This is a genomic window from Algibacter pectinivorans, from assembly GCF_900112595.1.
In the GTDB taxonomy this organism is placed as follows: domain Bacteria; phylum Bacteroidota; class Bacteroidia; order Flavobacteriales; family Flavobacteriaceae; genus Algibacter_B; species Algibacter_B pectinivorans.
Genome location: NZ_FOMI01000006.1, coordinates 47,010 through 104,208 on the forward strand (window position 1 = coordinate 47,010; position 57,199 = coordinate 104,208).

At 33.2% G+C, this 57,199-nt stretch carries 57 protein-coding genes and 1 pseudogene (1 of these 58 running past the window's edge); 29 read left to right on the forward strand and 29 right to left on the reverse strand.

Annotated elements, in window-relative coordinates; translation table 11 throughout:
- The 3 genes and pseudogenes from BMY96_RS16000 to BMY96_RS10045 all read right to left on the reverse strand — a co-directional run.
- Positions 1–785: pseudogene (locus BMY96_RS16000) on the reverse strand (hypothetical protein); the annotation flags it as partial.
- A gap of 101 nt (positions 786–886) precedes the next feature.
- Positions 887–1,039 (reverse strand): SsrA-binding protein, encoded by a 153-nt coding sequence (locus BMY96_RS10040; RefSeq protein WP_092851762.1) that lies wholly within the window; start codon positions 1,037–1,039, stop codon positions 887–889.
- A 504-nt stretch (positions 1,040–1,543) separates the two neighbouring features.
- Positions 1,544–2,233, reverse strand: coding sequence for a M56 family metallopeptidase (locus BMY96_RS10045; protein ID WP_092851763.1), 690 nt, complete (start codon positions 2,231–2,233; stop codon positions 1,544–1,546).
- A gap of 134 nt (positions 2,234–2,367) precedes the next feature.
- Here BMY96_RS10045 and BMY96_RS10050 point away from each other — a divergent pair, with 134 nt between their 5' ends.
- Positions 2,368–2,568 (forward strand): hypothetical protein, encoded by a 201-nt coding sequence (locus BMY96_RS10050; RefSeq protein WP_139205238.1) that lies wholly within the window; start codon positions 2,368–2,370, stop codon positions 2,566–2,568.
- A 65-nt stretch (positions 2,569–2,633) separates the two neighbouring features.
- Here the strand turns inward: BMY96_RS10050 and BMY96_RS10055 are convergent, their stop codons facing one another.
- Positions 2,634–2,993, reverse strand: a complete 360-nt coding sequence (locus BMY96_RS10055; RefSeq protein ID WP_092851766.1) for a BlaI/MecI/CopY family transcriptional regulator — start codon at positions 2,991–2,993, stop codon at positions 2,634–2,636.
- A 175-nt stretch (positions 2,994–3,168) separates the two neighbouring features.
- Here BMY96_RS10055 and BMY96_RS10060 point away from each other — a divergent pair, with 175 nt between their 5' ends.
- Positions 3,169–4,119 (forward strand): calcium/sodium antiporter, encoded by a 951-nt coding sequence (locus tag BMY96_RS10060; RefSeq protein ID WP_092851769.1) that lies wholly within the window; start codon positions 3,169–3,171, stop codon positions 4,117–4,119.
- 417 nt (positions 4,120–4,536) lie between these two features.
- Here the strand turns inward: BMY96_RS10060 and BMY96_RS10065 are convergent, their stop codons facing one another.
- Positions 4,537–5,559, reverse strand: a complete 1,023-nt coding sequence (locus BMY96_RS10065; protein WP_092851770.1) for a glutamine synthetase beta-grasp domain-containing protein — start codon at positions 5,557–5,559, stop codon at positions 4,537–4,539.
- A gap of 257 nt (positions 5,560–5,816) precedes the next feature.
- Between BMY96_RS10065 and BMY96_RS10070 the strand changes: the two genes are divergently transcribed.
- The 6 genes from BMY96_RS10070 to BMY96_RS10100 all read left to right on the forward strand — a co-directional run bounded on the left by BMY96_RS10070 (position 5,817) and on the right by BMY96_RS10100 (position 13,958).
- Positions 5,817–8,003, forward strand: a complete 2,187-nt coding sequence (locus tag BMY96_RS10070; RefSeq protein ID WP_092851772.1) for a glutamine synthetase III family protein — start codon at positions 5,817–5,819, stop codon at positions 8,001–8,003.
- A gap of 386 nt (positions 8,004–8,389) precedes the next feature.
- Positions 8,390–9,568: an AIR synthase related protein gene (locus tag BMY96_RS10075; RefSeq protein WP_092851773.1), complete on the forward strand. Its 1,179-nt coding sequence runs from the start codon at positions 8,390–8,392 to the stop codon at positions 9,566–9,568.
- Positions 9,569–9,639: 71 nt separating this feature from the next.
- Complete coding sequence (locus BMY96_RS10080) at positions 9,640–10,602, forward strand: DUF3078 domain-containing protein (RefSeq protein ID WP_092851775.1); 963 nt, start codon at positions 9,640–9,642, stop codon at positions 10,600–10,602.
- 457 nt (positions 10,603–11,059) lie between these two features.
- Entirely contained in the window at positions 11,060–12,136 is a 1,077-nt protein-coding gene (gene prfA, locus BMY96_RS10090) for a peptide chain release factor 1 (RefSeq protein ID WP_092851779.1), read from the forward strand.
- 94 nt (positions 12,137–12,230) lie between these two features.
- Positions 12,231–13,043 (forward strand): orotidine-5'-phosphate decarboxylase, encoded by an 813-nt coding sequence (gene pyrF / locus BMY96_RS10095; protein WP_092851780.1) that lies wholly within the window; start codon positions 12,231–12,233, stop codon positions 13,041–13,043.
- A gap of 108 nt (positions 13,044–13,151) precedes the next feature.
- Positions 13,152–13,958, forward strand: a complete 807-nt coding sequence (locus BMY96_RS10100) for a helical backbone metal receptor (RefSeq protein WP_092851782.1) — start codon at positions 13,152–13,154, stop codon at positions 13,956–13,958.
- Here BMY96_RS10100 and BMY96_RS16005 read toward each other — a convergent pair.
- Both BMY96_RS16005 and BMY96_RS10105 read right to left on the reverse strand, forming a co-directional pair.
- Positions 13,918–14,064 carry a hypothetical protein gene (locus BMY96_RS16005; protein ID WP_175473553.1) on the reverse strand — a complete coding sequence of 49 codons (147 nt, stop codon included), beginning with the start codon at positions 14,062–14,064 and terminating at the stop codon, positions 13,918–13,920. The genes BMY96_RS10100 and BMY96_RS16005 overlap by 41 nt on opposite strands.
- 135 nt (positions 14,065–14,199) lie before the next feature.
- The gene (locus BMY96_RS10105; protein ID WP_092851785.1) at positions 14,200–14,904 is read right to left on the reverse strand and encodes a DUF4197 domain-containing protein; all 705 of its coding nucleotides are present in this window, start codon (positions 14,902–14,904) and stop codon (positions 14,200–14,202) included.
- 121 nt (positions 14,905–15,025) lie between these two features.
- On the opposite strand from BMY96_RS10105, the gene BMY96_RS10110 reads away from it, so the two are divergent.
- The gene (locus tag BMY96_RS10110) at positions 15,026–16,159 is read left to right on the forward strand and encodes a TlpA family protein disulfide reductase (protein WP_092851786.1); all 1,134 of its coding nucleotides are present in this window, start codon (positions 15,026–15,028) and stop codon (positions 16,157–16,159) included.
- Positions 16,160–16,306: 147 nt separating this feature from the next.
- Here the strand turns inward: BMY96_RS10110 and BMY96_RS10115 are convergent, their stop codons facing one another.
- The 3 genes from BMY96_RS10115 to purU all read right to left on the reverse strand — a co-directional run bounded on the left by BMY96_RS10115 (position 16,307) and on the right by purU (position 20,091).
- Complete coding sequence (locus BMY96_RS10115) at positions 16,307–17,452, reverse strand: glycoside hydrolase family 26 protein (protein WP_092851787.1); 1,146 nt, start codon at positions 17,450–17,452, stop codon at positions 16,307–16,309.
- A 558-nt stretch (positions 17,453–18,010) separates the two neighbouring features.
- A complete protein-coding gene (locus BMY96_RS10120; RefSeq protein WP_092851789.1) occupies positions 18,011–19,108 on the reverse strand; it encodes an OmpA family protein in 1,098 nt (365 codons plus the stop codon).
- A gap of 128 nt (positions 19,109–19,236) precedes the next feature.
- Positions 19,237–20,091: a formyltetrahydrofolate deformylase gene (purU, locus tag BMY96_RS10125; protein WP_092851790.1), complete on the reverse strand. Its 855-nt coding sequence runs from the start codon at positions 20,089–20,091 to the stop codon at positions 19,237–19,239.
- A gap of 143 nt (positions 20,092–20,234) precedes the next feature.
- Here purU and BMY96_RS10130 point away from each other — a divergent pair, with 143 nt between their 5' ends.
- The 3 genes from BMY96_RS10130 (at position 20,235) to BMY96_RS10140 (ending at position 25,347) form a co-directional block, all read left to right on the forward strand.
- Positions 20,235–23,747 (forward strand): methylmalonyl-CoA mutase family protein, encoded by a 3,513-nt coding sequence (locus BMY96_RS10130; RefSeq protein ID WP_092851792.1) that lies wholly within the window; start codon positions 20,235–20,237, stop codon positions 23,745–23,747.
- Between the two features lie 314 nt (positions 23,748–24,061).
- Complete coding sequence (locus tag BMY96_RS10135; protein ID WP_092851794.1) at positions 24,062–24,484, forward strand: hypothetical protein; 423 nt, start codon at positions 24,062–24,064, stop codon at positions 24,482–24,484.
- 323 nt (positions 24,485–24,807) lie between these two features.
- A complete protein-coding gene (locus BMY96_RS10140) occupies positions 24,808–25,347 on the forward strand; it encodes a sigma-70 family RNA polymerase sigma factor (protein ID WP_092851795.1) in 540 nt (179 codons plus the stop codon).
- Between the two features lie 17 nt (positions 25,348–25,364).
- Here the strand turns inward: BMY96_RS10140 and BMY96_RS10145 are convergent, their stop codons facing one another.
- A complete protein-coding gene (locus BMY96_RS10145; RefSeq protein WP_092851796.1) occupies positions 25,365–25,760 on the reverse strand; it encodes a hypothetical protein in 396 nt (131 codons plus the stop codon).
- Positions 25,761–25,883: 123 nt separating this feature from the next.
- Here BMY96_RS10145 and BMY96_RS10150 point away from each other — a divergent pair, with 123 nt between their 5' ends.
- The gene (locus BMY96_RS10150) at positions 25,884–26,327 is read left to right on the forward strand and encodes an Lrp/AsnC family transcriptional regulator (protein WP_092851797.1); all 444 of its coding nucleotides are present in this window, start codon (positions 25,884–25,886) and stop codon (positions 26,325–26,327) included.
- A 159-nt stretch (positions 26,328–26,486) separates the two neighbouring features.
- On the opposite strand, the gene BMY96_RS10155 is transcribed toward BMY96_RS10150, so the two are convergent.
- Both BMY96_RS10155 and BMY96_RS10160 read right to left on the reverse strand, forming a co-directional pair.
- The gene (locus BMY96_RS10155; protein ID WP_092851799.1) at positions 26,487–27,452 is read right to left on the reverse strand and encodes a YpdA family putative bacillithiol disulfide reductase; all 966 of its coding nucleotides are present in this window, start codon (positions 27,450–27,452) and stop codon (positions 26,487–26,489) included.
- Positions 27,449–27,670 (reverse strand): hypothetical protein, encoded by a 222-nt coding sequence (locus BMY96_RS10160; protein WP_175473554.1) that lies wholly within the window; start codon positions 27,668–27,670, stop codon positions 27,449–27,451. The genes BMY96_RS10155 and BMY96_RS10160 overlap by 4 nt, the downstream gene beginning before the upstream one ends.
- 355 nt (positions 27,671–28,025) lie before the next feature.
- Between BMY96_RS10160 and BMY96_RS10165 the strand changes: the two genes are divergently transcribed.
- On the forward strand, positions 28,026–28,553 hold the full coding sequence (locus BMY96_RS10165; protein WP_092851800.1) for a DUF4252 domain-containing protein: 528 nt from the start codon (positions 28,026–28,028) through the stop codon (positions 28,551–28,553).
- 206 nt (positions 28,554–28,759) lie between these two features.
- A complete protein-coding gene (locus BMY96_RS10170) occupies positions 28,760–29,338 on the forward strand; it encodes a DUF1684 domain-containing protein (RefSeq protein ID WP_245750608.1) in 579 nt (192 codons plus the stop codon).
- Between the two features lie 164 nt (positions 29,339–29,502).
- Here BMY96_RS10170 and BMY96_RS10175 read toward each other — a convergent pair whose 3' ends face one another.
- The 6 genes from BMY96_RS10175 to BMY96_RS10200 form a co-directional block, all read right to left on the reverse strand.
- Positions 29,503–30,210 (reverse strand): class I SAM-dependent methyltransferase, encoded by a 708-nt coding sequence (locus BMY96_RS10175; RefSeq protein WP_092851802.1) that lies wholly within the window; start codon positions 30,208–30,210, stop codon positions 29,503–29,505.
- An 11-nt stretch (positions 30,211–30,221) separates the two neighbouring features.
- Positions 30,222–30,962, reverse strand: coding sequence for an SDR family NAD(P)-dependent oxidoreductase (locus BMY96_RS10180; protein WP_092851803.1), 741 nt, complete (start codon positions 30,960–30,962; stop codon positions 30,222–30,224).
- Between the two features lie 71 nt (positions 30,963–31,033).
- On the reverse strand, positions 31,034–31,600 hold the full coding sequence (locus BMY96_RS10185; RefSeq protein ID WP_092851805.1) for a Crp/Fnr family transcriptional regulator: 567 nt from the start codon (positions 31,598–31,600) through the stop codon (positions 31,034–31,036).
- Positions 31,601–31,721: 121 nt separating this feature from the next.
- Positions 31,722–32,087, reverse strand: a complete 366-nt coding sequence (gene crcB / locus BMY96_RS10190) for a fluoride efflux transporter CrcB (protein WP_092851807.1) — start codon at positions 32,085–32,087, stop codon at positions 31,722–31,724.
- A gap of 3 nt (positions 32,088–32,090) precedes the next feature.
- A complete protein-coding gene (locus tag BMY96_RS10195; RefSeq protein ID WP_245750596.1) occupies positions 32,091–33,140 on the reverse strand; it encodes an SRPBCC family protein in 1,050 nt (349 codons plus the stop codon).
- 580 nt (positions 33,141–33,720) lie between these two features.
- Positions 33,721–35,046: a DUF5723 family protein gene (locus BMY96_RS10200; RefSeq protein ID WP_092851809.1), complete on the reverse strand. Its 1,326-nt coding sequence runs from the start codon at positions 35,044–35,046 to the stop codon at positions 33,721–33,723.
- A gap of 695 nt (positions 35,047–35,741) precedes the next feature.
- On the opposite strand from BMY96_RS10200, the gene BMY96_RS10210 reads away from it, so the two are divergent.
- Both BMY96_RS10210 and BMY96_RS10215 read left to right on the forward strand, forming a co-directional pair.
- Entirely contained in the window at positions 35,742–36,128 is a 387-nt protein-coding gene (locus BMY96_RS10210; RefSeq protein WP_092852066.1) for a pyrophosphohydrolase domain-containing protein, read from the forward strand.
- A gap of 53 nt (positions 36,129–36,181) precedes the next feature.
- Positions 36,182–39,196 (forward strand): ThuA domain-containing protein, encoded by a 3,015-nt coding sequence (locus BMY96_RS10215; protein WP_092851812.1) that lies wholly within the window; start codon positions 36,182–36,184, stop codon positions 39,194–39,196.
- A gap of 85 nt (positions 39,197–39,281) precedes the next feature.
- Here BMY96_RS10215 and BMY96_RS10220 read toward each other — a convergent pair whose 3' ends face one another.
- Positions 39,282–40,346: a branched-chain amino acid aminotransferase gene (locus BMY96_RS10220; protein ID WP_175473555.1), complete on the reverse strand. Its 1,065-nt coding sequence runs from the start codon at positions 40,344–40,346 to the stop codon at positions 39,282–39,284.
- 130 nt (positions 40,347–40,476) lie between these two features.
- On the opposite strand from BMY96_RS10220, the gene BMY96_RS10225 reads away from it, so the two are divergent.
- The 7 genes from BMY96_RS10225 to BMY96_RS10255 all read left to right on the forward strand — a co-directional run bounded on the left by BMY96_RS10225 (position 40,477) and on the right by BMY96_RS10255 (position 45,589).
- On the forward strand, positions 40,477–40,944 hold the full coding sequence (locus BMY96_RS10225) for a DUF4920 domain-containing protein (RefSeq protein ID WP_245750598.1): 468 nt from the start codon (positions 40,477–40,479) through the stop codon (positions 40,942–40,944).
- A gap of 225 nt (positions 40,945–41,169) precedes the next feature.
- Entirely contained in the window at positions 41,170–41,862 is a 693-nt protein-coding gene (gene mnmC2 / locus BMY96_RS10230) for a tRNA (5-methylaminomethyl-2-thiouridine)(34)-methyltransferase MnmC2 (RefSeq protein ID WP_092851814.1), read from the forward strand.
- Between the two features lie 98 nt (positions 41,863–41,960).
- Entirely contained in the window at positions 41,961–42,863 is a 903-nt protein-coding gene (locus BMY96_RS10235) for a TIGR01777 family oxidoreductase (protein ID WP_092851815.1), read from the forward strand.
- Between the two features lie 184 nt (positions 42,864–43,047).
- Positions 43,048–43,980, forward strand: a complete 933-nt coding sequence (locus BMY96_RS10240; protein WP_092851817.1) for a peptidylprolyl isomerase — start codon at positions 43,048–43,050, stop codon at positions 43,978–43,980.
- A gap of 130 nt (positions 43,981–44,110) precedes the next feature.
- A complete protein-coding gene (locus BMY96_RS10245; RefSeq protein WP_139205239.1) occupies positions 44,111–44,536 on the forward strand; it encodes a hypothetical protein in 426 nt (141 codons plus the stop codon).
- A 21-nt stretch (positions 44,537–44,557) separates the two neighbouring features.
- Positions 44,558–45,103, forward strand: coding sequence for a YfiT family bacillithiol transferase (locus tag BMY96_RS10250; RefSeq protein ID WP_092851819.1), 546 nt, complete (start codon positions 44,558–44,560; stop codon positions 45,101–45,103).
- Positions 45,104–45,589, forward strand: coding sequence for a GNAT family N-acetyltransferase (locus BMY96_RS10255; RefSeq protein WP_092851821.1), 486 nt, complete (start codon positions 45,104–45,106; stop codon positions 45,587–45,589).
- Positions 45,590–45,630: 41 nt separating this feature from the next.
- On the opposite strand, the gene BMY96_RS10260 is transcribed toward BMY96_RS10255, so the two are convergent.
- Entirely contained in the window at positions 45,631–46,188 is a 558-nt protein-coding gene (locus BMY96_RS10260; protein ID WP_092851828.1) for a thioredoxin family protein, read from the reverse strand.
- Positions 46,189–46,233: 45 nt separating this feature from the next.
- Between BMY96_RS10260 and BMY96_RS10265 the strand changes: the two genes are divergently transcribed.
- A complete protein-coding gene (locus tag BMY96_RS10265; protein WP_092851829.1) occupies positions 46,234–46,569 on the forward strand; it encodes a tRNA-binding protein in 336 nt (111 codons plus the stop codon).
- Positions 46,570–47,013: 444 nt separating this feature from the next.
- On the opposite strand, the gene BMY96_RS10270 is transcribed toward BMY96_RS10265, so the two are convergent.
- Both BMY96_RS10270 and BMY96_RS10275 read right to left on the reverse strand, forming a co-directional pair.
- Positions 47,014–47,403: a PUR family DNA/RNA-binding protein gene (locus BMY96_RS10270; RefSeq protein WP_221279766.1), complete on the reverse strand. Its 390-nt coding sequence runs from the start codon at positions 47,401–47,403 to the stop codon at positions 47,014–47,016.
- 199 nt (positions 47,404–47,602) lie between these two features.
- Positions 47,603–49,366, reverse strand: coding sequence for an ABC transporter ATP-binding protein (locus tag BMY96_RS10275; RefSeq protein WP_092851832.1), 1,764 nt, complete (start codon positions 49,364–49,366; stop codon positions 47,603–47,605).
- Between the two features lie 491 nt (positions 49,367–49,857).
- Here BMY96_RS10275 and nusB point away from each other — a divergent pair, with 491 nt between their 5' ends.
- From nusB to BMY96_RS10295, 4 genes are all read left to right on the forward strand, one after another.
- A complete protein-coding gene (gene nusB, locus BMY96_RS10280; protein WP_092851834.1) occupies positions 49,858–50,805 on the forward strand; it encodes a transcription antitermination factor NusB in 948 nt (315 codons plus the stop codon).
- A gap of 104 nt (positions 50,806–50,909) precedes the next feature.
- Positions 50,910–51,380, forward strand: a complete 471-nt coding sequence (locus BMY96_RS10285) for a DUF1573 domain-containing protein (protein WP_092851836.1) — start codon at positions 50,910–50,912, stop codon at positions 51,378–51,380.
- An 8-nt stretch (positions 51,381–51,388) separates the two neighbouring features.
- Positions 51,389–51,682 carry a preprotein translocase subunit YajC gene (gene yajC, locus BMY96_RS10290; protein WP_092851838.1) on the forward strand — a complete coding sequence of 98 codons (294 nt, stop codon included), beginning with the start codon at positions 51,389–51,391 and terminating at the stop codon, positions 51,680–51,682.
- Between the two features lie 190 nt (positions 51,683–51,872).
- Positions 51,873–52,313 carry a hypothetical protein gene (locus BMY96_RS10295; protein WP_092851840.1) on the forward strand — a complete coding sequence of 147 codons (441 nt, stop codon included), beginning with the start codon at positions 51,873–51,875 and terminating at the stop codon, positions 52,311–52,313.
- A 29-nt stretch (positions 52,314–52,342) separates the two neighbouring features.
- Here the strand turns inward: BMY96_RS10295 and BMY96_RS10300 are convergent, their stop codons facing one another.
- The 6 genes from BMY96_RS10300 to BMY96_RS10325 form a co-directional block, all read right to left on the reverse strand.
- On the reverse strand, positions 52,343–52,945 hold the full coding sequence (locus BMY96_RS10300) for a YdeI/OmpD-associated family protein (protein WP_092851842.1): 603 nt from the start codon (positions 52,943–52,945) through the stop codon (positions 52,343–52,345).
- Positions 52,946–52,949: 4 nt separating this feature from the next.
- Complete coding sequence (locus BMY96_RS10305; protein WP_092851844.1) at positions 52,950–53,522, reverse strand: pentapeptide repeat-containing protein; 573 nt, start codon at positions 53,520–53,522, stop codon at positions 52,950–52,952.
- Positions 53,523–53,780: 258 nt separating this feature from the next.
- A complete protein-coding gene (locus BMY96_RS10310) occupies positions 53,781–54,926 on the reverse strand; it encodes a DUF3095 family protein (RefSeq protein ID WP_092851846.1) in 1,146 nt (381 codons plus the stop codon).
- A gap of 105 nt (positions 54,927–55,031) precedes the next feature.
- Complete coding sequence (locus BMY96_RS10315) at positions 55,032–56,336, reverse strand: cryptochrome/photolyase family protein (protein ID WP_092851848.1); 1,305 nt, start codon at positions 56,334–56,336, stop codon at positions 55,032–55,034.
- Positions 56,337–56,449: 113 nt separating this feature from the next.
- Complete coding sequence (locus BMY96_RS10320) at positions 56,450–56,911, reverse strand: SRPBCC family protein (protein WP_092851850.1); 462 nt, start codon at positions 56,909–56,911, stop codon at positions 56,450–56,452.
- A gap of 3 nt (positions 56,912–56,914) precedes the next feature.
- A protein-coding gene (locus BMY96_RS10325; protein ID WP_092851852.1) for a TspO/MBR family protein crosses the window boundary here: on the reverse strand, positions 56,915–57,199 show its 3' portion. It continues 177 nt past the right edge of the window; only the last 285 of its 462 coding nucleotides appear in the window; its start codon lies off the right edge, out of view — the gene reads right to left on this strand; it ends in the stop codon at positions 56,915–56,917.

Consider the following 57,199-nt stretch of genomic DNA (forward strand, 5'->3'; position numbering starts at 1 on the left):
GCTTTTTCTTCGGCTTCTTTTTGTTTTTGAAGTTCTAGTTTTCGTTTAGCTTCAAGTGCTGCTTTTTCTTCCGCTTCTTTTTGCTTTTGAAGTTCTAGTTGTCTTTTAGCTTCAAGTGCAGCTTTTTCTTCAGCTTCTTTTTGTTTTTGAAGTTCTAGTTGTCTTTTAGCTTCAAGTGCTTCTTTTGCAGCTACTTCTTTTTGTCTTTGAATTTCTAATAGTTGTCTCTTAGCTTCTTCGTCAGCTCTCGCCTTTGCTTCTTGTTGCTTTAAAAGCTCATGTTGCCTTTTTGCTTCTTGAGCTGCTTTAGCTATAGAGTCGTTTCGTTTATTTTCCTGGATTTTTCTTTGCTTAATTTCTTCAATTTTGGCAATGGAATCCAAACGTCTTTGTTCAATTTGTTCTAATTTCTCTTGAGCTTCTCTTATAAAAGCTTGCGATTTTTCTTGTCTCTGCTTTCGTTCCTGAATGGCTTTTTCACGTTGTTTTTCTTCATGATCAAAGTATAAATCCATCATTTGTTCGTTAACAAATAGGTATTGGTCTTTTACAAAACCAACAAAATCTTTATACTTTACTTTATAGGTAAAGTTGCCTAAAAAAGCAGTTACTGTACATTTTTGGTTTTCACTAAATTCGGCTATAATCTCAGAACCGTTAGTTTCTGACTGATAAAGTTTGCCATCTTGGGCGAATTTTGTTGAAATACTAGCTTCTTCTTGACCGAAAATCTGTATAGTGAAGCTAACAAATAGTAGTAGCGATAGGTATAAATACTTAACCATAGGGAGGGTTTAGATTTGTGGGATAATTATTAATTTGATGTAAAAGTACTGCATGATTTTAGAAAAAAGCAAAAATTAAGCCAAAATGCAGTTTTTAACTATTAACCTAATGCATTTTTGGTTATATAGGCTCTCCAGCCAATAATAGCTAGTTGGAATTTTGTTGCTTTTGTTATATCTAATTTATTTTTAGAATAGCTTGGTAGGATAATTTTATTAAGCTTGGCTAAAATTTGAAATACTTGCTTCTTCACTTTTTTATCATTTAAAATACAAAAATAGTAAAACTTATTCTAGACTAAGTTTTACGTTGTATTGGTTTAAATAATTGAAACAATATAGATAATTATATCAATTAATAGTTTGGCAAGTGTAATCATGTTTTAGCGTTTTAAAAGTTAGTAAATAGGGTTATTTATTTCAATGTTTTTTGAAGATATAGGTTTTGCCTTATGTTAACCAAAGCATTTTAGTAAAAACAATGAATTTAAATGCTAATTTGTAAGTTAAATGATGGTTTTGGTTTTAATATTTAAGTGACGCCCTTCATATTTGTTTTATAATGATATGTGTAACATGGTATATAGTTATAATTTGTAATAAATATACAAGGTTTTTGCGCTAAATTTTAAATATGTAGAGGCATTTGATTATAAATTTATGTAGTTTTTTGGTTTTCGTCTTTTTTCAACTTACATCACTAAAAAAAAGACACTCATTTTTGGGTGCCTTAAAGTTGTGTTTCAATTTGGTTTTATTTACTTCTTGGTCGTTATTTCTATAACGCCGTGTTTTCCTTTATCGCCGTACTTTTCAAAAGCTTTTTCATTTTTTAAAACATTTACCGCTTCAATAGTTTCCGGATTTATGGATTTTATGGTGTTATTAGGTACTTCTTTACCATCTAAATACACTAGGGGATCACTATTACTAGCAGTATCATTTGCATTACTAGCTGTTTTTCTAATACTTGTTTGATACTCCTGAGTTTCCGGTTTTGTGGCCTCTTTGGAGGAGCAAGCTATTAAAAATAGTGCTAATAAAGGAAGTACCAAGGTGTGCTTTAATAAATTGACTTTTTTTGATTTTGATTTGTGTAACATAACGATTCGTTTTTTAATTAATGAATTATAAAAATTATTGCTAAACTGCATTTGATGATGTGCAAGTGTTGTTTTAAGTAAGGTGCTTTGATAGCTTTTAGGATCAAATGTGTTTTGGGTTTTAAAATCGGCTATAAACTCTAAGTTTTGTTTGAGATCTTTATTGTAAAACCAAATTACGGGGTTAAACCAAAGCGCAATGCATGCTAGTTGCCCAATTAACACATCTAAGGTGTGTTTTTGATTGGCGTGGATTTTTTCATGCGTAATTATTTGTTGTAACTCCGTTTTATTAAAACTATTAGGATTTAAAACTATATAATTAAAAAAGGAGAATGGTGATATGTTATGAGTGGTTTCTACAAATGTGAAGGGGCCTGTTCTAGAACTTTTGTTTTTTAATAATTGAAAATAATGATGCTAATTGCATTAAAAACCTGCTAAAGAAAAAGAGGACAAAGAGGACACCAAAAAAATAGATGGGCATCACAATTGATGTCATGTTAAATGTATTTGATGCTATGGCTGTATTAATGGTTTGTTGGTTAATAAAATTAGGTAGGTGTATGGGGGTGTTTTCTGTAAAAACAGGAATAGCTAAAAGTGGAAGTATAAATGATGTAAGCAAACCAATTAGTAAAAACCATCTATTAGATTCAAAAAAAGGTATCGCGTTGTAAAAAGAGTTTGTAGCACAGATAAAAAATTAGGGAAATGGCGCTGGCTTTTATTAGATATTCCATGGCTAATTGTTTTTTTCAATGAGTTCAATAATTTCCTTAAGTTCGGCTACGCTTATTTTTTCTTCCTTGGCAAAAAACGAGACCATGTTTTTATAGGAGTTATTAAAATAATTGTTAATAGCAGTATTCATGAACTTTTTTCTGTATTCTTCTTTAGATACAATAGGGTAGTATTGGTGTGTTTTGCCATAGGCGAGATATGAAACATACCCTTTGTCTTCTAGATTTCTAATTATTGTAGACAGGGTATTATAATGTGGTTTGTCTTCCTTAATTTCAGCTAGCACGTCTTTAACAAAGGCCTTTTCGAGTCGCCATAAAATATGCATGATTTCCTCTTCTTTGTTTGTTAGTTTTTCCATGGTAGCAACGTGTTAATTATCAGTATGAGACAAATATATAACTATTTTTATAGTTGTAAAACTAAATTAATAGTTATTTAACTATAATTTAAGTTTTCATTGTTAACTTAAAAATCGCAATTCAAAAATCGAAAATCGTAATTTCTTATATTATCTTCGTAAAAAAATATTGTTTATGAGTATTCTTTGGGTTATCCTTGGTTTTGTTTTGTTAGTGGTAGGAGGCGAGTTTTTGGTAAGAGCTTCAGTGGCCTTATCATTTAAATTTAACATCTCGAAAATGGTAATTGGTATGACGGTGGTTTCGTTTGCCACTTCTGCTCCCGAATTATTAGTAAGCTTACAGGCAGCGCTTTCTGGATCGCCCGCTATTGCAATAAATAATGTTGTAGGGTCCAATATAGCTAACATTGGTTTAGTTTTAGGAATTACGGCTATGGTTGGAGCTATTGCAGTAGATAAGTCGTTTTACAAGCTTAATTGGCCTGTAATGATGGTGTTTTCAATACTGTTGTATTATTTTTTAAAGAACGATAATGTGTTATCTGCCATAGAAGGTGGTATTTTATTTGCAGGACTTATTGTCTTTTTGGTTTACCTTATTAAGAGTGCCAAAAAAGATGTGGTTGTAGAAGAAGTTGATGATGCTTTATCTACAGTTTCAAACTTTAAAATAGGTTTATGGCTATTAATAGGAGCATCAGCGCTTTATTTTGGCAGTGAATGGCTTGTATTTGGGGCAAAAGATATTGCTACGTCTGTTGGTGTTAGCGAAGCTGTAATAGGTGTGTCTTTAATAGCTATAGGTACAAGTGTGCCAGAGTTAGCGGCATCGGTTATTGCGGCGGCAAAGCAAGAGAAAGCTATTTCGTTGGGGAATTTAATTGGGTCTAATATATTTAATATTGCATCTGTACTTGGTTTAACGGCTATGGTAAAACCTATTCCGGTTACAGAACCACAAATATTATCGAGCGATATTTTTTGGATGCTTGGTTTTTCGGCAGTATTAATACCGCTTATATTTTTACCTAAACGTTTGCAGATAAGTAGACTAAAAGGATTCTTTTTAGTAATTTGTTATGGTGTATTTATGTTTTTGGTGTTTACACAAGGCAAGCTCTAGAATTAAAAAATCAATTTCAATTTACATCTTTTTAATCCGGTTGTGGTTGTTTACGATTTATCGTTGTAATTAATTATGTTGTTTTATATATAAGGTTTATAGAGCGTTGATATAATTTCAGATTTTAATGGCATTAAACTAGGCTCTTCCAAAATTACAAAACTTTTAATCCAGTACCCTCAAGTTATTAAACAAGGCCGCGTTAGGGATTGAATGGCATGTTTGAGCTCCCTGACTTTTTAGGAAGGAGCGAGTAGTAAAAGTCCGAACCTAGTGGTAATGTGCCTTCCGGCAGGCAGACGCCAAAATTTTAATATATTAGGTGTTACATTCGATATATTTTTAAATGAAAACAAAAAAAACGCCAACAAATAAATGTTGGCGTTTTTTGTATGAACAAAACTGAATCTAAAATAATTATATTTTAGCAGATTTAACAGTTTTAATAATTCTTCCTGCAATTTTGTAAGGATCTCCGTTAGATGCTGGTCTTCTATCTTCTAACCAACCTTTCCAACCTTTCTCAACTGTAATAATTGGAATACGAATTGAAGCACCTCTATCTGAAACTCCATAAGAGAAATCTGTAATAGCTGCAGTTTCGTGTAATCCTGTTAAACGTTGGTCGTTAAACTCACCGTAAACAGCAATATGTTCTTTTACTACAGGACGGAAAGCTTCACAAATAGCTTCGTAAGTTTCTTTAGAACCACAAGTTCTTAAAACTTCGTTTGAGAAGTTTGCGTGCATACCAGAACCATTCCAATCCATATCTTTACCTAATGGTTTTGGGTGGTACTCAATATAGTATCCGTATTTTTCAGTTAAACGATCTAGTAAATATCTAGCAATCCAAATTTCGTCTCCCGCTTTTTTAGCGCCTTTTGCAAATAATTGGAATTCCCATTGTCCAGAAGCAACCTCTTGGTTAATACCTTCAAAGTTTAAGCCAGCTTCGATACATAAATCTGCGTGCTCTTCAACCAAATCTCTTCCGTGTGTGTTTTTACCACCAACAGAACAGTAGTACATACCTTGTGGTGCAGGATATCCTCCAATTGGGAATCCTAAAGGTAATTGCGTTTTAGTATCCATGATAAAATACTCTTGCTCAAAACCAAACCAGAAATCATTATCATCATCATCAATAGTAGCTCTTCCATTAGAAACGTGAGGCGTACCATCTGCATTCATAACTTCAGTCATAACTAAGTAACCGTTGATTCTGTCTGGATCTGGGTAAATAGCTACAGGAACTAATAAACAATCAGAAGAACCTCCTTCAGCTTGTCTTGTTGACGAACCATCAAAAGACCAGTTTCCTATTTCTTCTAAAGTTCCTTGAAAGTTTTCATGCTCTTCAACCTTGGTTTTACTTCTTAAATTCTGTGTTGGGAAGTAACCATCCAACCAAAGATATTCTAATTTAATTTTTGCCATAATGAATATTTTATAATATGAGATATTGATATTAATATCACAAATATATATTTTTATATTTTTACTTCATATTTATAGGGGGTATTTTAATAAATTGATGACTTATTTTTATTTATACCCTATTAAATTCAGCTTTATTTTAAAAAAAGATAATTTTTTAATTAAAATACTGAAAAAAGCTTAAAAGTTATTTTTAGAGGTAAGGTTTTTACCCACAACCTGTTTATTTTTGTCTAACATTTTAAATTACTATACTAATGTCTACATTAAGATTTCATGCTATAAAAGAGTCGCTTAAAATTAAACCTGTTTTGGTTGAAGAAAAAGAGCGTCGATCGGATTTATTTGGGAAAAATGTGTTTAATGAAAACGCTATGCGCCATTATTTAACAAAGGACGCATTTAAAGGCGTTATGAATGCCATTAGGTATGGTAAAAAAATTGACAGAAATATTGCAGATCAAGTAGCCTCGTCCATGAAAGATTGGGCCTTAACAAAAGGTGTTACGCATTATACACACTGGTTTCAGCCCTTAACGGGAACAACGGCAGAAAAGCACGATGCCTTTTTTGAAACAATCGGCGATGGCATTGCGGTAGAGAAATTTGGAGGTTCGCAATTGGTGCAACAAGAACCAGATGCATCTAGTTTTCCTAATGGTGGTATTAGAAATACGTTCGAGGCTAGAGGTTATACGGCATGGGATCCAACCTCGCCAGCATTTATTTATGGTACAACACTTTGTATACCAACTATTTTTGTGGCTTATACTGGTGAAGCTTTGGATTATAAAACACCGTTGCTAAGGGCCTTAAATGCAGTTGACAATGCAGCTACTGCGGTTTGTAAATATTTTGATAAAAACGTTAAAAAAGTAAGCTCATCTTTAGGTTGGGAGCAGGAGTATTTTTTAATTGATAAATTAATGGCTGCCAGTAGACCAGATATAGCATTAACAGGTCGTACAATGCTCGGGCATTCGGCAGCAAAAGGGCAGCAGTTAGACGACCATTATTTTGGGTCCATACCTACACGCGCACTAAATTTTATGCGCGAGCTAGAAACCGAGTGTATGCTTTTAGGAATTCCTGTAAAAACGAGGCATAACGAGGTGGCACCAAATCAGTTTGAGTTGGCGCCTATTTATGAGGAAGCTAATTTGGCTGTCGATCATAATTCCTTGTTAATGGATATTATGGGGCGTATAGCCGCTCGCCATAATTTTAAAGTATTATTACACGAAAAACCTTTTGCAGGTGTAAATGGTTCAGGGAAACATAATAACTGGTCCTTATCTACCGATACCGGTGTAAATTTATTAGCACCAGGAAAGACCCCAATGAGTAACCTGCAATTTTTAGCCTTTTTTATTAACACTATAAAAGCGGTACATACACACGAGGCCTTGTTAAGAGCAGCCATAGCATCGGCTAGTAACGATCACAGACTTGGGGCAAACGAGGCGCCACCAGCTATTATTTCAGTTTTTATTGGCGAGCAGCTAACTAAGGTTTTAGAAGAGCTAGAAGGCGTTACCAAAGGAAAACTATCGCCTAAAGAGAAAACCGAACTTAAACTAAATGTAGTAGGTAAGATACCCGATGTTTTATTGGATAATACCGACAGAAATCGTACATCGCCTTTCGCATTTACGGGTAATAAATTCGAATTTAGAGCTGTAGGTTCGTTGGCTAATTGTGGTAATCCTATGACGGTTTTAAATACCATAGTAGCCAAACAGCTTAAAGATTTTAAGATAGAGGTAGATGCCCTTATCGATAAAAAAGATTTAAAAAAGGACGAAGCTGTGTTTAATGTATTAAGAGAATATATAAAATCGTGTCGCCCTATTTTGTTTGAAGGTAACGGTTATGGTGCCGAGTGGGAAAAGGAAGCTAAAAAACGCGGATTAAGTAATAACCGAAACACGCCAGAAGCCTTAAAAGCAAGAGTGTCCAAAGCATCCATTGCCTTATTTGAAGAAATGCAGGTAATGAGTAAAATAGAAACCGAAGCCCGCTACGAAATTGAGGTTGAGGCCTACATTATGCACATACAAATAGAAAGTCGCGTTTTGGGCGATATTGCACGAAACCACATTGTGCCAACAGCGGTAAAATATCAAAATATTCTAGTTGAAAACGTTCGTGGTTTAAAGGAGATTTTCGAAGAAAAATACAACAGTGTCTCTAAGGAGCAAATAAACCTTATAGAAGATATATCGAGCCATATAGAGGGGATAAATGTTAATGTAAATAAAATGATTGACGCCCGAAAAGCAGCCAATGCCTTAAAAGATATAGAAAAGAAAGCAGATGCGTATTGCCATAAAGTAAAGCCTTTGTTCGATGATATTCGTTACCATTGCGACAAACTAGAATTGTTAGTAGATGACGAGATTTGGCCACTAACCAAGTACCGCGAAATGCTTTTTACAAGGTAGTTTGTTGTTACTTGGAGATGTATCGAAAAGTTGGACGCCTGCCTGCCGGAAGGCAGGTTGCCCGAAAAGGGTCTGGCTTTTCACTATATCTTTTTTTAATGGTGTAGCCAGCACAAAGTACGTGCCTATCTTTTAAATTAAAGCCATAAATAAAGGCCATGTTTGTTAGTTTAAAAAAAGGATGCCGTTTCAATCACTAACGCGGGTATGTTTAGTAGTTTTTGTTAATTTTAATTCTATTCTCGGTCTTTTGTTCATGTTTTATTTCTTGTAAATAAAGTGTTTTCTTAATGGTTTAAAACCCGTTAATAAAACCTGTTTCATATTTCAATTAATGCCTGTTATTTTTAAAATATTACTTTACTTTTGCAACACAATACAACATTATGAGTCAAGAAGTTTCAAAACGATACGCACAACGTGGTGTTTCGGCATCAAAAGAAGATGTTCACAATGCTATTAAAAATATAGATAAAGGATTATTTCCTAAGGCATTCTGTAAAATAGTTCCAGATTATTTAACCAACGATGATGATTATTGCTTAATCATGCATGCCGATGGTGCTGGTACAAAATCGTCTTTAGCCTATATGTACTGGAAAGAAACTGGCGATGTGTCGGTTTGGAAAGGTATTGCTCAAGATGCATTAATTATGAATATTGACGATTTACTTTGTGTAGGCGCAACAGATAACATTATGCTATCGTCCACCATTGGAAGAAATAAAAATTTAATTCCTGGCGAAGTGCTTTCGGCTATTATAAATGGAACAGAAGAGCTGCTTGCCGATTTAAAATCCTTTGGTGTAACCATTCATTCTACAGGAGGCGAAACTGCCGATGTTGGCGATTTAGTGCGAACTATTATTGTAGATTCTACAGTAACTGCAAGAATGAAACGTACCGATGTTATTGATAATGCCAATATTAAAGCTGGCGATGTTATTGTTGGTTTAGAAAGTTTTGGTCAAGCCTCTTACGAAAAAGCATATAATGGTGGTATGGGAAGTAACGGATTAACTTCTGCCCGCCACGATGTGTTTAGTAAATATTTAGCCGAAAAATACCCGGAAAGTTTTGATGCTTCGGTGCCTGAAGATTTGGTGTATTCTGGAGGTGTTAAATTAACCGATACAGTTGAAAACGCACCTATTGATGCTGGTAAACTAGTATTATCGCCAACAAGAACCTATGCCCCAATTATAAAGAGAATATTATCAGAGTATAATAGCGATATCATACATGGTATGGTGCATTGCTCGGGAGGAGCGCAAACTAAAATTCTTCACTTTGTTGATGAGTTTCATATTGTAAAGGATAACATGTTTCCAATTCCGCCATTATTCAAATTAATACAAGAACAATCTAAAACCGATTGGAAAGAAATGTACCAGGTGTTTAATTGCGGACACCGTATGGAGTTATATGTTTCGCCAGAAGTAGCCAATAGTATTATCGAAATTTCAAAATCATTTAACGTAAATGCTCAAATAATTGGTAGGGTAGAAGCTTCAAAAAATAAACAGCTTACAATAAAATCGGAGTTTGGGGAGTTTAAGTATTAAAATTATTCGATTTTAGTCAATTACGGAATAGTTTTTGATGTTAAAATAAATTTAATGCTAACCCAACAACAATGAAGTATTTATTAGTTATTTTAATTACGCTCTGTTTTCAGTTTTCAAATGCACAACCAGATTCTCTTTTTATAAAAGAAAAAAAGGTTAAATATGTAGGCCCACAATGGAAACAAGAAAATAAAGGTACAGTGGATATTAATCAAGTCTCATTTACAAATTGGAATTCTGGTGGTAGTACATCCATTTCGGGATTGTTAGGTTTGATGTCGTCATTAAACTATTCAGATAAATTCTTCAACTGGAAAAATAACGTTAACATTCGTTACGGTATAAATAAGCAAGAGGCAAGAGAAACTAGAAAAACCGATGATTTATTTGAGGTGAATTCTAATTTAGGGTATAACCCTAACGATGGTATTTCAAACTGGTTTTACTCTGCACGTCTTAATTTTAGAACTCAGCTAACCAATGGTTTTAATTATCCTAACAAAAAAGATCCTATTTCTAGATTGCTAGCTCCAGGATATTTGTTTTTTGGTGGGGGCATGGAGTACGGTAAAAATATCGATAAATTATCGTTTTACTTTTCGCCAATTACTTTAAAAGCTACATTTGTTTTGGATGAAGATTTAGCAAACGCAGGGTCTTTTGGTGTTAAACCAGCAATTCTCGATGCCGAAGGTAATGTTATTGTTCCAGGAGATAAGGTTAGAAAAGAAGTTGGTGTTTTAGTTACCAATAGCTATGAGATGGAAATTATAGAAAATATTAATGTAAAAAACCAAGTAAGTTTATACTCTGATTATATTAATAATTTTGGAAACGTAGATTTAGACTGGCGAATAGATTTCGATTTTAAAGTAAATTCTTTTGTAAGAGCAACGTTAGGTTCGCATATTAGATATGATGACGATGTTAAAACTCAAGTACCAACAGAAATTGAAGGTGAGTTTGACGAGGCTGGTGCAAAAGTGCAATGGAAACAATTTTTAGGTGTTGGTTTTGCTGTAGATTTTTAGAGCCTTTATAGGTGTTTTAAGCTATAAATTAAGTCAATTTAATGGTTGTGTAAATTAAATATAGCATTTAATTACTAGTAAAAAACTACAGGTTAAAATACAGTCTATTAAATAAAGATGCATCACTAATTTTAAATTAGAAACACCAACCATTTTATAGAATCCTATTCTTTTTCGCATATTTATATCATTAATAATCCAGTAATAAATTAGCATTAAAAAGAGTTTAGTTAAAAGTGCAGGTATAATTTTAGGTATTACTGCGGTAAGGATTATAGTAGCCAAAAAAGACCATGTGGCCAACGCTTTGTAATATATTAATATGGCTTTAAATTGGTGTAGCATACCGCAAATAACGTTTGTGATACTAAATATATTTTTCAAAGTGGTAAAGAAATTTTTAATCATGATAAATTCATAAATTATCGTATTTTTGATATCCAATTAAAAAAGGCAGATGTTAGAGAAATTACAAATAGTAAAACAGCGTTTTGATGAGGTTAGCGATTTAATAATTCAACCCGATATTATTACCGACCAAAAACGTTATGTAGCGCTAAATAGAGAGTACAAAGACTTACGTATCCTAATGGATAAACGTGAAGAATATATAGAGCTTACCAATAATTTGGCCGAGGCCGAAGAAATTATTGCCGATGGTAGTGATGCAGAAATGGTGGATATGGCCAAAATGCAATATGAAGAAGCTAAAGCGGGTATTCCTGCTCTGGAAGAAGAAATAAAAGTACTTTTAATCCCTAAAGATCCAGAGGATTCTAAAAATGCGGTTGTAGAATTACGTGCAGGAACAGGTGGAGATGAAGCCAGTATTTTTGCAGGCGATTTGTTTAGAATGTATACCAAGTACTGCGAAGGTAGAGGTTGGCGTGTAGATACTGTCGATTTTAGTGAAGGTACAAATGGCGGATTTAAAGAAATTCAGTTTGAAGTTTCGGGCGAAGATGTTTATGGGACCTTAAAGTTTGAAGCTGGTGTGCACCGTGTACAACGTGTGCCTCAAACAGAAACTCAAGGTCGTGTGCATACTAGTGCCGCAACGGTAATGGTTTTCCCCGAAGCCGAAGAGTTTGATGTAGAAATAAACCCAAAAGATGTAAGAATCGATTTTTTCTGTTCTTCTGGTCCTGGTGGGCAATCTGTAAATACGACCTATTCGGCTGTGCGTTTAACACACGTACCAACGGGCTTAGTAGCGCAATGTCAAGATCAAAAATCGCAGCATAAAAATAAAGAAAAAGCCTTTAAAGTTTTACGCTCGCGTTTATACGATTTGGAGCTAGCCAAAAAAATGGAAGAAGATGCAGCCCTTCGTGGAACCATGGTTACAAGTGGCGATAGAAGTGCAAAAATTAGAACATACAATTACCCACAAGGTCGTGTTACAGATCATAGAATTGGTTTAACGCTTTACGATTTATCGAACATTGTTAATGGCGATATCCAAAAAATTATAGACGAATTACAATTAGCCGAAAATACCGAGAAGTTAAAAGCTAATACAGATGTGATATAGCTTGTGGTTCCTGCTTAAACGGGAATGCATTGCGGTATAAATCTTAATATATAAGAAGCCTGTTTACACACGGGGAAGCCAAATACTTTTTAAAGTGACAACAAACCAACTAGTCGAGCAAATAAAACAGAAGAAATCCTTTCTATGTATTGGGTTAGATGTAGATTTAAATAAAATACCGCAATATCTTTTAAAGGAAGCAGATCCTATTTTTGCTTTCAATAAAGCTATTATTGATGCAACACATCATTTGTGTGTAGCCTATAAACCTAATACCGCTTTTTACGAGGCTTATGGCATAAAAGGGTGGCAAGCTTTAGAGAAAACAATTAATTATATTAACGAAAAGTACCCAGAAATATTTACAATTGCTGATGCCAAACGAGGTGATATTGGCAATACAAGCACCATGTATGCTAAAGCTTTTTTTGAGGATTTAGCGTTCGATTCTGTTACAGTGGCACCGTATATGGGTAAAGATTCGGTAGAACCGTTTTTAGCTTTCAGCGATAAGCATACCATTATGTTGGCCTTAACATCCAATGCGGGTGCATTCGATTTTCAAACTAAAGAAATTGATGGTAAAGAGGTGTACAAACATGTTTTAGAAACCTCAAAATCATGGAAAAACGCACAGAATTTAATGTATGTAGTAGGCGCTACAAAGGCAGAATACTTAGCCGATATTAGAAATATTATTCCAGATAGTTTTCTTTTAGTTCCTGGTGTTGGCGCTCAAGGCGGAAATTTGCAAGACGTATGTAAATACGGAATGAATGATAACGTAGGCTTGCTAATTAACTCATCGAGAGGTATTATTTATGCTTCAAACCAAGATGATTTTGCTCAAATGGCAGCCCGTAAAGCTGAAGCACTGCAAAAAGAAATGGCTTTGATTTTAGGATAGTAAGCCTATTTCTATATTAATTCCAGTGGCTTTGCGATAAAAAAACCGAAATTATTTTAAGTAATTAATTTTAATCTTTATCATTCCTGAGTCCTCAGGACTCCATCTATGGAACTTGTAGATCAAATCAACAGAACTATTTATTTTAAAGACACGCCTAAGCGCATTATATCTTTAGTGCCAAGTCAAACAGAATTACTTTGCGATTTGGGTCTTGAACCCTATTTAGTGGGCGTTACAAAATTTTGTGTGCATCCGCATCATATTAAAACTAAAGTTGCTGTGGTTGGTGGCACTAAGCAAATTCAAATAGAAAAAATTAAGACACTTAAGCCAGATCTTATTCTTTGTAATAAAGAAGAAAATACTAAGGCTATTGTAGAAGCTTGCCAATTAATTTGTACCGTTCATGTATCCGATATTTTTAATGTTGAAGATAGCTTAGCACTCATTAAGCAGTACGGTGTCATATTTAATAAAATGCAAGAAGCACTTTCAATATCCAATAACATTGAAAGTGAAATGGAAAGTTTCAACGTATTTATGCAAAATAAACCCGTTTTAAAAGCGGTTTATTTTATTTGGAAAAAACCGTGGATGGTTGCAGCAAATAATACGTTTATAGATTATTTACTTAATCTTAATCATTTTGAAAATGTGTTCGCATCAAAAATGCGATACCCAGAAATTGATATTTTAGACCCTGCAACAAATGAAAACGTAGACCTTGTTTTACTTTCATCTGAACCTTTTCCGTTTAAAGAAACGCATAAAGAGGAGTTGCAAGAAAATTATCCTAACGCCAAAATTGTTTTAGTTGATGGCGAAATGTTTTCTTGGTATGGTTCTAGACTTACAAAAGCGTTTACTTATTTTAAATCGCTCCGTTTAAGTCTTCAGAATATTGCACTTTAGTAGTATCATCTACAAAATTTGCTATTCGTCTTTCTATGTCTTTTAAGTTTATTGCTTTACTTAAGTTTGGCTTTATTTTACCAACTCTACAAAATTGTGTGTTCATATCTAATGTTCTTTTATATAAAGTACGTGTAAATGAAGCTTTTAGATGTTATTGGTACGTTAAAAAAACTTTAAAATAAAACAAAAAAAACGAATACAATGTACTCGTTTTTTAATCAATTATTTTTTTTAAAATTTAGTCTTGTAAAGCAAATACGGTCTTCAATAAATCTGTAGTTCTAGACGATACTTTTGTTCTAATATCATTTTCTTCAACAGCAATCATAGTAAAAACACCTTTTAAAGCTTCTCCAGTTACATAATCCGTTAAATCTGGATTTACGTTGTTTGTAAATGGAATGCTATTGTATTTGTTAATTAAATTAGACCAAATCTTGTCGGCACCAACTTTGCTAAAAGAGTTTTTAATTACCGGGTTGAATTTAGTATAAAGCGCCTCTTGAGTTTTTGATGTTAAAAATTGCGTAGCGGCATCATTATCGCCTAATAAAATATTTTTTGCATCATCAAACGTTATGCTTTTTACAGCATCAACAAAGATTGGAGTCGATTCTTTTACGGCATCTTCAGCAGCTCTATTTAATACTTTTAAACCTTCATCGGCTAAATTACTTAGTCCTATATCACGTAATGCTTTATCTACTTTGGCTAATTCTTCTGGCAATAAAATTTTAACTAGGTCGTTTTTAAAGAAACCGTCTGTTTGTGTAAGTTTGGTAACTTGTTTATCTATACCTAAATCTAATGCTTGTCTTAAACCAGAGGCTATTTCGGTATTACCAATTGTTCCGCTTTGTGGTAATTGGTTAACAACTTGTTGTAATTCTGCACAAGCAGTGAAATTAAGTACTAAAATAACAGCTAAAATTTTACGTATCATGGTTTTGGGTTTTATATTTGGGCAAATATATATTTTAGTTTTTAAAATATATTTATAATATACTATTTTAGCATAATATTTGCAATGTTTATAGTACTATAGCATTAAGTCACCTCTAAAAATGAAATTTAATAAAATCGCGCTTAGTTTTTTATTTTTATTATGTACCACTCTTTGTTTTGGGCAAATAAATATTTCGGAACAAATACAGCCTTCTTCATTAGCTAAACAAGATGCTAATGCTTTATATTTTGTAGATTTTTGGGCTACATGGTGCGGACCATGTATTCATGTGTCTAAATATCTAGAATCCCTACAAGAGCAGTACCCAAATAATTTTTATGTGGTATCCTTAACTAAGGAAAGTCCAGATATTGTAGATCGTTTTATGAAAAAGCATAAAATGAATTTAGCAGTAGCTATAGATTATGAAGGTGAAACGTTTAAAAAAAATAATGTACGTAGTTTGCCTTATGGAATTCTTTATAATGCTTACGGCGACGAACTTTGGAAAGGGCATCCGGCCGATTTAAAAGGCTATCAAATTGGTGGTTTTTTAAATAAGAACAAAAAAACAATTCCGGTGTCCGAGATGATTAAGCTGCATGAGTATGAGAAATTTGTTGTTGTAGAAGAGGAAATTCAGGAAGACGAACTTATTATTACCAATTTAAATTTTGTTGAAGATAATAGTGAATTACGTACCAGTAAACATAAATCTTATTTAGAGCTTAAAGGGGACCTAAAAGGGATACTTGCTTATACTTTAAATAGCCATAGAAATCAAATTGAAATTCCAGACGAATTAAATAAATCTTACGAAATTCGATTTAAACTGGATTCTCGTGCTTATTTTGAGCAAACTAAAATGCTTTTAAAGAAATTGAAACTAAAGAAAACGGACGCCGAATTAGAAGGCGAGGTTATTGTGTTCGATATTAAAGACCCTCGTTTTTGGGGAGATAATGAAATTGATTGGGGACCAGATACTCCTAAGTTTTTAATTGGAGATTCCGAAATTAAGGCTGATGGTGTAAGTTTAGAAGAAGTAAAGTACAAACTTATTAATCTGTTAGATACGCCTATCGTTTTACAATACGAGAATATTGATGTAAAACTTGTGCATGATTGGGATATACACTACAAATATTTCGATTTAATGGTTTCCGGAATGTGGGATAGTTATGGTATTGATGTTGCTAAGAAAAACATTAAATATCCTAAGTATGTAATAGCTAAAAGAGGTTTCTTTTAATAGTTAAATTACTCATTTAATTTTAATAACAGCATGAGGAAGAAATTTTAAAATAAAACTTACTTTATTATAAAAAAACATGGCTCATTTTAACTAATCGTTGTTAAAGATCTTGCTTTATCATGTGTATTTATCTTAACTAGACTTTTATAAAATATCGTTACTTAATAATATTGTTTCGTTGTTTATAAATGTGTTAAAATTATCTTGAGACGGGTGTCCAATAAAAGGAACATGAAAAAACGTAGTCATATCATTTCTCCACACCATAGTATAGGTAATACTGCTACTACGTATAGCTTTGTATAAACTTTGTGTCCACCAATCATGCTCTACTACATTCCTTAAGCCTGTTTCTGTAAGGGCAAAAAGCATATTTTTGTCGGTAGCTATGTTCTCGACAATTTTTAAGTTTCTACGGATACTCGATAAAAAATTTCCGTTTCTAAAATCATAAACATCAATGCCTAGCATATCAACGTACTGATCACCTGGGTAATTTCTTAAGTACTCTGATGTACTAGTAACAATATTTGGAGCATAAACATAAAGTAGGTTATGTACATTAAAATCTTCAGATAGAATTTTAATAGTGTCTTTCCATAATTCTTTGTATTCTGCTGTTGTTCGAAAACCTTCTCCCCAAAAAAAGAAGTTACCATTCATTTCGTGCCAAGGTCTAAATAAAACAGGTATGGGGCTTCCATTAGAATCTACTAGACTATTTAACAGTCTAGAAACGCGTTCAAGACGGTCTATAAAAAGTTCTCTGTATTCTCCATTTTCTAACATTTTAGACACAACATTATTTAAATTACTAGTTCCATCAAAATTAAAATCATTTGGGTTTACAAAGTGCCAGCTTATGGTAATGATGCTTCCATTTTCATGAGCTTCAACTACTTTAGTAACAAATTGGTTAATAAAGTCGTCTAGTAAAGAAGGTCCGGAAAATCTGGTGTCTGGCTGTAAACTTATTAATTCTAGGTCGAAACCTGCAATAGCAGGATGATTACCTGCGACTTCAAAGAAATCTTCTTCCAATTTATTGGATACAGGGAAATTGTTTCCTGTACCAAAAGGTTGCTGTTGCCCAAACATAATTCCTCTTTGAGTTAGTACCAATAGTTTATTGTATAACTCTTTGGCTTCTTGATTTAAATTAGGGTCTGCAAAATTATTTGGAGTAATGAGTTTGGGAGGATTTCTTGTAGCATTTATATCTAATAGGTCATTTGGCCTACTACAGCCCGAAATAATGGAAATGGTAAATAATAAAAATAATTTCTTCATTAGGTTTTTGTCTTTCTTGTTATTGTTTACTTACAAGCCAATGAAATTTTAAAATTATAATTTTAGAGTTTATATAAATGGATTGGATAATTTGGAATATAAATGTTAAACAGGACAATTATTTCCTAGTTATAAATAGGTTAGTTTTATAAAAGGTAGCTAAAGTTTTTAATAACAATCTTTGTTTTTTTAATAATTCTCTTTTAGAAGTGTATTTACGGTAAATAAAAAGACCTAGATAGTTGAATTTATAACTAAAATAGTTTGCATCGAATTAAAATGGTAATAGTTTTTCTATAGAGTATTAAACTAATAAAATGAATTTTTATATCGCTATATTTTAACGTCTAGGTATTTTGTTTTCATTTTTTTAAGCAGTGAAATTATTGTTTTACTCCAAATAATGACCTGAGATTATAGGTATTTTTTAATTTACTTTGTTAAAATGCAATAGTATTCTATATAAGTATATTTATAAAGAAAAGCCTGTGAAATAATTTCACAGGCTTTATATATTTTAAAAATATCTTTATTGGATATCCTATAGAAAAACTTGAATTAGTTATTGATAACTCTAAATTCAGTTCTTCTGTTTCTTTGGTGTTGATCAGCAGAACAGTCAACTCCATTAGAACAACGGTTTACTAATCTAGTTTCACCAAATCCTCTTGCAGTTAAACGGCTTCTTGAGATACCTTTAGATACTAAGTAGTTTACAACAGAATTAGCACGTTGTTGTGATAAAGACATGTTGAAATCATCGTTACCTCTAGAATCTGTATGAGACATAATCTCAACATTTACTGGCTTGCTGTTTAATAAAGCTAATAAGTTATCGTCAATGATTTTTTGAGATGCTTGAGTAATACGAGCGCTTCCTGTTTCGTAAAAGATTGGTAAAGCGTTAGCTTCAAATAATCCACAATCAACTTCTTCCCAAGTAGTAATTCCACCTTTTTTAGCTAATACAGTTCTTGTTACAGTTTGAGTTTTAGCAGGAATAGTGTTAGATCTTGTAGTAGCAGAAGTTGCTAATACTTGACGCTTAATTGTAGCATATTGTGCTGGAATTTCAACTTCTTCCATACGAGCTGGAGTTTTAACAACTTGCTTAGTATAAGTACCAGGTACTTCACTTACTGGCGTGTTTGTTACTGTAGCATCTTTAGCTAAAGTAGTGAAAGATACATCTCTGTATTGAGCTGGGTAACCAACAAAACAAGCTACCATACAATCTTCTTTGTTTGGAGAATCACAAGCAGTTTCTTTGTACTCCCATCCTGAAGTTGCAGGGTAAGTTTCAAAAGTTCTTGAGTTAGTTCCAAAAGTAGCAGGAATGATGCTTAAATCACTTCTTCCTTCTTTTTTAGTGTAAGGAACTTCTACTGTTTCGTATACTGCAGGAACGTATACTAATTTTTTCGAAGCTTCTTTAATAAGAACACGATCTTCTACAGTTTTGTATGTAGCAGGTACAATTTCTAAAGTTGTGTAAGATGGGTAAACTTCAATAGTTTCTTGAACATCTTTGAATTCGTCCTTAGTAATACACTTTACATAACATTTTCCCGGTTCTGGGCTTGTTGGTAAGTTTTGAGCTTGAGCAATACCTAAGCCTAATAAAAAAGTTAGGCATAAAAATAAATTTGTTTTCATAAAAATTAAAATTTAGTTAATGGGTTAATTAATCCACATCTGTAAGACACATAATAAATTAATAAGTCACAAAATTAGTGAATAAATTTTTGGTTAACCAAAAAATACGAATTTTCTTTAACAAAATTTTAAGAAAAAATTACAGTCTTATTATTAAAAACCATGACTTTGCGGTCTGCATGTAGCTTTACAGCGTTTGCTAATACTATTTTTTCTAAATCGCGACCCTTAGAAATTAAATCGGAAATGGCATGAGCATGAGTTACTCGTGTTACATCTTGTTCTATAATAGGACCTGCATCCAATTCTTCTGTAACATAATGACTTGTAGCTCCAATAATTTTTACACCTCGCTTGTAGGCGGAATGGTAAGGCTTAGCCCCTACAAAGGCTGGTAAGAACGAATGATGAATATTAATAATTTTGTTTGGATACTTATTTATAAGTTTTCCTGAAACAATTTGCATGTATCTCGCTAATACAATAAAGTCAATATTATGAGCCTCTAAAAGTTCTAACTGTTGGTCTTCGGCTTCAGCTTTAGTAGCCTTAGTTACCGGAATATGGTAAAAAGGAATTTTAAAATTATCGGCAATTGGTTTTAAATCTAAATGATTACTTATTATAAAAGGGATCTCTAAATTAAGTTCTCCAGAATTATAACGCCCTAATAAATCATATAAACAATGATCGTATTTAGAAATAAACAAGGCCATTTTTGGTTTCTTTTCAGAAGAGTAAATTCTCCATTTCATTTCAAAAGTATCGGCTAACTCACTTTTAAAAACGCCTTTAAAATCATTAGTAGAAAAAGATTCAGAAGCAAACTCACTTTCCAAACGCATGAAAAATATATTTTGCTCTCTATCAACATGTTGATCTATATATACAATATTACCGCCTTCTTTAGCTATAAAATTGGTAACCGAAGCAATAATATTAGGTCTGTCCTTACAATGTATTAATATGGTAATCTTATTCATAAATAGTTTTTATTGGCAATAAATTTAGTTTAAAAAATATACAAGCTATAGCAGAGAATTAAAATTTATATTATTTATTGTAAACGATTGGATTTTTTGAATATTTCGTAAATTGCAAGACTATTATTCTATAATCTTTACGAATGAACCAACAAACTATATATAAGCCCAAACATAAAGTTAGAATTGTTACCGCCGCATCTCTTTTTGATGGTCATGATGCTTCAATAAACATTATGCGACGTATTATTCAGGCTACAGGAGTTGAGGTGATTCATTTAGGTCATGATAGAAGTGTTGAAGAGGTTGTAAATACCGCTATTCAAGAAGATGTAAATGCCATTTGCCTTACTTCCTATCAAGGTGGGCACAATGAGTACTTTAAATATATGTTCGATCTGCTAAAAGAAAAAGGAGCAGAGCATATTAAGATTTTTGGCGGCGGCGGTGGTGTTATTTTACCTTCGGAAATTAAAGCATTAATGGAATATGGTATTTCACGAATTTATTCGCCAGACGATGGTCGTGAAATGGGATTACAAGGCATGATTAACGATTTGGTAAAAGCCTCCCTCATTCCCACCAAAGGAGGAAAGCCAGTACCTGATGGAATTGTTTGTAACCAGGATGCCTCATGGTTGATGGATTTAGGTACTGAAAAGGTCTTTGAGAATTTAAGAAATAAGGACGTTAGAACGATTGCAAGGTTAATTTCTTTGGCCGAAAATAATAAAGAAGCATTTAAAGTGCTTTATACAAATAAGAGTGAGAATTCCTCCCTGAAGGGGAGGTTAGGAGGGGCTTCACCTGTATTAGGAATTACAGGAACAGGTGGTGCTGGTAAATCGAGTTTGGTAGATGAGTTGGTAAGACGTTTTTTAATAGATTTCCCTAATAAAACCGTGGGTATTATCTCGGTCGATCCTTCTAAAAGAAAAACAGGAGGTGCATTATTGGGCGATAGAATTAGAATGAACTCCATTAACAATAATAGAGTGTACATGCGAAGTTTGGCTACACGTCAATCTAATTTAGCACTATCTAAACATGTTAATGAAGCTGTTGAAGTTTTAAAAGCTGCCGGATATGATTTAATTATTCTTGAAACTTCTGGAATTGGACAGAGTGATACAGAAATTATTGAACACTCTGATGTGTCTTTATATGTAATGACACCAGAATTTGGTGCCGCTACACAATTAGAAAAAATTGACATGCTTGATTTTGCCGATTTGGTGGCCATAAATAAATTTGATAAAAGAGGCGCACTTGATGCCTTACGCGATGTTAAAAAACAATACATGCGCAACAATAATCTTTGGGATGTGCATCAAGATAATTTACCTGTTTTTGGAACCATAGCGTCTCAATTTAACGACCCAGGTATGAATACGCTTTACAAAGCGGTAATGGATAAGTTGGTTGAAAAAGCAGATGCCGATTTAAAATCCACATTTACCATTTCAAACGAAATGAGCGAAAAGATTTTTGTTATTCCACCATCACGAACGCGTTATTTATCTGAAATAGCCGAAAGTAATAGAGCTTACGATAAAAAGACAGATACGCAAGTAGCAGTGGCTCAAAAATTATACGGTATTTATAAAACCTTAGAATCTGTACTAAATATAAGTGTTACTGAGACAAAGCAAACGCTACTTGATAAACACGGTTTAAATAGTGAAGGTATTCAAAAGCTAATTAAAGAAGATAATAAGGTGTTTGTAAAACTCCTTATTGCTGAATTTGATAGAGTTAAGCTAGATTTAGATCCTTATAACTGGGAGGTTATAACGGGTTGGGACGAGAAAGTAAATAAATATAAAAATCCAATTTATACATTTAAGGTAAGAGATAAAGAAATAAAAATTGAAACACATACCGAATCCTTATCGCACACACAAATACCAAAAGTAGCGTTGCCTAAATACCAAGCTTGGGGCGATATTTTAAGATGGTGTTTACAAGAAAATGTTCCAGGAGAATTTCCTTACACCTCGGGGTTGTATCCCTTTAAAAGAACGGGCGAAGATCCTGCTAGAATGTTTGCTGGCGAAGGCGGTCCAGAGCGTACAAATAAGCGTTTTCATTATGTAAGTGCAGGTTTGCCAGCCAAACGACTATCTACTGCTTTTGATAGTGTTACCCTATACGGTAACGACCCCGATTACCGTCCAGATATTTATGGTAAAATAGGAAATGCCGGTGTATCAATTTGTTGTTTAGACGATGCTAAAAAGTTGTATTCTGGGTTCGATTTAGCCGATGTGATGACATCGGTAAGTATGACCATTAATGGGCCTGCGCCAATGTTGCTTGGCTTTTTTATGAATGCAGCCATAGATCAACAATGCGAAAAATATATTATTGAAAACGGCTTAGAGCAAGAAATTGAAGCTAAAATTGCTAAGATTTATAAAGGCAAAGAGCGACCTAAATACAATGGTAATTTACCAGAAGGGAATAATGGTTTAGGATTAATGCTTTTAGGGGTTACCGGAGACCAGGTATTGCCAGAAACTATTTATTCCGAAATAAAAAGGAACACCATTGCTCAAGTTAGAGGTACCGTGCAAGCCGATATTTTAAAGGAAGACCAAGCACAAAACACCTGTATTTTTTCAACAGAATTTGCGCTGCGTTTAATGGGCGATGTGCAAGAATATTTTATTGAAAATAATGTGCGTAATTTTTATAGCGTGTCTATTTCTGGGTATCACATAGCAGAAGCGGGAGCCAACCCAATTACTCAATTAGCATTAACGTTATCCAATGGTTTTACTTACGTAGAATATTATTTAAGCAGAGGCATGGATATTAATAAGTTTGGTCCTAATCTGTCCTTCTTTTTCTCAAATGGTATCGATCCAGAATATGCGGTTATTGGGCGTGTAGCAAGAAAAATTTGGGCAAAAGCCATGAAGCACAAATATGGGGCTAATGCTAGAGCGCAAATGCTTAAATATCACATTCAAACTTCAGGAAGAAGTTTACATGCTCAAGAAATTGATTTTAACGATATTCGTACCACACTTCAGGCGTTATATGCTATCTACGACAACTGTAATTCATTGCACACCAATGCCTACGATGAGGCAATAACTACGCCAACCGAAGAGTCTGTGCGTCGCGCTATGGCTATTCAGCTTATAATTAATAAAGAATTAGGCTTAGCCAAAAACGAAAATCCTATTCAGGGCTCGTTTATTATTGAAGAATTAACCGATTTAGTTGAAGAAGCTGTGTTGTTGGAGTTCGATAGAATTACCGAACGTGGTGGGGTTTTAGGGGCGATGGAAACCATGTATCAACGCTCAAAAATTCAAGAAGAAAGTTTGTATTATGAAACCTTAAAACATAATGGCAAGTTTCCAATTATAGGTGTAAATACCTTTTTAAGTAGTAAAGGGTCGCCAACGGTTTTACCTGCGGAAGTTATAAGAGCTACCGAAGAAGAGAAAGAGTTTCAAATACAAACCCTTAACAACCTTCATAAGGTAAATAATTCTGAAGATTTATTGAAAGATTTGCAACATAAAGCCATTAATAACGATAATATTTTTGAAGCCTTAATGGAAGTTTGTAAGATGTGTTCTTTAGGGCAAATTACATCAGCATTGTTTGAAGTAGGCGGGCAGTACCGCAGAAATATGTAAGCAGAGAACCACTTTTTGCCCTAGCAAAAAGTGTGTGAATCGCTTATCCCGAGCATAGTCTCGGGATCTTTAAATGAAATATAAGTTTTTTGGAACCACTTTTTGCCCTAGCAAAAAGTGTGTAAATCGCTTATCCCGAGCATAGTCTCGGGATCTTTAAATGAAATATAAGGTTTTTGAAACCACTTTTTGTCTTAGAAAAAAGTGTCTGAATCGCTTATCCCGAGTTTAGCACGTTATCTATTTAAATAAACAGTTTACGCAACCTTTTTGAAAAGTATTCATCTGTAAAGTAAAGGTTAAATTTAATTAGAATGAAAAAATATTTATGTATCGTTTTACTCGTTGTAATTTCTAGTTGCTCATCAGATGATAGTAAGTCAAAAGGTGAAGCTGGACTCGTTGGTAAATGGAAACTTATAGAACAATATGCAGATCCTGGAGATGGCAGTGGAGAATTTCAGCCTCTTTCAAGTAAGCGCGTCATCGAATTTCTTAGTGATGGTACAGTAACAATTAATGGTGTGTTATGTTACATGTCGAATGAAGTAGGCGATGAAGAAACCGGAACCTATAATCTTATTACAGATTCTGATGCACAAAATGATGGTGAAATAATTCCGAATACTTGTAATTCAAAATCAGCAAGAGTATATTTTGATTTGCCAACAAGTGGAAATTTAATTCTTTGGTATCTTTGTATAGAGGGTTGTGGGCAAAAATTCAGTAAAATTTAAAGCTTAATTATAAAGTCTGAATTCATCCATTTTAATGTCTAGCTATAAGCTCAATACTTCAGTTTTAAAAAAAAACTTCAATTATTTTGCATCTTTTTTAGAATGAACTCGTCTATTATATGAACCTATAAATTAGATATCATGAAAAATAAAGATTGTACTTGCAACTGCGAAGGCTGCTCTAAAGGACATTGTAAAAATTGTACCTGCCAGAATTGTACTTGTGCAAATTGCAACTGTTAAGTAAGACTTAAATCCAGTAATAACAACGCTAATTTTAGTAACTTGTAAACTACAATTAGCGTTGTTTTTAATAATTAGTTATGAATACTCAAGATATTTGGACCTTACATGCAAACGATATTAAGTACTTTATTTTAAGTAAAGTAAAGGATACTACTATTGCTGATGATTTGGTGCAGGAAACCTTTATAAAAGTACATACTAAGCTCAATACGTTAAAAGACGACAATAAAATGAAGTCTTGGTTATTTTCTATAGCCAGACATACGGTTTTAGATTATTTTAAAAGTAAAAAGTTGGTTTACGAAACCACCGATGAAGATTTTATTTTTGAAGAACAAAAACTAGAACACTCCGAGGCCGATTGCTTACGTGGTATTATTAAAAGTTTACCTAAAAAGTACAGAGATCCATTATTTTTAAGCGATGTAAAAGGACTTAAGCAACAGGAGGTTTCAGAGCAACTGCAATTGCCACTACCTACTGTAAAGTCTCAAATACAACGTGGCAGAAAACTAATAGCTCAAGGCTTTGTAGACTGCTGCGATTTTGTAATTAATGATGATGGCTTTTTAGTAGGCGAAATTAAAGACAAAGCAGATTGCAAAATGTGTCATTAATTAAGTCTAGAATATAATTACAAAGTGAGTATCCAATTACTTTGTAGCTTTTTAAATTTTTTCAATTCGCTTCTTAAAATTGGTAAAAAATCTTTACCGTTACTGTTAGAACGTTCTAATCTATAAGAGTTTTTGTATAGTTTATTAGTTAATCGTTTAAGAGCAGCAAGATGTCTATGCTTCCTATGCGAGTAACGCTCTCTTTCAGCATTCAAAATTTCAGGAACTAATGAAACGGACTGTTGCACAATATCTCCAGAAAAATAAATATCATTGTCTTCTGAACCATCTGATTTTAAATTAGATAGGTCGTTATTGAGGTACGTAGATATGTTTTGAGATAGTGCGAAAATCTCAAGTGCTTTTTGATAAACCGGTAAATCCGATAGATTTGATGGGGTATTATGTAACATAATCTTTTTCTAATAGCAATTGTATCAAAATTACTCACAAGAAATGACATTTAACTTTACAATTTAAAGTAAAAACGTATATTTGCTTTAGATTTTAATTTATTTGTGTTAATTTTCCTTTAAATGAAATTAGATTCGATTAACAGTAAGATTCTTAGTTGTTTACAGCTAAATGCGCGACTCTCGAACGCCGAAATTGGTAGGCAAGTTGGTATAAGTTCGCCTGCTGTTTCCGAACGCATAAAAAAAATGGAAGATCTTGGAATTATTGAAGATTATAAGGCTATAGTTTCGCCTTACGAAATGGGCTATCAATTTAAAGCCATTATAACATTACGTGCCTTTATGGGAAAATTAAAGCCTTTTTTAGAAAAGGTTAAAACCTACGATGAGGTTATAAATTGTTACCGTATTACTGGAGATGAAAACATTGTTATGGAAGTGGTTTTAAAAAATCAAAAGCATTTAGAATCTTTTATAGATCAACTTATTACTTACGGCGAATCGAAAACCCAAATTGTATTGTCTCGAGTGGTTAAGCAGAAAGGTGTCATTCCTGTAAAATAGTGGTTCGTTAAAACGCCTAGGCATATTTTTTCGATGCTTTATAGTTGCATTTAAATTTTCTATTTCAGCTAAAAAAATCTAAGCCCTAAAGCGTTATAGAATTCTACTGTTGTTTTTCTAAATCTAAAGTTAATATTATAATCTGTTTTAGTTTAAGTACTAAAGGCTTAATGTCTTTTCAATATGCGCTGCTATTTGTTTCGCGTGAATACGACTATTTTCAATAAACCATTTATGGGTTTCCATACCACCACAAATTACACCAGCTAAATAAACGCCCTTAATATTGCTTTCCATGGTTTCTGGATTGTATTCCGGTCGTTTTTTATTATCATCGCTAAGTGAAACTCCTAACTGATTTAAGAGTTCGAAATTTGGTTTGTAGCCCGTAAGCGCCACTACATAATCATTCGGAATTGTTTTTAGACCTTCCGGCGATTTAAAGGTTAATTCATGGGCTTTAATTTCTGTGATTTCAGAGTTAAAATACGCCTTTATACTGCCTTCTTCAATACGGTTTATAATATCTGGTCTCACCCAATATTTTACGCGTTGCCCAATAGCATCGCCACGAACTATCATGGTTACATAACCACCTTTTCTATAAATTTCTAATGCTGCATCTACCGATGAGTTACTGGCACCAACCACCACACTATGTTGCATAGCGTAAGGGTGCGCTTCTTTGTAATAGTGTGTTACTTTTGGTAAATCTTCACCCGGTACATTTAATAGGTTGGGTATATCGTAAAAGCCTGTAGCCAAAATAATTTGCTTTGTGGTGTAACTGGCTTTGTTGGTTAGTACTGTAAAATGTGTTTCTGTCTTTTTTAGGGTTTCAACGGTTTCAAACAAGTTAATATTTACGTGGTTAGAGGTCGCCACGCGCCTGTAATACTCCAAAGCTTCATCTCGGTTTGGCTTGGGGTTATTACTTATAAACGGAATATCGTCGATCTCCAATTTCTCAGAAGTCGAGAAAAACGTCATGTTTTTAGGATAATTAAAAAGTGAGTTGGTAAGTGCGCCTTTTTCAATAATAACATAATTCCAATTTCTTTTTTTACACTCTAAGGCACAAGCAATTCCAATTGGGCCACCACCTATAATTATAACATCTTTCATTTTAATAATTTTACTTTTAAATTTAAATGACTTTTTAAAATTAGCAATAATATAACACAAAAAGCACCAATGGTTGTTACCATGTACCACGTGTTATCAAATCCCCAATCGTTAACCATTTGCATACTAGCTTTATGGCCAAAAATATGCGCCATAGAAAACGCTATGGAATAAAAGGCCATATACTCGCCTTGGTTGCCTTTTTTAGCCCATTCCATAGCAAAGGCGGAAATCTCATTTCATGTATCATAATTTTTACTTTTAAAAGATATTGTTCTGTATTAAGATTAGTTCAATCTAAGACAATTTAAAGTTCAAATTTTTAAATTTATTAAATCACTAAAAATAAAAAGTCCGACTTCGCAGTCGGACTTTTTAATATTGTAATTTTTTATATAAACATCAGTACAATATATAAAGTACAATATATAACTAGCCCAATCACTTGCCTTTAAACAAGAGGTCCATTGCTTTGTATAAATAGTGACGTTATTACGCATTTTAATGTCTTTTATACTTCAAATCTAGGTAAAATAATTTTAACTTGCATTTTATAATCGTAAATTTTTAAAAATGAAACGAATACGTTTAGTTCTCTTATTAAGCATTCTGCTAGTATCTTGTGGAAGTAGTTTTCGAAGCTTTTATAATAATCATAAGGCCGATATGGGAGCAACATCCTTTCAAGTACCTAATTTTATGAAGGCTGTTTTAGGTAACATATCGCCCGAGGTAAAAAACGCCATTGGCAATATTTCAGATTTTAAATACATAAAGTTTCAAAACACAAACGCGCTAAAACGCAATACGTTAATCGATGAAATGAATGCCGTAACAAATAGCGGCTATATCGATATCTTTAGGCAAAACGAAGTCGATAATACCCGAATTATTTCTGTAGTAGAATTAGGCGCTGTAGTCACTCAAGCTATTATTTTTAATAGCACTCCAACCGAAACTACAGCCTATTATTTACAGGGCAATTTCGATCCCGAAAAAATTAAGTCATTTTCAGATCCCGAAACCTTTAATGCCTTTTCAACCGATTTATTACAATCCTATAACACCAATCTTAACCCATCATTTAACCCCATAAACTAATGCTTAAATCCAAAGGAAGTAACCCAACAGAAAGCTTAAAATTATTTGGGCGCCTGCCTGCTGGCAGGCAGGTTAGCCACAAGGGGCGGGCTTTACGCTACAAGTCCTTGTGCCTCCTACGTGGGGCTGTGGGTTTTCTGCTGCAATCCCTAACGCGGGTATTTCAGCCATTTATAAGTAAAGGTCAATGGTTGGCATTACTAGCTTTGTTTGTAGTTTTTACAAGTTGCGCTCAAGATAAACGCCCAATACAAGGCGAAACCGAATTTCAAAAAGAATTAAATGCAGAGTATAAAGATGCCAGTAAATCACCCTTAAAAGATAAGGATAGAAAAAACTTTAAAGGCTTAGATTTTTTTAAGGTCGATTCCTCCTATGTAGTAACAGCTACATTAACAAGAACGCCAGACAGTAAATGGTTTAACATGAAAACCACAACAAGTAGAGTATCTAAAGAGCGTGTTTATGGCATTTTAAGCTTTCAGTTAAAAGGAAAAGCATACCAACTAGAAATTTATCAGGGCAAAGATTTAATGGTAAAAGAAGGCTTCGAAGACTATTTGTTTTTACCTTTTTTAGATGAAACTAACGGGCTAGAAAGTTATGGCGGCGGCCGTTATTTAGATACTAGAATACCAGAAGGCAACACCATGCAAATCGATTTTAATAAAGCTTATAACCCTTACTGTGCTTATAACGATAAGTATTCTTGCCCTATAGTGCCAAGAAAAAATTATTTAAAAACTAGGGTAGAAGCAGGGGTTAAGGTGTTTAATAAGGATTAAATATACTGTGAATTTTGGATGGTTCGTTTAACGGTTACGTATAAGAATAGCTGGGGTTTTGTGTGCGAGGATTTTCCGCAGGAAAATCAGAAGTAACAAAATTGCAACTACCTTTGTTTTAGCAAAACACCAGCAATTTTTTATATACGTGTTGTGTGTTGGTTTTATTTGATTCCACCGAATGCTCCAAAGCACATATTCTTATGTAAAATCTCTGTTTTTTTAAAACCTATCTTTTTCATTAATTCTAACTGATAAGTCATTGACCTAGGTGAATCTTCTTTTTCTACATAATCTAGAACTTTATTTCTGTATTCCTTTCCGTCTATACTTTCTAGATAATCTCCATAGCGTTCCCAAGTATATTCAGTAACAGTATTAGTTTCTTGAGTTATTAAGTCTGAAATCATTAAACATCCCCCTGGTTTAAGTAAATTATATAGTTTATTAAAAGTAGTTTCCCAGTCGTTGTCATCTCGTAGATGGTGCAATACTGCTCCAGCTAATATAATGTCAAAACTTTTTTCTTTTAACTCTACTTCACGAATATCTCCTTGGATAGTTTCTACTTTGTTGTTTGTTTTGGCAGAGACTCTTTCCTTTGCTTTATCTAACATAGGTTTACTCAAATCAACCAAAGTACAATTTAAGTTAGCTATTTTAGTTAACATTTTTAAACTATAATTCCCTGCTCCACAACCTATATCTAATAAGTTTTTAGCATTAGGCATAATTCTTTTAGAAGTTTCGGTTAAAAGTTCAAGAGATATTTTTGCATCAATTGTAGCTACTTGACCAGTATCTAGATTTGAAAATCTTTCGACATCATTATCAAAACGTTCTTTTATTTCTTTTACTGTTGATTTTATCATTGTTTATTTTTTTATTCAAAACCTCCTGAAACACCTATTTTTTGCCCCGTAATCCAAGAAGAATCATTAGAAGCTAAAAAGATAGCTAATTCTGAGATGTCCTTAGGTTGTCCAATTCTCCCCAATGCTGTGTTTGCGACTACAAAATTTTCTATCTCTGTTCCGGCAATTTGATTTCCTTCTGTTTGAGTTGGACCAGGTAAAATTGAATTTACGCGAATGTTTTTTGCTCCTAATTCTTTTGATAGTGTTTGAGTAATAGAATCTACAGCACTTTTACTAGCAGAATAAACTACAGACATAGGTGTGGGTTTAACACTTGCAATAGAGCTAATATTTATAATGCTGGCACCATCTTTATTGAAAATTTTTAAAGCCTCTTGAATACAAATTATTGTACTTAAAACATTGTTGCTAAATTGATGGTAAAATTCTTTTTCGGTAACAACCTCTATGGGGGCAAAATTATATACCCCAGCATTATTTATTAGTATATCAAGATTTCCAAATGCTTTATTGGATTGCTCAAATAGATTTTTTACATCTTCCGATTTTGTGATGTTGGCTTTTATGGCTATTGCTGTACCTCCGTTTTTTGTAATTGTTTTTACAACAGGTTCTGCTCCGTTATGGTCTGAAAAATAATTAACGATAACTTTTGCCCCTTCTTTTGCTATCGCTTTTGCTATTTCAGCTCCAATACCTTTTGAAGCACCTGTAACTATTGCTGTTTTATCTTTTAATTTGTTCATTATCTAACTTTATTAATTTGGAATAAAACTAGAGTAATAAAAAAACAAAAAGTTTGCTCTATGACAAAAAATTACCTTTTTGCTCTTATTCTACTAAGCGTGTATTGAGTGATACCTAAAAAAGACGCAATTTGATTTTGAGGAATACGTTGAATAATTGATGGGTGTCGTTGTAATAACTTATTATATTTTGTTAGTGCGTCATCTACAAACATTTCACTTTTTAGGTTATATTTTTCAAGTAATGCTTGTTCTTTAATTAAACTTATTATTTTAGAAAAATTAACAATTTTATCTTCAAATAATTTAAATGAGTTGTCTGTTATTGTTAGTACAGAACACCTTGTTAAAGCCTTAATATATTCTTTTGATGGTGTTTTATTGGTAAAACTGTCTATATCTACAGCAAAATGTCCTTCTGTAGTAAAATATTGTATAAATTCATCGTCGTTAGAGTTTGTTCTTACAACTTTAAACACACCATCTAATACGAAACCCAATTTTCGGCAAATTTCACCTCGTTTAGAGTAAATTTCACCTTTATTAATAGTTTCTAAATTAATATTATTTTCAATTAAATTTTGTTCTTCTAATGAAATAGGTAAAACAGAGTTTAATTTTGTTATTAATTTATTCATTTTTGGTTTTTCAGTGTTTTTGAGCACTAATACACAACGTTTTTACGGATATGAAATCGTTTTAATGTCTTATTTCCGACGTTAAACGAAGTTAGTTGATATTTTTTACAAAGTCAAGTGCTTATTTAACCAAATACATCCCTGCAAATACCGCCAAAAAACCAATAACAAAACTGGCAATAGTGTATAAAGCAAAACTTGTAAAATCTCCAGATTTTAAAAACACATGGTTTTCGTAAGCAAAGGTAGAAAAGGTTGTAAAGCCACCGCAAAACCCTGTGGCTAGTAATAGCGTATGGCTTTGAGATAGGGTGTTGTTTTTTGCAGCTAAACCTAAAATAATGCCAATTAATAAGCTTCCTAAAATGTTGGCAGCAAAAGTACCATAAGGTATTCCCGTTTCGGGGTTGTTAAGGTATTTGCCAATAATATAACGTAAACTGCTACCAAAACCACCACCTAAAAAAACCAATAAAATGTTTTTCATATGCTATTTTATTGGGATATAAATTTCTGTAATCCAATCGGCCGGATTAGGAAAGTTACCAGGATCGTTGGTGTAAATTTCAAAAGGTTTTAAGTCTGACTGTTCAAGGTTTTTAGCAGCCAAATACTCCATTGTAGATGTCCAAGCTTCTGGTAAGTTGGTGTAGTTGCCTTTTAAGGTTGTTTTTAAAACCGTTGTTTTAGGTATGTAGCCACATAACACCTCGCTAGTGTCGTTTACAATAACACGGTCTCTTACAGGTATAGCGTTACTCATTATAACACTACCGTTTTCGGTATTCATTTCATTATAAATGGTAAACGGCATGCCATTGGCAACAATATGGTTTTGAGACATATACTTCATAATTTCGCCAAATTGTTTACCTATTACTCGACTTATGTTTGTTTTGGTAGCCGATGTGGTTTTATACAAGTAAAAGCCACCACCATACTCGGTTATATCATCAATATTAATGGTGTAAACCTTCATGCTTTCCTGGACAATGCTATCTAGTTTTTCTAAGCTACGCTCGTAATGCGGTGCAATTTGTTTTTCCATGCCACCCGTAAAAGTAGCAAAGGCTTTAAACCCAAATGGTAAATCTTTGCCAGATATAGTCCAAGTTACATCGGTAGATCCATTGTCATTCGATTTAAATAGCCACGAAATATCCGATGTAGGAAAATCTGCAAATTGCATTTCTTGTTTTATGGTATTATTTACAACAGTTTGTACTGTTTTTATGGTGCCCATACCATCTTTATCTTCCCATGAATATGAGCCATTAACCCCTTTAGTGGTTTCGGCAAGTGTAATGGTCATTTCTGGGTCGGCTTCTGCCCAAGATGACCAAACTTCCCAATTTTTAAAATCTACTACATTATTATAAATTACAGCTTTAGGTGCATTTATTGTTCTAGTTCTAGAAACCTCAAAGTTATTAGGTTGTACAGCAATATATATAGCTAAACCAATAATAGCAATTAGAAGTAAAAATAAAATGTATTTAGCAGCCTTCATATTAAATATTTGAGAGATTTTAAGACTCAAATATAATGATTTTTAGTGCTTAAAAGAATTTTATGAAAAATCACTTATTAAAGTGCTTAATAAGGTTGCAATTTCAAGGTGTTACTGGTTTTAATAATGGATTACTACTAGCCTAATATTAATTGCATGAACAATAGCTGGTTGGCTAATTTTATGGATGGTTTAGCCATTCTGGTAGCTCTAAAAATATAAGAAATACACCTTGAGAAAGTAAAGAAATAAGAGCTAAAAAGAAATGTTACGTTTAAGAATATATCTTTAAAATACATAGCAAAAACGTAAAGAAGGAGTCACAAAAAAACAAGTAATTAAGGTTCTGTTTTTTTATTTACACTAAAAACTAATAAGATGACGTTAAAAACAATTAGAGCACTAATAATTAATATAATATTCATTTTAGTATGGTTTTGTTTTAATTAGATGCATGAAAGTTTAAAAGGTTGCGTGTACAAAACACATTTTTTTTATTTAGTTGTAATTACTAGTATTTTAAAGGATTTAATTACCTCTAATTAGGTTAGTTTTATAAATAAAAAAATCCCCATAAAAGGGGATTTTAAATATTTACATGGTTTTAATTTTATTGGTAAATAGGAATTTTTAGACCAACATAAACATCTGTGGTTTTTGTAGTGTCCGAAAGTAGATTAGATAGTATAGAACCAGAACCAACCATAAGCGGGCCTACACGAAGACCACCACCCCAGGCAAAGTCACCATATTGCCTAAAGCTTACTGGAGAATAGATGCTAAACCACTTGGTTTCTAAACGAGGCGCTAGGGTTACAGAATTAATAATGTTGTTACTACCTGTTGTACTTTTCTTAACTAACGATAAATTGGTTTGTAAGCTTACATAAAGTTTGTTTTTAATGTTATAATCTGCTAAAAAGTGAAACGCCGTAGGTAGGTTTATTTTTTGAGCAATTGTTTCTTCGGTGCTTGTGTAATTATCATCTAAAAAATCTTCGGTATCCTCATCGTAATCAGATGCATTTACGGTTTTATTTAAATCATAAGTGGTTACAACACTTTCTTTGTAATTAATAGACCCTATATCGGTTATTGAAGCCCCAATTTTCAATTTATATTTATTGTGTTTTTTTGTTAAAGAATCTAAATCGGTTCTTGGTCTAAACTCATAAGTAAAACCTATATCGGCTCCAAAACCAGATGTTAAATTGCTAAATTCAATATCGTCGTTATCAAAGTCTTGACTTATACCATATTGTAAAGATCCTGTTGTATTAAGGGTTTCGTTAGTAGCGTCGTAATCACCTGTAAAACTAGGGCTGTTTATAAATACGCCTCCTGCACCTTGCAAGTATTTTAAAGTGACACCACCTTTAAGAAAGTTTTGTTCTTTATCTACAAGTACGCGGCCGTAAACTAAGCCTACTTCGGCCCAAGCATGTATGGTTCCGGTTAGGTTCTCGGAATTAAACATAAAATCTTCGTTGGTATCAAAATTATCGGCTAAGTTTTCATAAAGTTCGCCGCTAATATTATTAATATTAAAAAAGGCACGAACTCTGCTTACCATACCAATACTGCTTTTTGGAGTAAGGTTAAACATAAACGAAGGCCCTAATATATCGGCATTTAAAAAGAAATTGTTAGCGTTAGATGGAAACTTTTCAGCATCAGATTCAAAATCGAAACCGCCGTCCGATTTTATAACATCGCTAACGTTTATGCCAAAGTAATCACTTCCGCCAAAAACACTTGCCGAAAACAAGTTTACATCGGCTTTAACGCGAGAATCTACTACATTAGATGGATTAGAAATTAAACCGTGCACACCGGAATAATTGTCTACAGAATGCCCAACATAACTTTGGGCTTTTAAGAGGTTTGGAATTGTTAAAATTAATAATACTAAAAGATTTAAATTTAGTTTTTTCATTTTTAATTGGTTTGGTTAATAATAGCTTTCAAACATACAATAAATATTAAAATAGAAAATCGCTACATGAGGGATTTTGTTTAAGACTATTTTAATGTACTGAATAATAGTGTATTTGTGTTTTTTTTTTTGATAGAGCGTAGCAATAATAAAATCGTTTTATATTTTACTTTAATTATTTTGGTAAGCTTCAAGAATTTAAGGTAATTAGGGTGAATTTAATATTAAGTTTATGTTTCGAAAAAATTGAAAATGTTTGGAGAGAAAAAGTTGTTTCATAATCACGATTATTAAGTTTAGCATACACAAAAAATAGAGGTACGAAACCGCCTATGCTAAAAAATAATCTAAGGGAGATTTTTAATTTAGAACAAAATGTGTTTCAACCAATAAAATAATCGATGAATAGTATTTAAAACAGGGAGAAAAGTTCTATTTAAAGAAAAACTTAATAGCCGAAATCATTAAAATAAAACCAATAAAAGCAACTAAAATCCATATACTACCGCTATAAAAACGTTTGTGAAGTTTAAAGTCCTTTCGGTACGTGTAGCCAATAATAATAGCGAACGCTATGAAGAATATAATTCCGAAAATGATTTGACCTTTACTAAACATATAGTTACTTTTATGCAAATTTAATGAAAACAACACAAGATTTTCGACTTCACCGAAATGAAAAATTAAAATTATTTATGAAAAATAAAATTGAAGATGTAAAAGCATTTCATACCGCTTTTAAAATAGGGCATAGAGAAACTCCAAAGGCCGATTTAGGGATAGACAAAAACACCTTACGTTTTAACTTAATGAAAGAAGAAAACGAAGAGTATTTTGAAGCCGCTAATAATAATGATTTGGTTGAGGTGGCCGATGCTTTAGGCGATATGCTTTACATTTTATGTGGCACTATTATAGAACATGGTATGCAACATAAAATTGAAGAGGTTTTTGCAGAAATACAACGTAGTAACATGAGTAAACTTGGCGAAAATGGAGAACCTATATATCGAGAGGATGGTAAGGTTTTAAAAGGGCCAAATTATTTTAAGCCAAATATAAAGGCTATATTAGGAAAATAAACTTAAAGTCTATCTATTTATGTAAACAAGTGTTGAGATTTAATGTGTATTGAATGAAAAAAAAAGTAGTGATTTTAATATTTGTATTGGGACTTTGCTCTAGTAGTTGTTCTAGTATAAGGAATAATTTAGCAAAAGTATTAGTGTTCTCTAAAACTTCGGGTTACAAACACAAATCTCTACCAACAGGCATAGAAGCCATTAAAAAACTGGGTTTAGAAAATGGTTTTGAGGTAGATACCACAAAAAACGCCGATTTATTTACCGACAATAATCTAAAAAATTATAGTGCCATTATATTTTTAAGCACTACAGGAAATGTTTTAAATAACCAACAAGAGGCAGCTTTCGAGCGATACATTCAAGCGGGTGGCGGCTACGTAGGTATTCATGCCGCAACCGATACGGAATACGATTGGGGTTGGTATACAAAATTAGCAGGCGCTCAATTTTTAAGTCATCCACGAGGTACTCCAGAAGCCGATTTTATTGTAAAAGATAAAAATTTTATAGCGAACAAGCATTTAAAGGATACCATTTGGCATAGAACCGATGAATTGTATAACTACAAAAACTTGAACCCAGATGTTAATGTAATATTAACGCTCGATGAGTCGTCTTATAAAGGTGGTGAAAATGGCGATTATCATCCTATAGCTTGGTATCATGAGTATGATGGCGGACGTGCATTTTACACTGGAGGTGGTCATACAGCCGAAAGTTTTAAAGAGCCAGATTTTTTAAAACATATTTTAGGAGGTATACAATATGCAATCGGGAAAAATGAAAATCTAGATTATGGCAAAGCTACAACTCAAATTCCTCCAGATGCCGATCGTTTTTCGAAAGTAACATTAATAGAAGGTGATTTTTTTGAGCCTACAGAAATGACAGTACTGCCAAATAACGATGTGCTTGTTGCAGAACGCAGAGGAAAAATTAGATTATATAAAGCAGCCACTAAAGAATTAATGGATGTTGCTAATTTAGATGTGTACGATAGAACATTACACACCCCAAAAGTAAATGCCGAAGAAGGCGTTTTGGGGTTGCAGAAAGACCCTAATTACGCAACCAATAATTGGATTTACGTGTATTACAGTCCAACAGGTGATACTTGGGTAAACCGCTTATCTCGTTTTAAATTTAAGGATGATGTATTCGATATGGCATCAGAGCAAGTTATTCTAGACGTGAATTCAGATAGAGAAATTTGTTGCCATACAGGAGGTTCCATTGCATTTGATGCTAACGGGTTACTATACCTTTCAACAGGTGATAACACAACACCTTTTAACGAGAAAAATGTAGAATACGTAAGTAGTGGCTATGCACCATTAAACGATATACCAGGGCACGAGCAATATGATGCCAGACGTTCATCAGGAAATACAAACGATTTAAGAGGTAAGATTTTAAGAATTAAAGTGAATGAAGATGGTAGTTACAGCATTCCAGAAGGCAATTTGTTTGCTGTAGGCACAGAAAAAACAAGACCAGAAATTTATACCATGGGACATCGTAACCCATATCGTATTTCCATAGACCCTAAAAAAGGCTATTTATATTGGGGCGAAGTAGGACCAGATTCTAGAAAAGACGATTTAAAAAATCGCGGACCAAAAGGGTACGATGAGTTTGGGCAAGCTCAAAAAGCGGGTAATTTTGGTTGGCCTTTGTTTATAGCCGATAATATCCCGTATGTAGATTATGATTATGAAACCGGAGAAAGTGGTATTACCTTTAATCCTAGTAAACCCGTAAACGATTCAAGAAACAATACAGGACTTAAAATATTACCAGAAGCAATGCCTGCATTTGTGTATTATCCATATGCTAAGTCTGGCCATTTTCCGCAATTAGGTGCTGGAGGCCGAAATGCTATGGCGGGACCAACGTATTATTCAGATTTGTTTCCTAACGGCGGCGGATTACCAAAATATTACGATGGTAAAGTTATTGTATACGATTGGGTACGTGGCTGGATGATGGCTATAACCAATTTTGAAGATGGTACTTTTAATAAAATGGAACCTTTTGCTCCAAATGTAGAAATTAATTCTGCCATGGATATGGAGCTTGGTTTAGATGGAAGACTTTATATTTTAGAGTATGGTAGTGGATGGTACAGCCATAACTTAAACTCGTCTTTAGGCTATATTTCCTTTAATGCGGGCAACAGACCGCCAGTAATTGAAAACGTTACCTTTAATAAAAATTCTGGAACCGTACCCTTAACCATTACAGCTAAAGCCGAAGCTATAGATCGCGATGGCGATACCATATCTTATTTGTGGGATTTTGGTAATGGAGACACCAAAGAAACTACCGAGTCTGAAATAACTTATACTTATAACAATATTGGTGAGTATAACATTGCTTTAGATGTTAAGGACGATAAAGGCGGCATAACGCATACCAATTTATCATCTGTACTTGCAGGAAATTCAACACCAGTGGTTAAAATCGATTTGTTGGATGGAAACACATCAACCTTTACTTCGGGGAAACCTATAAAGTATAAAGTAACAGTAACCGATCCCGATGGCAATACAGATATTAATCCCGATAATATTTTTGTATCGGTTGATTATTTGGAGGGCTTGGACGAAGCTAATGTAGCACTTGGACATCAAGAAGTTTCTGCCGAAATTACAGGTAAAGCCTTAACTCAAGCCATGGATTGTAAAGCCTGCCACAAAGAAAAAGAGGCATCAATAGGGCCAAGTTACTTAGCCGTTGCTCAAAAATATAAACGCCAGAAAAAAATTATTCCGTATTTACAAAATAAAATTGTGAATGGTGGCGGTGGCGTTTGGGGCGAAGTTATGATGCCTATGCATCCAAGTATTTCTAGCGATGAAACAAGACAAATAGCAACGTATATTATGTCGTTGGTAAAAAATAGTGGCGATAAAAAATCATTACCTCAAGAAGGTAGTATAACACCAAGCACTTCAAAAGACGATAATGTATTGGTGCTTAAAGCAAGTTATACAGATAATGGTTTAAACGGAGTAAGACCATTAATAGGAGCGGCATCGGTTAGGCTTAACAGAGCGAAGTAATCGAGCTCTTAAAGTCTGTTATTTAGAAAAAAGAAAGCCTCTAAAATTATTTTTAGAGGCTTTTTCTTTAAGTTGTTATTTTAGATTAAACTTTATAACGCCATCCAAATATATCTTCGGCTTTATTAGTTTGTATATCTGTAATACGTTTTTTTAAGAAACTAGCGTAAGTTTCATCAAGCTTAGGTAATTCGTAATCTGCATCCTTATAACCAAATCCGGCTATTGGCGAAATTACAGCAGCAGTACCAGCTCCAAACATTTCTTTTAACGATCCGTTTTTGGCAGCTTCAACCACTTCGCTAACCGTTATTTTTCTAACTTCAACGTTTATACCTTCCTTTTTAGCAAGTTCAATAATACTTTTACGCGTAATACCATCAAGAATTCTATCGCTTGTAGGTCCTGTAATTAAAGTATCGTTAATACGAATAAAAATATTCATCGCACCAGCCTCTTCAATATACTCGTGTGTATTATCATCGGTCCAAATGACCTGTTGGTAACCTTTATCTATAGCCAATTGCGTTGGGTAAAACTGACCAGCATAGTTACCGCCAGCCTTAGCAAAACCAACACCACCATTTGCAGAGCGCGAGTATTTTTCTTCAATTAAAACACGAACTTCACCAGCAAAATAAGCCCCAGAAGGTGCCGTACAAATAATAAATTTATACTCATCGGCAGGCGATGCATGAAAACCATTACCAGAAGCAAATACAAATGGTCTTATGTATAGCGAGCTTCCATCTTTTTTAGGAATCCATTCTTGGTCTACCTCCAAAAGCGCCTTTAAACCATCCATAAAATAGTTTTCGGGTAATTCTGGGATTGCCAAACGTTTAGCCGAAATATTCAAACGCTTAAAATTATCTAACGGTCTAAATAACCAGACATTTTCATCTACATCTTTATAAGCCTTCATGCCTTCAAAAATAGACTGCCCATAATGAAAAATTTTAGCCGATGGATCCAACACAATAGGTTGGTAAGGCAGCACTTTTGGCGCTTGCCATTTTCCGTCTTTAAAATTGCATTCTAACATATGGTCAGAAAAAACACTTCCAAACTTTAAGTTGTCAAAATCTACCTCGTTAATTTTCGAGGTTTTCGTCTTTATAATCTCAATGTCGTTGATTATAGAATTCATATTCCAAGTTATTTGTTAATACAAATTTAAAGAAAAACGTTTTTAAAAAAGCGGTATATTTACACAAATCCAATAAAATCGAAATATTTGTGCTATGAGGTCAATTTCTTTAGTAATAATATGCGTTTTCATGTTAATTTCTTGCAATAATAAAACTAAGGAAGAGGTTAAAAACACTGCAAAACAAGAAAAAGTAGATTATGCATCATTCGGAGAAGCCATAATTCCTAACGATGCTATTGCGGCAACTTCTATGGCTGTACATTATAAAACCATGAAAAGTGGCGATAGTATTAACTCTAAAATTATAGCAACGGTTAACGATGTTTGTCAAGTCAAAGGTTGTTGGATGCGTTTAAATCTAGACGACCAAAACGAGGTTATGGTAAAATTTAAAGACTACGGTTTTTTTGTGCCTAAAGACATTAAGGGTAAGCAAGTTATAATAAACGGAAAGGCATTTGTAACCGAGGTGTCTGTAGATGAACAAAGGCATTACGCTGAAGACGCTGGAAAATCACCTCAAGACATTGCCGCAATAACCACTCCAAAACGCACATATTCCTTCGAGGCCGATGGCGTTTTAGTGGCGCAATAATCTAATAATACTTTGGGCGCGTGCCTGCCGGTTGGCAGGTTACCACACCCTTCGTTTATACTCAGGACAGGCGGTCGGGCTTTTCATTACAATCCCTAACGCAACCTTTTGCTAAAACCTATGCTCAACCTGTCAGTTCTATTTATTTGCTATCATTGGGTCATGCAAACATCAAAATAGAAGCGCGTATTAAAAAATATAATTATAATATCAATACATAACCCCATGAAACGCGAAATAATAATAACAGGCGATGGCTCGACCACCATACAAATTCCAGAATGGAACGAGCAATACCATTCTATACATGGCGCTATCCAAGAGGCTAATCATGTATTTATAAAACATGGGTTACAGCATTACAATACATTATATTGCAGTAAAGAAGCAGATTCAGAATCTAAAACTATAGGCATTCTAGAAATTGGCTTTGGTACTGGGCTTAATGCTTTTATTACCTTAATAGAAGCGCAAAAACTAGGCATACATATAAATTATACGGGCGTGGAAGCTTACCCAGTTTCTCCCCAGGAAATCGATGCGCTTAATTATACCAAAACCTTACAACCCGAAAATAGCGATATACCTTTTAAAAAGCTTCATAGCACCACTTGGGAAGAAGCTCATAAAATAAACGATGACTTGACCTTAACCAAGCGTCAGCAATTTTTTTCGGAAATAAAGGATGATGAGAAGTATAATATCATTTATTTCGATGCCTTTGGTGCTCGTGTTCAACCTGAGTTATGGACAGAAGCTATTTTCGAAATCATGTTTAAGGCCTTAAAGCCAAAGGGTGTTTTAGTAACGTATTCGGCAAAAGGTAGCGTTCGTAGAGCCATGCAAGCGGTAGGGTTTAAGGTAGAAAGACTTCCTGGACCTCCAGGAAAACGCGAAATGTTAAGAGCAAGCAAGTAGTCTCCGGTCTTCCGTCTTCCTCCCTTAAATGTGTTAAACCTTATATAAAACATTAGTACATTGATTATGCATTTTGTAACTTTAATAAAAAAAGAAAAATGCGTGTTTTAATAACAGGAGCTACAGGTTTGGTTGGTAGCGAAATAGTTAAACTTTGCCACGAAAAGGAGATAAAGGTCAACTATTTAACAACTAGCAAATCTAAAATTGTTCAAAAAGAAAATTATAAAGGGTTCTATTGGAATCCTAAAACAAAAGAGATCGACTCAAGTTGCTTTGATGGTGTCGATGCTATAATAAACTTAGCAGGAGCAACTATTTCTAAACGGTGGACGTCCAGCTACAAAAAGGTAATTCTTTCTAGTAGAACAGAGACTATAACTTTATTAATAAGTACCTTAAAATCCATAAAACATACTGTTAAACATGTGGTTTCGGCAAGTGCTATTGGTATTTATCCCGATTCGCTAACAAAGTATTACGATCAATCTTCGAGCGAAATTAGTACATCCTTTTTAGGGCAAGTCGTGTCGGTTTGGGAACAAGCTATCGATGGCTTTGAAGCGCTAAATATTCCCGTTTCTAAAATCCGAATAGGATTAGTACTTTCAAACAAAGGTGGTGCGCTTAAGGAAATGGTTAAACCTATAAAATTAGGCGTAGGTTCGGCATTTGGTTCGGGTAAGCAATGGCAGTCATGGATTCATATTCAAGATTTAGCAAACCTGTTTTTATATGTTTTAGAACATAAGTTATCTGGTGTTTATAATGGTGTTGCTCCAAACCCGGTTTCTAATACCGAGTTAACAAAAACGGCTGCCAATGTATTATCTAGACCTTTATTTATGCCTAACATTCCTAAAGGTATAATGAAGTTGGTTTTAGGAGAAATGCATATATTATTGTTTGAAAGTCAGCGGGTAAGTTCTAAAAGTATAGTGAATAAGGGCTTTACTTTTAAGTACAATTATTTAGAACCTGCTTTACAAGATTTACTTTAAGCTTCAATAGTAATTATTCATTTAATCCATTTTAAAAACATACAACGCAAGTGTAAAGAAGTTTGTTTTTGGTACGCTATGCTTTCCGCGAAAGCGATATGTTAAGCATTTTTAAAACTTATATTCCTTTGGTAAGAACTTTTAACTAACTTTCCTATCTTTGCACATCTTAAAATTTAGAACAATGCAAGACGGATTATACGCAAAATTTAATACTACAAAAGGAGAAATTCTTGTAAACTTAGAGTATACAAAAACACCAGGAACAGTTGGTCATTTTGTAGCTTTAGCAGAAGGAAACTTAGAAAACTCGGTTAAACCTCAAGGAACACCATATTATGATGGTTTAAAGTTTCATAGAGTTATTCCAGATTTTATGATTCAAGGTGGATGTCCACAAGGGTCTGGAGCAGGAAATCCAGGTTATAAATTTGACGATGAGTTTCATCCAGATTTAAAACACGACGGACCAGGAGTATTGTCTATGGCTAATGCAGGACCAGGTACTAACGGAAGTCAGTTTTTTATAACGCACGTTGAAACTGCTTGGTTGGATGGTAAGCACACAGTTTTTGGTAAAGTTGTTACCGGACAAGATGTTGTTGATGCTATTGCACAAGGCGATAAAATTGATAGTTTAGAAATTGTAAGAGTAGGAGCAGATGCCGAAGCTTTTAATCCTGTTGAAGCTTTTAGAACTTTTGAAGGCTCTAGAGAAAAAAGGGAAGCAGCCGTTAAAGCCGCTGCCGAAGCAGAATTAAACAAGTTAGCTGCTGGTTTTGATAAAACTGAAAGTGGTTTACGTTACCAAATTCTTCAAAAAGGAGATGGTGTAAAGGCAGAAAAAGGACAAACGGTTTCTGTGCATTATAAAGGTCAATTATCTGACGGAACTGTTTTTGATTCGTCTTACAAACGTAACTCCCCAATAGATTTTCCATTAGGAGTTGGTCAAGTAATTCCAGGATGGGATGAAGGTATTGGATTATTAAAAGTTGGTGATAAAGCGCGTTTGGTAATTCCTAGCCATTTAGCTTATGGAAGTGCAGGAGCTGGGGGCGTTATTCCACCAGATGCTACTTTAATTTTTGATGTTGAGTTAATGGGCGTAAGCTAAAAGTTTAACAACGAAATAATACATTTAATCGAAAAAGCGCCTTTTATCAAGGCGCTTTTTCTTTATTTAAGCCATTAATTTTTATTGTTGTCAAAAAAATAACTTAAATTAATGCTAAATTATAATTAACATGATGGTTAGTATAAAGGAAACCGAATTTTATTCTGAAGTGCTTAGAGAGTTTAATTATTCTTTTGCAGATGTCTTTATATTTAAAGATTGTGTGGTTTCGGAGGTAAAGGAAGATGTTGATTTTGGTTGGGATGAGCATGCCCAAAAAATTGTTAAAGATGTGGTTTCTGTTACGGGTAGTAGAGGCGACGAATTGGTGTTTATTTCCAATAGAATAAATTCGTACTCGGTTCAGGCTATGGACTGGTTAAAGTTTTTTAAACAAAGCTATAATTTAAAAGCCTATTGTGTGGTGTCTCAAAACAGATCTGGAATATTAAATACCATGATTGAGAAACTATTTTTTCCTAAAAGAATTAAGCATTTTAATTCCATTCACGAAGCTCTAAACTTTGTTGAAAAAAGACTTGCCGAAGTTTCTTAGCAATTAATTATATTTGTTTCTATGACAGAACAAGAATTGCAAAAGCTTAAATATCCAATAGGGCAGTTTGATTGCCCAACAAACATTTCTAAACAACATATTGAGAGTTGGATTTCTATTTTAGAACATTTTCCAAACCGTTTAGAAAATCTTGTAAAACAATTATCGGAGCAACAGTTAGATACCCAATACAGACCAGAAGGTTGGACTATTAGGCAAGTTGTTCATCATTTATCAGACAGTCATCACCATAGTTATACGCGTTTTAAATGGGCATTAACAGAAGATAAACCTGTTATTAAAGCTTATTTTGAAGAGCGTTGGGCAGAACTTATAGACTCTAAAATGGCTCCTATAGACATGTCCTTACAGCATTTAAGAGCCATACATTTTAAGTTAGTGTATTTATTAAAAACGTTGTCTGAAGCCGATTTAAATACATGCTTTATTCATCCAGAAACTAATAAGGAAGTTTTATTAAGTTATAATATTGGTGCTTATGCGTGGCATAGCAACCATCATTACGCACATATTGAAAATGTAATGAAACGAAAAGGTTGGTTGTAAATGGTTAGAGCTTTTCATATAAATGATGCGCCACAATTACTAGATATTTACAACTATTATGTATTAAATACCACGGCAACATTCGATCTTGAAGCCTTGTCTTTAGATGTATTTACCCATAAATTAGAAACTATAAGTGCAGAATATCCTATAATAGTTTTTGAGGAAGATAAAACCATTATAGGTTATGCTTATGGTAGTAAGTTTAGGCCTAAACCGGCATACCATTATGTTGTAGAGTCTACGGTTTATGTAAAACCAAATGCTCATGGTAAAAAAATAGGGACAACACTTTATGCAGAATTGTTAAAACTTTTAAAACAAGCTAAGTTTCATACCGTACTAGGTGTTTTAACTATACCCAATACGGCTAGTATAAAACTACATGAGAAGTTTGGTTTTAAACAGGTTGCGCATTTGGAGGAAGTAGGTTTTAAATTTGGCGAATGGCAATATATAGGAATTTGGCAATTAAAGTTGGAATAGCTTTTACCAAATAAAACTAGTATTTGTGTTTTAAATTGGTTTTATCTCTTCCATTTAATATTACAACCAATACTCGGTTTTTGTATTTGCGTGTTTTCTGTGTTTTTTATTAAACAATCTAATGCATGGCGTAAATGGTTACCTGTAACTTTAATGTTATTTCCTGGTCTAGAATCGTCTAACTGACCTCTATATGTTAATTTTAATTGAGCATTAAACACATAGAAATCTGGCGTGCATGCCGCATCATACGCTTTTGCAATTTGTTGAGTTTCATCGTATAAATAAGGAAACGGATAATTTTCTTTTTTAGCGTGAATCGTCATTTTATCTGGAGCATCTTGTGGGTAGTTTACAGCATCATTACTAGAAATGGCTATAAACGTTATACCTTTTTCCGCGTAAGCGTTTGCTATAGCAACAATTTCATAATTTACATGGATAACAAAAGGGCAGTGGTTACATATAAACATAATAACGGTTCCAGTTTCGCCTTTTAACTCACTTAAGCTTAAAACAGAACCAGAAACGGTATCGAAAAGAGAAAAATTTGGAGCTTCGGTATTTAAGGGAAGCATATTTGAAGGTGTATCGGACATATTAAAGATTTGCTCAAAGTTCGTTAAAATTTGTATTTTTAAAAAATGGATAACACAATTACTTTTGATGACTTTACTAAAATCGATTTACGCGTAGGAACCATTATTGAAGTTAACGATTTTCCCGAGGCCAGACAACCAGCATACCAACTTACCATTGATTTTGGAGATTTAGGTATTAAAAAATCTTCTGCCCAAATAACAACACTTTATAAAAAGTCCGATTTACTGCATAAGCAAATAATAGCGGTGGTTAATTTTCCTAAAAAGCAAATTGCAAAATTTATGAGTGAATGTTTAGTTCTTGGCGCCGTTAAAGATAAGGATGTCGTACTTTTAAATCCGGAGGTCAAGGTTAAAAACGGTACACTGGTAAGCTAAATTTAGCAGGACTTAAATTAAGGATATAAATTGATTGTTAATAACCTTGAAAGTTAAATATAGTAGCTATAGGTGTATGCGATAATAGATTTGTTTTTGTAAATCTAGTGTCGTAAAATTTTTATATTTACAACATAGCTATTTTGCCTGTACTAAGTTAGAAGCTTGTATTTAATTTATGATAATTAACTACTTAAATAAGTTCTTTATTGTAACTCCTTTAGATGTCATGTAAGGATATCAAATTTTTATAGCTTAAATGAATAGTGATATCACTGTGGTTCAGAAAAAAAAAGTTAATTAATACTTTAATTTAAAATTTAAAGAAATATTGTTCCTTAAAGTATCTTCTTGGTTTTCTTGTTTCTATTTTATGCTTTGGTTTATTAAAAGAGGATGGGGGGCTATAAAAAAATAAGAAAGAGTTGTTATTTTTTTTAATAATTATATGTCATCAAAATCTATATCGGTAAAACTTCCGGTGTGTTCTGTTTTAATATCGGCTTCGGTAACTCTAGAGCCGTCGTCCTCAAAATCCTTTTTGAAATCTTTTTGGTGACGTTCACTAATTACTTCGTCTCCTTTTTCGTTAATGATATAATCGGTCATTTCTGCTAATATATCTTTAAACTCTGCGAAGTCTTCTTTATAAATATATATTTTATGTTTTTTGTAGTGAAACGATCCGTCGTCGTTGGTGAATTTTTTACTTTCAGTAATCGTTAAGTAGTAATCCTCTGCTTTAGTTGCTCTTACATCAAAAAAGTAAGTTCGTCGTCCTGCGCGTAATACTTTTGAAAAAATTTCCTCTTTCTCCATCATACCGTTATTCATAATTTATTTTATAATTATAGTATCAAAAATCTAAAAAAAATCGATATAAACCAATAAATAATGAGTTTTCTTTTTTACTTGTTAAATTTCTTTGTGTTTAATTTAATAATTGGGGAGCATAGTTTATTATCTGTTTTTGTGAATTTTAACAAACTACCCTTAAATTATGCGATGCGCTATGTACTTATTTTTTAAATAATTAAGGTGTGTTTTTACCTGTTTCGCTAAGTTGTTTTAAGTATAAATGTTGATAGTAACCCTCAATATTTATTAAAGAATCGTGGGTGCCTTCTTGCACTATTTTACCCTGGTCTAAAACAATAATTTTATCGGCATTCTTAGCCGATGAAACTCTATGACTTACAATAACCGCTGTTTTACCTTTAGAGATCTTGCTGAGGTTTTTTAATATCTTTTCTTCGGTTTCTGTATCTACTGCAGATAAGCAATCGTCTAACAACAATATTTTTGGCGATTTTATAAAAGCACGTGCAATAGAAACACGCTGCTTTTGTCCGCCAGAAAGGGTAATACCACGTTCGCCTAAAACGGTGTCGTAACCTTTATTAAATTTAACTATGTTTTTATGTACCTGTGCATTTTTAGCGGCTTCAATAACATCGTTATCTGTGGCATCTTGCTTACCAAATTTAATATTTGTTTTTATAGAATCGGAAAACAGAAAGGCATCTTGCGGTACGTAACCTATGCTATCTCGCAAATCGTTTAAGTTAAGTTGATTTATAGGTGTGTTGTTGATGGTTATAGAGCCCGAATCGATGTCGTATAGTCGCCCAATTAAATCTAGAATGGTAGATTTTCCGGAGCCTGTTTTTCCTAGTATTGCTAATGTTTGGCCTTCTTTTATACTAAAGCTAATATCTTTTAAGGCTTGTATATTTGTATCGCCATAGGTGAATGATACTTTGTTAAAAGCAATATCGCCCGTAATTTCGGTATGTTGGGTTATGGTGTTTTTAATTTCTGGCTCAATTTTTAAAAACTCGTTAATTCGTTTTTGCGAAGCTTCTGCTTGTTGCACAATAGAGGTTACCCAACCTACAGTAGCTACGGGCCATGTAAGCATATTTACATAAATAATAAACTCTGCTATGGTACCAATGCTCTCTATTTCGCCATTTATATATTGCATGCCGCCAATGTAAATAACAAGTAAGTTACTGGTACCAATTAGTAATATCATTGTTGGGAAAAACCACGCTTGTACTTTGGCTAAACTAATTTGTTTCTCTTTACTTTGTTTGGCAAGTTCTTTAAAGTTTACCGATGTTTGCGGCTCAATACCATAAGCTTTTATTACCGATATACCGCTAAAAGATTCTTGGGTGAATGTGGATAGTTTGGATAAGTACTCCTGCACAATTGTGCTACGTTTATGGATTTCTTTACTAAGCTTATAAATTATTACAGATAGTATAGGTAGTGGTACAACGGTGTATAAGGTTAATTTTGGCGATGCATTTACCATATAAATTATAACTATAACAAAAAGTGCTAATGTGTTTATACTATACATTAGAGCAGGACCTGCGTACATTCTAACACGCGATACATCTTCGGTAATGCGGTTCATTAAATCGCCAGTACGGTTACTTTTATAAAAGTTTAAAGATAGCTTTTGGTAATGCGCATAAATTTCATTTTTTAAGTCGTACTCAATATAACGCGATACATTTATTATGGTTTGCCTCATAAAAAAAGTAAGGAGGGCAGCAATTATTGCGGCTCCTATAATGTAGAGGATGGCTTCGAGTAAATCTGAACGAAACACGGTTTCGTCTATGGATTTATCGAAGTATTTTTCTATGGCTATAAATATTTTTTTAACGTAACGTGGTGTGTACAGTAAAAATAAACGTGCTACAATGGTTATAATAGAACCAATTATAAGGTGCGTTCTGTATTTATAAAAGTATTTATTTAAGTGTTGTAATTCTTTCATTTACCTAATTAGGAATAGGAGTGCAAATATAACTTATTAATAGGGAATAAGGAGGTTTATAAGGTTTTGAAAGTGTTAAATATCTTTTAAAAAGATTAAAGATTGCTGCGTATTTTAATTGAATAACAAAGCCCAACTTGCAGCACCATGTGTTTTATTAAATAAAGTAGTACTTCGCTATAATATTTTGATAAGTAATAGTTTATGGGTTTTTGTGCTGTTTGAATTGTTAAGGTGTATAACCTTTAAAAAAGATAAAAACGGCTAATTAAAGCCTACTATTTACTAGTAAACCCGCGTTAGGGATAGTATTGAAAAGCCCACAGCCCGACGCAGGAGGTGCGAGGACTTGTAAAGGATAGCCCGACCCTTTATGGGTAACGCCCAAATAACTTTAATTTTTGTTGTTTTGTACTAAAATATAGTATTACTTTTGCGGCTCTAAAAACAATAAAAAATAGTTTGTATTTTTTAATTAAAAGTTCTTTGTAATGATGCTAAATAGAAGACATATACGTGTAAAAGTTATGCAAACCATGTATGCCTTTAAAGGAAGTGAGAGTGACGATTTTACTAAAGATCAAAAATTCTTACTTTTTAGTATTGATAATATGTACAACTTGTATTTGTTATTAATATCGTTGTTAATTGAAGTACAAAAACGTGCTGAAAGTGATTTAAAAAAGAAACAAAATAAGCATCTTGCCACCAAGGAAGATAAAGACCCAAACCGAAAGTTTGTTAATAATAGAGTCCTTAATTTATTAAGAGAAAACTTGCCATTGGCCGACCAATTAAAAGCCCATAATATTAACAACTGGGATTTAGATGGCGAATATGTAGACCTTATTTTTAAAGATATTTTGGCTAGCGATTTGTATAAAACATATATGCAAACACGAGTGTCTGATTTTAAAGAAGATAAAAACTTTATTGTTGATGTTTTTAAGGATATAGTTGCCCCTAACGAAAAACTTTATGATTATATGGAGGATAAAAATCTAACTTGGTTGGACGATCTTCCTACGGTTAATACCACTATTTTAAAGTTACTTAGAAAGGTTAAAGAAACATCGCCAGAGCATTATTTTACACCAAAATTATATAAGGATATTGAGGATAAGCAATTTGCTATTGATTTATTTAAGAAAACCCTTTTAAAAAGTACAGCCATAAACAAGGAAATAGACCAGAAAACAAAAAACTGGGACACGGACCGCATTGCAACCGTAGATTTTGTGTTATTACAAATGGCTATTTGCGAGCTTAATAACTTCCCGTCTATACCAGTTAAAGTAACTATTAATGAGTACTTAGAAATATCTAAAGAATACTCGACACCTAAAAGTAGCATTTTTATTAATGGTATTTTGGATAAGTTGGTAAAGGAATATGAAGCCTCTGGTGAATTAAATAAAATTGGTCGTGGACTTATGTAATGCCACCCGAAATTAAAAATATTTGTTAAGAAGAATACAAAAATTTTTAATCCTTTAAATAATTGCTATTTTTACGCATCTTAAATTTTAAAAACAAATCTATAATGAAAAGAATAATATTTGGTCTTGGTGCCTTGTGTTTAGTTGCATTTACATCTTGCAAAGACAATGCTGCTCAAAAAATTGACGAAGCTAATGTTGCTGTTGCAGCAGAAAGAGATGCTGTTGCATCTAAATTTCCTGTATTAGTTTTTGATAAAACTGAGCATGATTTTGGCGAAATTGAAGCTAAAACAGCTGTTGAAACAACTTTTAACTACACTAATAAAGGTGATGCACCTCTAGTTATTACAGATATTAAAAGTTCTTGTGGATGTACTGTACCTCAAGATTGGAGCAGAGAACCTTTATTACCTGGAGATTCTGGTAAGTTTTCTGTAAAATTTAATGGTAGCGGCCAAAATAAAGTAACTAAAACAATAACAGTTACTGCTAATACCGAAAAAGGTTCTGAGCTTGTAAAAATTACAGCATTTGTAAAACCAGACCCTAATAAACCAGTACCAGCTAAATAAACTAGATAATGGGAGAAGGAATTGGGCAATTTTTGCCATTTGTTTTAATGTTCGTAGTCGTGTATTTCTTTATGATTGCACCGCAAATGAAACGAGCTAAAAAAGAAAAGAAATTTGCAGCCGAATTAAAACGTGGCGATAAAGTAATTACTAAAAGTGGTTTACACGGTAAAATTGCCGAGTTAAACGATAAAGATAACAGTTGTGTTATTGAAACCATGGCCGGAAAATTAAAGTTTGATAGATCTGCCATTTCTATGGAAATGAGTTCTAAACTTAATGCTCCTGTAACGGTTAAGTAGTTTTACTTTTAATAAATAATATTTTTATAAAGAAAGCTTCCTATTTAGGAGGCTTTTTTTTTGCTTAAAACTGAAAGTAATTTAATGCCATGTCAATATTTTATTTCGGTTTATTTTTAATTTTAGTAGGGTAAAACACTTATGGGTTGTCTTATAAATGAATTGAGTATTAATTTATAATTTATTTATCATGGATGTACTTTTAACCTGCCTACTTATTTTAAGCATAACTAATGTTTTGTTATTTGCTTTTAAGCAAAACGCCACGGTAATGCATTTACTTAAGTTTTTAAAGCAAAAAATAACTAGCCTTAGCTATAAAAGCAACTCTAGTTTAGAAAATAAACCAAGTATCCAACCAAGTGTTGTACTTGGTTTATTAAAAAACACTAAAACAGCGGCTAACAACTTTGATGCCAAGCGTATGCACGATTTGGCTTTAGAGCAGGAGCAGTTAAGTAATAAACTTAAAATGCTAGAATACTTATCGGTTTTTGAGCTGTATTTATACCAGCATAAGGCCAATAATTATAAAATGTGCGAAATAAATGAGTTTAGAGCCCTAAAACTATCCACACAAAGAAGCATTTTAGAATCTACCAAAAAAGTATCTTATTTAAGTGTGGCATAGCGCTACAACACTTAAATTTAAATATAGCATTAGCAATTTTTATACTTATCGTGCAAGCCCTTATTATTTAAAATCATGGGTGTTATTTTTTCTAATCGGGTTTGTTTAGTAGCCTTTCGTTTAGCAGTATCTATATACGCGCAATACTCACGTTGTTTACTAGGTGTTAGGTTTTTAAAAGCATGGTTTAGTGTAGGATTAGCGTTTAATTCTGCTTTAAGCTCTAAGGGTATAGTAATATCTTTTTTTGTAGTTCTAGTGGGCTTTATTTCTTTTCCTAACTTTTGGTTTTCTATAGCTTCTTTTACATAGGCCAAAACTATATTTTTGTCTATAGACTCTATAGTTTCAAAACGCATTTGCCTTAACGCTTTGGTTTTGTTCTCTTGGGCGTTAATTAATACGTTATGGGTATCCTTCAAAAAAACACCATTAAAAAACCAAATACAAAAATGGTTTTTAAAAGCCCCTAAACCTAAAACATTTTTGCCATTAACCATATAAATAGGGGCATTCCATTTTATGGCTTCTTCAACCTGGGTAGCTAATATAAGTGTTCTTAATAGGCGTAATGCCGCACTAAAATTACTGTGTTCCTCGATGTACTCTTCAACCGAATAAATTTTTTTCATAACCTCATTCAATTTTTATTTGATATTTAGTTAAAAGCCCTTCTATATTTAGCAACGAAAATTTAGCACCTTTTAAACGGTTGTTTTCGGGGTCTATTTTAAAATTATTAGCAGTTTTAAAATTTGCGTTTTCTAAGTTGGTGTTAAAAAATGTTGAGTTTATTAAATTACAGGCATCAAAAACAGCATCACTTAAATTACAATTTGTAAAATCGACACCCTCTAATTTAGAGTCTTTAAACAGTGTTTTTTTAAGATTCATTTTAAAAAAGGAGGCATGGTTTAGTTGGCATTGCTCCACTTTAATAGTAAAAGCAAAATCACTACATTTTTCAAAATCTAAACCAAGTAGCTTACATCCTTTAAAATACACATCTTGAAAACTAGTATCGAAAATATTAGCCGAACTTAAATTACAATCATGAAACTCGCACTCTATAAATCGTGTGTGCGATAAATTGGCATTTAAAAAAACACAGTTTATAAAGGTGCATAATTCGTAATCGCCTTTTTCAAATTCATTTTCGGTAAAGGTTTTATTTTTAAAAGTTTGCTCGTCTATAAAATTATGCTCCATTATTGTATTGGTTTACTATAAATATAATTAATCTGCTATAAAAGCCTATAGACATAACAATTTTAAGGCCAAGTAAAAAAGTTTTACAAAATAAGTTTGGGCGTTACCACAAGGGTCGCGCTTTCACTACTCGCTCCTCCTTAGGTCGGGAGCTCAAACAGGCCGTTCAATCGCTAACGCGGGTGCTTGCTCTTGATTTTGCTTTGGTTAAAAGGGGAGTTTGTTTGCGGTTTTAGGTTATAATACAAAACGAGAAACTTAGCTTAACTTTCTTTTTAAAACCTTAGCAGCTCTAGTATAGCCACTACTTCCACCATCAACAAAATGGATGTGTTTGGCATTTCTATTTTGTACATAACACGACATAATGCTTCGGTTACTAACATGAATGCCATAAACAATGTGCTTGTTTTTTTCTAAACCATCAAGAAAGGTGGTTAGCAATTTTCTTTGTTTAGATGTTCCAGAAATAACCATGTTTATTCGCCCATCTATAACGAGAATATCCGATAGTTGAGTTAGCTCTTTTAAATAGGTTCTACCGGTTTTATTGGGTAAGTAATAAAAGTTGCCAATAAGTCCAGTAAGCCAAACCTTTAAAAAGTTTCTAACTCCAAACTTTTTATTGCTTGCCTTTAGTTCGGTCTTTATTTTTTTATAATTAAAATTCAGTTTTAATTTTGGTACAGAAATGGGGTTCCTGTTTTTTAAAGGGCCATAAATTTCATCTGTTTTTTCTAATATACTTTTAAAAATAGGAGCTTGGTCGGTTTCGTTTGTTGCGCTAATTAATAAGGACACCACTTCGTTAGAGTTTTCTGGTGGCGGAATTTTATTCCAGCGACATTCCATACCATCTAAATCTAATACGTCTGTTTGTTTGTTTAAATTATCAATTACAGGATCTTTAGATTTTATAAGATTTTCGGCAAAATGTAAACCGTTTCCTAATACAACAGGAATAGTAAGTAATTTGTTAATGCTTGCCTTGGTTATTTTTAATTCCTGATTGTTTTTGTAAACGTGCGATACAGGAACATGCCCAACTCTTAAATAAATATCAAATTCTTTTTTAATATTTTCTTGGTGCAAAAGTAAAGCCTCCATAATGTCATGCAGTAAAACAGGCGGGATTAATAGTGTTGCACCATCGCCACCAAAGAAAAAAGGAATATCTATGGATTGTTTTTTTGCAATGTTTAATGCGGCTACAATACTACCGGTGGCTATTAGGTTTACTAATTCCGATAGGCCTTTTTGAACCGACACCGTGGAGCCTTTTATATCGGTAATAACAATAGACCAATTATTAGGAATCCGTTTAAAAAGCTCTGGTTTTGAAAGTAATTGGGTTACAGGTTCTTTATAATTTGTAAGATTGGTATAAAAAAAAGTGTCTTCCATATTAGCCTTATTTCAAAACCCATTTTATTTTATTAGTTTTTTGTTGCAGTAGCGCTACAACGAAGTACGGCATTTTTTATAACAAACTAAAGGTAAATTGGTAACTTAATTTAAGGCAGCTTTATAGGTTTCTAAACAACGTTCTCTTGCAAATTTATGCTCCACAATTGGTTTTGGGTAGGTTAATTCTTGAAAATCTGGAACCCATTGTTTTATGTAATTAAGGTCTTTATCAAATTTTTGAATTTGGGTAGTTGGGTTAAAAATCCTAAAATATGGAGCAGCATCAACACCGCTTCCGGCCACCCATTGCCAATTCCCAATGTTACTAGCCATCTCGTAATCGTGAAGTTTTTCGGCAAAATAAGCTTCGCCCCAGCGCCAATCTATAAGTAAGTGTTTGCAAAGAAAACTGCCTACTAACATTCTTACTCTATTATGCATAAAACCGGTTTGGTTAAGTTGGCGCATACCGGCATCAACAAGTGGGTAGCCTGTTTTTCCTTCGCACCATGCTTTAAATTCGGTTTCGTTATTACGCCACTCAATACGATCGTATTTAGATTTAAAACTATCTGTTTTTGTATGCGGAAAGTGCCAAAGAATTTGCATAAAAAATTCTCGCCATATTAATTCTTGCCAAAATATTTCGTTTTGTTCTGCAATGGCTTTTTTTACCATTTTCCTAACGCTTACTGTTCCAAAACGCAAATGCGGACCAAGTCTCGAGGTGCTGTCTTTGGCAGGAAAATTACGCGTATCGTCGTACTCCTGTATTAGTGTTGGCGTTACGGTATATGGTGCTATGTTCTGTTTGGATGTTTTAAAACCAATATCACTTAAACTTAAATTTGGCAACCTGGAGTGTTCTATTAAATTCCCTAAGTACGAATTTGTATAATAAATCTCTAATTCTTTTGTGTGGAACGTCTGTTTCCAAAGTTTCATGTATGGGGTGTACACCACGTAAGGATCGCCATCTTTTTTTACAATGTCGTCTTTTTCAAAAATAACTTGATCCTTAAAAGTTTTAAATGCAATGTTTTTTTCGGCTAAAAAGTCCTTAATATGTTTGTCACGCTCTTTAGCGTAAGGTTCATAATCATGGTTGGTAAACACGGTTTCAATACGGTATTCTTCAGCTAAATTTTTATAAATATCAATGGGTTTACCATGATACATTGCTATACTACTGTTATGCTCGTCTTGCAAAGTAGAGCGCATGTCTTGCAACGTGTTATGTATAAAGGTTACTCTAGCATCATCTTCCGGTAGTTTATCCAGAATTTCGGAATCGAAAATAAAAATTGGTAGTACAGGGTTATTAGATTTTAGGGCTTCAAAAAAGCCCACATTGTCATCCAATCTTAAATCGCGCCTAAACCAGAAAATATTTACTTTTTTACTCATTAAATGTTTTAAATTTTATGTTTTTTGTTGCAACGGGTTATTTTGTTTTAAAGACTTGTGTTGCGATGCCGTTACAATTAATATGCTATTCAAATTTTAGAGTTCTCGATTACCTAGTATTTTCCAAATAATTCTTCCAATTTTGTTGTTCTATAACTAAAAATTTCTTCTAACTTCGGTTTAACCAAAATGGGGTGCACTAATTGCCCCAGCAAACCAAATGGTACTTTGTAATCTATAATATCTTCCATTTCAACACCACCATCAATTTCTTTTATAAAATGCTTATGGTGCCACAGTGCATAGGGACCAAAACGTTGCTCGTCAACAAAATAATGCTTGTCTACGCTATGTGTAATTTCGGTTACCCATTTTGTTTTTATGCCTAAAACAGGTGTAACAATGTATTGTATTATTTGGCCAGCAAACATGGGTCTATCCGCTCCTGATAAGATATGAAATCCCATATAATCTGGTGTTATAGTTTTTAAATTTTTTGGATCCGATAAAAACTCCCAAGCTGTATTAATACTTATAGGTAGGTTTTGTTTTTTATGTAGTCTGTATATTTTCATTTCTTAATTATTTAATAATATATATCCATTGAGAGATGTGGCAATACAAATCCAAATTAAATAGGGGATTATTAGCACTGTTTTGGCACCTAAATCTTTAATGTACATTATGGTAAAACTTGCTATAACTAAGGTTAGTGCTAAAATTGTTATTAATCCAACTAGTACAAAATGCTGTGCAAAAAATATATAGTTCCAAATTATATTAAGTACAAGCTGTAGTGCGAAAAGCACTAAGGTATTTGTATTAGGAAATTGTTTATACAAATAGGCCATGTAGCCGGAAAA

What these genes read in the sequence shown, in the direction of transcription:
- BMY96_RS10155 (WP_092851799.1), bottom strand. Translation starts at nt 27,452, where the DNA reads ATGAAAGATGTTATAATTATAGGTGGTGGCCCAATTGGAATTGCTTGT.
- BMY96_RS10165 (WP_092851800.1), top strand. Translation starts at nt 28,026, where the DNA reads ATGAAACGAATACGTTTAGTTCTCTTATTAAGCATTCTGCTAGTATCT.
- BMY96_RS16005 (WP_175473553.1), bottom strand. Translation starts at nt 14,064, where the DNA reads ATGAACACACAATTTTGTAGAGTTGGTAAAATAAAGCCAAACTTAAGT.
- BMY96_RS10115 (WP_092851787.1), bottom strand. Translation starts at nt 17,452, where the DNA reads ATGAAGAAATTATTTTTATTATTTACCATTTCCATTATTTCGGGCTGT.
- BMY96_RS10110 (WP_092851786.1), top strand. Translation starts at nt 15,026, where the DNA reads ATGAAATTTAATAAAATCGCGCTTAGTTTTTTATTTTTATTATGTACC.
- BMY96_RS10210 (WP_092852066.1), top strand. Translation starts at nt 35,742, where the DNA reads ATGAAAAATAAAATTGAAGATGTAAAAGCATTTCATACCGCTTTTAAA.
- purU (WP_092851790.1), bottom strand. Translation starts at nt 20,091, where the DNA reads ATGAATAAGATTACCATATTAATACATTGTAAGGACAGACCTAATATT.
- BMY96_RS10255 (WP_092851821.1), top strand. Translation starts at nt 45,104, where the DNA reads ATGGTTAGAGCTTTTCATATAAATGATGCGCCACAATTACTAGATATT.
- BMY96_RS10250 (WP_092851819.1), top strand. Translation starts at nt 44,558, where the DNA reads ATGACAGAACAAGAATTGCAAAAGCTTAAATATCCAATAGGGCAGTTT.
- nusB (WP_092851834.1), top strand. Translation starts at nt 49,858, where the DNA reads ATGATGCTAAATAGAAGACATATACGTGTAAAAGTTATGCAAACCATG.
- BMY96_RS10305 (WP_092851844.1), bottom strand. Translation starts at nt 53,522, where the DNA reads ATGGAGCATAATTTTATAGACGAGCAAACTTTTAAAAATAAAACCTTT.
- BMY96_RS10215 (WP_092851812.1), top strand. Translation starts at nt 36,182, where the DNA reads ATGAAAAAAAAAGTAGTGATTTTAATATTTGTATTGGGACTTTGCTCT.
- BMY96_RS10200 (WP_092851809.1), bottom strand. Translation starts at nt 35,046, where the DNA reads ATGAAAAAACTAAATTTAAATCTTTTAGTATTATTAATTTTAACAATT.
- BMY96_RS10185 (WP_092851805.1), bottom strand. Translation starts at nt 31,600, where the DNA reads ATGAATAAATTAATAACAAAATTAAACTCTGTTTTACCTATTTCATTA.
- BMY96_RS10295 (WP_092851840.1), top strand. Translation starts at nt 51,873, where the DNA reads ATGGATGTACTTTTAACCTGCCTACTTATTTTAAGCATAACTAATGTT.
- BMY96_RS10145 (WP_092851796.1), bottom strand. Translation starts at nt 25,760, where the DNA reads ATGTTACATAATACCCCATCAAATCTATCGGATTTACCGGTTTATCAA.
- BMY96_RS10310 (WP_092851846.1), bottom strand. Translation starts at nt 54,926, where the DNA reads ATGGAAGACACTTTTTTTTATACCAATCTTACAAATTATAAAGAACCT.
- BMY96_RS10220 (WP_175473555.1), bottom strand. Translation starts at nt 40,346, where the DNA reads ATGAATTCTATAATCAACGACATTGAGATTATAAAGACGAAAACCTCG.
- BMY96_RS10105 (WP_092851785.1), bottom strand. Translation starts at nt 14,904, where the DNA reads ATGATACGTAAAATTTTAGCTGTTATTTTAGTACTTAATTTCACTGCT.
- BMY96_RS10135 (WP_092851794.1), top strand. Translation starts at nt 24,062, where the DNA reads ATGAAAAAATATTTATGTATCGTTTTACTCGTTGTAATTTCTAGTTGC.
- BMY96_RS10060 (WP_092851769.1), top strand. Translation starts at nt 3,169, where the DNA reads ATGAGTATTCTTTGGGTTATCCTTGGTTTTGTTTTGTTAGTGGTAGGA.
- BMY96_RS10235 (WP_092851815.1), top strand. Translation starts at nt 41,961, where the DNA reads ATGCGTGTTTTAATAACAGGAGCTACAGGTTTGGTTGGTAGCGAAATA.
- BMY96_RS10050 (WP_139205238.1), top strand. Translation starts at nt 2,368, where the DNA reads ATGGGCATCACAATTGATGTCATGTTAAATGTATTTGATGCTATGGCT.
- BMY96_RS10055 (WP_092851766.1), bottom strand. Translation starts at nt 2,993, where the DNA reads ATGGAAAAACTAACAAACAAAGAAGAGGAAATCATGCATATTTTATGG.
- BMY96_RS10180 (WP_092851803.1), bottom strand. Translation starts at nt 30,962, where the DNA reads ATGAACAAATTAAAAGATAAAACAGCAATAGTTACAGGTGCTTCAAAA.
- BMY96_RS10150 (WP_092851797.1), top strand. Translation starts at nt 25,884, where the DNA reads ATGAAATTAGATTCGATTAACAGTAAGATTCTTAGTTGTTTACAGCTA.
- BMY96_RS10070 (WP_092851772.1), top strand. Translation starts at nt 5,817, where the DNA reads ATGTCTACATTAAGATTTCATGCTATAAAAGAGTCGCTTAAAATTAAA.
- BMY96_RS10320 (WP_092851850.1), bottom strand. Translation starts at nt 56,911, where the DNA reads ATGAAAATATACAGACTACATAAAAAACAAAACCTACCTATAAGTATT.
- BMY96_RS10225 (WP_245750598.1), top strand. Translation starts at nt 40,477, where the DNA reads ATGTTAATTTCTTGCAATAATAAAACTAAGGAAGAGGTTAAAAACACT.
- crcB (WP_092851807.1), bottom strand. Translation starts at nt 32,087, where the DNA reads ATGAAAAACATTTTATTGGTTTTTTTAGGTGGTGGTTTTGGTAGCAGT.
- BMY96_RS10120 (WP_092851789.1), bottom strand. Translation starts at nt 19,108, where the DNA reads ATGAAAACAAATTTATTTTTATGCCTAACTTTTTTATTAGGCTTAGGT.
- BMY96_RS10240 (WP_092851817.1), top strand. Translation starts at nt 43,048, where the DNA reads ATGCAAGACGGATTATACGCAAAATTTAATACTACAAAAGGAGAAATT.
- BMY96_RS10065 (WP_092851770.1), bottom strand. Translation starts at nt 5,559, where the DNA reads ATGGCAAAAATTAAATTAGAATATCTTTGGTTGGATGGTTACTTCCCA.
- BMY96_RS10130 (WP_092851792.1), top strand. Translation starts at nt 20,235, where the DNA reads ATGAACCAACAAACTATATATAAGCCCAAACATAAAGTTAGAATTGTT.
- BMY96_RS10300 (WP_092851842.1), bottom strand. Translation starts at nt 52,945, where the DNA reads ATGAAAAAAATTTATTCGGTTGAAGAGTACATCGAGGAACACAGTAAT.
- BMY96_RS10315 (WP_092851848.1), bottom strand. Translation starts at nt 56,336, where the DNA reads ATGAGTAAAAAAGTAAATATTTTCTGGTTTAGGCGCGATTTAAGATTG.
- BMY96_RS10285 (WP_092851836.1), top strand. Translation starts at nt 50,910, where the DNA reads ATGAAAAGAATAATATTTGGTCTTGGTGCCTTGTGTTTAGTTGCATTT.
- BMY96_RS10265 (WP_092851829.1), top strand. Translation starts at nt 46,234, where the DNA reads ATGGATAACACAATTACTTTTGATGACTTTACTAAAATCGATTTACGC.
- BMY96_RS10260 (WP_092851828.1), bottom strand. Translation starts at nt 46,188, where the DNA reads ATGTCCGATACACCTTCAAATATGCTTCCCTTAAATACCGAAGCTCCA.
- BMY96_RS10270 (WP_221279766.1), bottom strand. Translation starts at nt 47,403, where the DNA reads ATGAATAACGGTATGATGGAGAAAGAGGAAATTTTTTCAAAAGTATTA.
- BMY96_RS10080 (WP_092851775.1), top strand. Translation starts at nt 9,640, where the DNA reads ATGAAGTATTTATTAGTTATTTTAATTACGCTCTGTTTTCAGTTTTCA.
- BMY96_RS10245 (WP_139205239.1), top strand. Translation starts at nt 44,111, where the DNA reads ATGATGGTTAGTATAAAGGAAACCGAATTTTATTCTGAAGTGCTTAGA.
- BMY96_RS10075 (WP_092851773.1), top strand. Translation starts at nt 8,390, where the DNA reads ATGAGTCAAGAAGTTTCAAAACGATACGCACAACGTGGTGTTTCGGCA.
- BMY96_RS10175 (WP_092851802.1), bottom strand. Translation starts at nt 30,210, where the DNA reads ATGATAAAATCAACAGTAAAAGAAATAAAAGAACGTTTTGATAATGAT.
- yajC (WP_092851838.1), top strand. Translation starts at nt 51,389, where the DNA reads ATGGGAGAAGGAATTGGGCAATTTTTGCCATTTGTTTTAATGTTCGTA.
- BMY96_RS10275 (WP_092851832.1), bottom strand. Translation starts at nt 49,366, where the DNA reads ATGAAAGAATTACAACACTTAAATAAATACTTTTATAAATACAGAACG.
- mnmC2 (WP_092851814.1), top strand. Translation starts at nt 41,170, where the DNA reads ATGAAACGCGAAATAATAATAACAGGCGATGGCTCGACCACCATACAA.
- prfA (WP_092851779.1), top strand. Translation starts at nt 11,060, where the DNA reads ATGTTAGAGAAATTACAAATAGTAAAACAGCGTTTTGATGAGGTTAGC.
- BMY96_RS10140 (WP_092851795.1), top strand. Translation starts at nt 24,808, where the DNA reads ATGAATACTCAAGATATTTGGACCTTACATGCAAACGATATTAAGTAC.
- BMY96_RS10160 (WP_175473554.1), bottom strand. Translation starts at nt 27,670, where the DNA reads ATGGAATGGGCTAAAAAAGGCAACCAAGGCGAGTATATGGCCTTTTAT.
- BMY96_RS10100 (WP_092851782.1), top strand. Translation starts at nt 13,152, where the DNA reads ATGGAACTTGTAGATCAAATCAACAGAACTATTTATTTTAAAGACACG.